Origin of the sequence: Streptomyces albiflavescens, from assembly GCF_014645835.1 — a bacterium.
Taxonomy (GTDB): Bacteria; Actinomycetota; Actinomycetes; order Streptomycetales; family Streptomycetaceae; genus Streptomyces; species Streptomyces albiflavescens.
In genome coordinates, this window is record NZ_BMMM01000002.1 from 1 (window position 1) to 56,279 (window position 56,279).

Annotated in this window: 40 protein-coding genes; 18 read left to right on the forward strand and 22 right to left on the reverse strand. The window is 70.5% G+C overall.

Annotated features, from left to right (window positions below):
• Positions 1–106: 106 nt before the first annotated feature.
• From IEY95_RS05015 to IEY95_RS05035, 5 genes are read right to left on the reverse strand one after another with little or no spacing between them, the layout of a single operon-like run.
• Complete coding sequence (locus tag IEY95_RS05015; RefSeq protein WP_189184655.1) at positions 107–1,417, reverse strand: DUF58 domain-containing protein; 1,311 nt, start codon at positions 1,415–1,417, stop codon at positions 107–109.
• Positions 1,417–2,406 (reverse strand): AAA family ATPase, encoded by a 990-nt coding sequence (locus tag IEY95_RS05020; protein ID WP_189185385.1) that lies wholly within the window; start codon positions 2,404–2,406, stop codon positions 1,417–1,419. The genes IEY95_RS05015 and IEY95_RS05020 overlap by 1 nt, the downstream gene beginning before the upstream one ends.
• Positions 2,406–3,596 carry a DUF4350 domain-containing protein gene (locus tag IEY95_RS05025; RefSeq protein ID WP_189184656.1) on the reverse strand — a complete coding sequence of 397 codons (1,191 nt, stop codon included), beginning with the start codon at positions 3,594–3,596 and terminating at the stop codon, positions 2,406–2,408. The genes IEY95_RS05020 and IEY95_RS05025 overlap by 1 nt, the downstream gene beginning before the upstream one ends.
• Entirely contained in the window at positions 3,593–4,339 is a 747-nt protein-coding gene (locus IEY95_RS05030; RefSeq protein ID WP_189184657.1) for a DUF4129 domain-containing protein, read from the reverse strand. Before IEY95_RS05030 ends, IEY95_RS05025 begins: the two co-directional genes overlap by 4 nt.
• Before the next feature lie 4 nt (positions 4,340–4,343).
• The gene (locus IEY95_RS05035; RefSeq protein WP_189184658.1) at positions 4,344–5,699 is read right to left on the reverse strand and encodes a DUF7847 domain-containing protein; all 1,356 of its coding nucleotides are present in this window, start codon (positions 5,697–5,699) and stop codon (positions 4,344–4,346) included.
• Between the two features lie 140 nt (positions 5,700–5,839).
• On the opposite strand from IEY95_RS05035, the gene mtnA reads away from it, so the two are divergent.
• From mtnA to IEY95_RS05070, 7 genes are all read left to right on the forward strand, one after another.
• Positions 5,840–6,985: an S-methyl-5-thioribose-1-phosphate isomerase gene (gene mtnA, locus IEY95_RS05040; RefSeq protein WP_189184659.1), complete on the forward strand. Its 1,146-nt coding sequence runs from the start codon at positions 5,840–5,842 to the stop codon at positions 6,983–6,985.
• An 8-nt stretch (positions 6,986–6,993) separates the two neighbouring features.
• Positions 6,994–7,683, forward strand: a complete 690-nt coding sequence (gene mtrA / locus IEY95_RS05045) for a two-component system response regulator MtrA (protein ID WP_015659998.1) — start codon at positions 6,994–6,996, stop codon at positions 7,681–7,683.
• 1 nt (position 7,684) lies between these two features.
• Positions 7,685–9,766 carry an MtrAB system histidine kinase MtrB gene (gene mtrB / locus IEY95_RS05050; protein WP_189184660.1) on the forward strand — a complete coding sequence of 694 codons (2,082 nt, stop codon included), beginning with the start codon at positions 7,685–7,687 and terminating at the stop codon, positions 9,764–9,766.
• Positions 9,756–11,603 (forward strand): LpqB family beta-propeller domain-containing protein, encoded by a 1,848-nt coding sequence (locus IEY95_RS05055; RefSeq protein WP_189184661.1) that lies wholly within the window; start codon positions 9,756–9,758, stop codon positions 11,601–11,603. Before mtrB ends, IEY95_RS05055 begins: the two co-directional genes overlap by 11 nt.
• Before the next feature lie 347 nt (positions 11,604–11,950).
• Positions 11,951–12,889 (forward strand): ComF family protein, encoded by a 939-nt coding sequence (locus tag IEY95_RS05060; protein ID WP_189184662.1) that lies wholly within the window; start codon positions 11,951–11,953, stop codon positions 12,887–12,889.
• Positions 12,890–13,203: 314 nt separating this feature from the next.
• Positions 13,204–13,896: a ribosome hibernation-promoting factor, HPF/YfiA family gene (gene hpf, locus IEY95_RS05065; protein ID WP_373294433.1), complete on the forward strand. Its 693-nt coding sequence runs from the start codon at positions 13,204–13,206 to the stop codon at positions 13,894–13,896.
• 206 nt (positions 13,897–14,102) lie between these two features.
• Positions 14,103–14,849 (forward strand): response regulator, encoded by a 747-nt coding sequence (locus IEY95_RS05070; RefSeq protein WP_189184664.1) that lies wholly within the window; start codon positions 14,103–14,105, stop codon positions 14,847–14,849.
• 47 nt (positions 14,850–14,896) lie between these two features.
• Here the strand turns inward: IEY95_RS05070 and IEY95_RS05075 are convergent, their stop codons facing one another.
• Both IEY95_RS05075 and IEY95_RS05080 read right to left on the reverse strand, forming a co-directional pair.
• Positions 14,897–16,087, reverse strand: a complete 1,191-nt coding sequence (locus tag IEY95_RS05075) for a winged helix-turn-helix domain-containing protein (RefSeq protein ID WP_189184665.1) — start codon at positions 16,085–16,087, stop codon at positions 14,897–14,899.
• A gap of 228 nt (positions 16,088–16,315) precedes the next feature.
• Complete coding sequence (locus tag IEY95_RS05080; RefSeq protein ID WP_189184666.1) at positions 16,316–16,900, reverse strand: GNAT family N-acetyltransferase; 585 nt, start codon at positions 16,898–16,900, stop codon at positions 16,316–16,318.
• Positions 16,901–17,144: 244 nt separating this feature from the next.
• Here IEY95_RS05080 and secA point away from each other — a divergent pair, with 244 nt between their 5' ends.
• Positions 17,145–19,958: a preprotein translocase subunit SecA gene (gene secA, locus IEY95_RS05085; protein ID WP_189184667.1), complete on the forward strand. Its 2,814-nt coding sequence runs from the start codon at positions 17,145–17,147 to the stop codon at positions 19,956–19,958.
• 124 nt (positions 19,959–20,082) lie between these two features.
• Here secA and IEY95_RS05090 read toward each other — a convergent pair whose 3' ends face one another.
• The gene (locus IEY95_RS05090; RefSeq protein ID WP_189184668.1) at positions 20,083–20,877 is read right to left on the reverse strand and encodes an Rv3235 family protein; all 795 of its coding nucleotides are present in this window, start codon (positions 20,875–20,877) and stop codon (positions 20,083–20,085) included.
• Between the two features lie 345 nt (positions 20,878–21,222).
• Here IEY95_RS05090 and IEY95_RS05095 point away from each other — a divergent pair, with 345 nt between their 5' ends.
• Complete coding sequence (locus tag IEY95_RS05095; protein ID WP_189184669.1) at positions 21,223–21,738, forward strand: DUF6912 family protein; 516 nt, start codon at positions 21,223–21,225, stop codon at positions 21,736–21,738.
• A gap of 113 nt (positions 21,739–21,851) precedes the next feature.
• Entirely contained in the window at positions 21,852–22,517 is a 666-nt protein-coding gene (locus IEY95_RS05100; RefSeq protein WP_189184670.1) for an HAD family hydrolase, read from the forward strand.
• A 236-nt stretch (positions 22,518–22,753) separates the two neighbouring features.
• On the opposite strand, the gene IEY95_RS05105 is transcribed toward IEY95_RS05100, so the two are convergent.
• Positions 22,754–23,320 (reverse strand): DJ-1/PfpI family protein, encoded by a 567-nt coding sequence (locus IEY95_RS05105; RefSeq protein ID WP_189184671.1) that lies wholly within the window; start codon positions 23,318–23,320, stop codon positions 22,754–22,756.
• Between the two features lie 778 nt (positions 23,321–24,098).
• On the opposite strand from IEY95_RS05105, the gene IEY95_RS05110 reads away from it, so the two are divergent.
• From IEY95_RS05110 to IEY95_RS05125, 4 genes are all read left to right on the forward strand, one after another.
• Complete coding sequence (locus tag IEY95_RS05110) at positions 24,099–29,039, forward strand: NAD-glutamate dehydrogenase (protein ID WP_189184672.1); 4,941 nt, start codon at positions 24,099–24,101, stop codon at positions 29,037–29,039.
• 381 nt (positions 29,040–29,420) lie between these two features.
• On the forward strand, positions 29,421–29,810 hold the full coding sequence (locus IEY95_RS05115) for a GtrA family protein (RefSeq protein WP_229702572.1): 390 nt from the start codon (positions 29,421–29,423) through the stop codon (positions 29,808–29,810).
• A 37-nt stretch (positions 29,811–29,847) separates the two neighbouring features.
• On the forward strand, positions 29,848–32,715 hold the full coding sequence (locus IEY95_RS05120; protein ID WP_189184674.1) for a bifunctional glycosyltransferase/CDP-glycerol:glycerophosphate glycerophosphotransferase: 2,868 nt from the start codon (positions 29,848–29,850) through the stop codon (positions 32,713–32,715).
• Positions 32,712–33,863, forward strand: coding sequence for a glycosyltransferase (locus IEY95_RS05125; protein WP_189184675.1), 1,152 nt, complete (start codon positions 32,712–32,714; stop codon positions 33,861–33,863). Before IEY95_RS05120 ends, IEY95_RS05125 begins: the two co-directional genes overlap by 4 nt.
• 85 nt (positions 33,864–33,948) lie before the next feature.
• On the opposite strand, the gene IEY95_RS05130 is transcribed toward IEY95_RS05125, so the two are convergent.
• Both IEY95_RS05130 and IEY95_RS05135 read right to left on the reverse strand, forming a co-directional pair.
• Entirely contained in the window at positions 33,949–34,773 is an 825-nt protein-coding gene (locus tag IEY95_RS05130; RefSeq protein ID WP_373294434.1) for an ABC transporter ATP-binding protein, read from the reverse strand.
• Positions 34,766–35,686, reverse strand: a complete 921-nt coding sequence (locus IEY95_RS05135; RefSeq protein WP_189184676.1) for an ABC transporter permease — start codon at positions 35,684–35,686, stop codon at positions 34,766–34,768. The genes IEY95_RS05130 and IEY95_RS05135 overlap by 8 nt, the downstream gene beginning before the upstream one ends.
• Positions 35,687–35,857: 171 nt before the next feature.
• Here IEY95_RS05135 and IEY95_RS05140 point away from each other — a divergent pair, with 171 nt between their 5' ends.
• Positions 35,858–36,484: a TetR/AcrR family transcriptional regulator gene (locus IEY95_RS05140; protein WP_189184677.1), complete on the forward strand. Its 627-nt coding sequence runs from the start codon at positions 35,858–35,860 to the stop codon at positions 36,482–36,484.
• A 230-nt stretch (positions 36,485–36,714) separates the two neighbouring features.
• Here the strand turns inward: IEY95_RS05140 and IEY95_RS05145 are convergent, their stop codons facing one another.
• Together IEY95_RS05145 and IEY95_RS05150 are read right to left on the reverse strand one after the other, a co-directional pair.
• Entirely contained in the window at positions 36,715–37,404 is a 690-nt protein-coding gene (locus IEY95_RS05145; RefSeq protein WP_189184678.1) for a class I SAM-dependent methyltransferase, read from the reverse strand.
• Positions 37,405–37,811: 407 nt separating this feature from the next.
• Positions 37,812–38,405 (reverse strand): TetR/AcrR family transcriptional regulator, encoded by a 594-nt coding sequence (locus tag IEY95_RS05150; RefSeq protein ID WP_189185387.1) that lies wholly within the window; start codon positions 38,403–38,405, stop codon positions 37,812–37,814.
• Positions 38,406–38,514: 109 nt separating this feature from the next.
• Between IEY95_RS05150 and IEY95_RS05155 the strand changes: the two genes are divergently transcribed.
• Entirely contained in the window at positions 38,515–39,438 is a 924-nt protein-coding gene (locus tag IEY95_RS05155) for an oxidoreductase (RefSeq protein ID WP_189184679.1), read from the forward strand.
• A 26-nt stretch (positions 39,439–39,464) separates the two neighbouring features.
• Here IEY95_RS05155 and galE read toward each other — a convergent pair whose 3' ends face one another.
• From galE to IEY95_RS05170, 3 genes are read right to left on the reverse strand one after another with little or no spacing between them, the layout of a single operon-like run.
• The gene (gene galE / locus IEY95_RS05160; RefSeq protein ID WP_189184680.1) at positions 39,465–40,445 is read right to left on the reverse strand and encodes a UDP-glucose 4-epimerase GalE; all 981 of its coding nucleotides are present in this window, start codon (positions 40,443–40,445) and stop codon (positions 39,465–39,467) included.
• Positions 40,446–40,501: 56 nt separating this feature from the next.
• Entirely contained in the window at positions 40,502–42,097 is a 1,596-nt protein-coding gene (locus IEY95_RS05165; RefSeq protein WP_189184681.1) for a glycosyltransferase family 2 protein, read from the reverse strand.
• Positions 42,098–42,152: 55 nt separating this feature from the next.
• Positions 42,153–43,433, reverse strand: coding sequence for a glycosyltransferase 87 family protein (locus IEY95_RS05170; protein WP_189184682.1), 1,281 nt, complete (start codon positions 43,431–43,433; stop codon positions 42,153–42,155).
• A gap of 159 nt (positions 43,434–43,592) precedes the next feature.
• Between IEY95_RS05170 and IEY95_RS05175 the strand changes: the two genes are divergently transcribed.
• Positions 43,593–45,092, forward strand: a complete 1,500-nt coding sequence (locus IEY95_RS05175) for a glycosyltransferase family protein (RefSeq protein WP_189185388.1) — start codon at positions 43,593–43,595, stop codon at positions 45,090–45,092.
• Between the two features lie 197 nt (positions 45,093–45,289).
• On the opposite strand, the gene IEY95_RS05180 is transcribed toward IEY95_RS05175, so the two are convergent.
• Positions 45,290–45,868: a MarR family winged helix-turn-helix transcriptional regulator gene (locus IEY95_RS05180; protein WP_189184683.1), complete on the reverse strand. Its 579-nt coding sequence runs from the start codon at positions 45,866–45,868 to the stop codon at positions 45,290–45,292.
• Positions 45,869–45,992: 124 nt separating this feature from the next.
• Here IEY95_RS05180 and IEY95_RS05185 point away from each other — a divergent pair, with 124 nt between their 5' ends.
• A complete protein-coding gene (locus IEY95_RS05185) occupies positions 45,993–46,406 on the forward strand; it encodes an organic hydroperoxide resistance protein (RefSeq protein ID WP_189184684.1) in 414 nt (137 codons plus the stop codon).
• Positions 46,407–46,522: 116 nt separating this feature from the next.
• On the opposite strand, the gene IEY95_RS05190 is transcribed toward IEY95_RS05185, so the two are convergent.
• The 5 genes from IEY95_RS05190 to IEY95_RS05210 form a co-directional block, all read right to left on the reverse strand.
• A complete protein-coding gene (locus IEY95_RS05190) occupies positions 46,523–48,103 on the reverse strand; it encodes a hypothetical protein (RefSeq protein WP_189184685.1) in 1,581 nt (526 codons plus the stop codon).
• Between the two features lie 68 nt (positions 48,104–48,171).
• Complete coding sequence (locus IEY95_RS05195; RefSeq protein WP_229702574.1) at positions 48,172–49,515, reverse strand: hypothetical protein; 1,344 nt, start codon at positions 49,513–49,515, stop codon at positions 48,172–48,174.
• 2 nt (positions 49,516–49,517) lie between these two features.
• Positions 49,518–51,740: a bifunctional glycosyltransferase/CDP-glycerol:glycerophosphate glycerophosphotransferase gene (locus IEY95_RS05200; protein ID WP_189184686.1), complete on the reverse strand. Its 2,223-nt coding sequence runs from the start codon at positions 51,738–51,740 to the stop codon at positions 49,518–49,520.
• Between the two features lies 1 nt (position 51,741).
• On the reverse strand, positions 51,742–53,904 hold the full coding sequence (locus tag IEY95_RS05205; RefSeq protein ID WP_189184687.1) for a bifunctional glycosyltransferase/CDP-glycerol:glycerophosphate glycerophosphotransferase: 2,163 nt from the start codon (positions 53,902–53,904) through the stop codon (positions 51,742–51,744).
• 123 nt (positions 53,905–54,027) lie between these two features.
• Positions 54,028–56,277, reverse strand: a complete 2,250-nt coding sequence (locus tag IEY95_RS05210; protein ID WP_229702575.1) for a bifunctional glycosyltransferase/CDP-glycerol:glycerophosphate glycerophosphotransferase — start codon at positions 56,275–56,277, stop codon at positions 54,028–54,030.
• Positions 56,278–56,279: the final 2 nt, after the last annotated feature.

The following is a 56,279-nucleotide window of genomic DNA, read 5'->3' on the forward strand; positions in this document are numbered from 1 at the left end:
AAACCCCCGTACCGGGAAACGGTACGGGGGTTTTCTGCGTTCCGGATCAATTTCCGGATCGATTCCAGGGGCCTCCTTGTAACAAGAGGCCCCTTTTTTGCGTCCGCTACAGCCGCCCCGCGGCCTTCAGTGCCAGATACGCGTCCGCGAGAGCAGGCGCCAGGTCGTCCGGAGTCGCATCGACGACCGTGACACCGTGGCGCTGAAGTTGTTCGGCGGTGCGATGACGTTCTGTCTGGGCCTGGGCCGCGGCGGCCGCTTCGTACAGCCCTTCGGCGTTTCCCCGCGCCTTCGCCATACGGGCGATGTGCGGATCGGCGACCGATGCCACCAGGACCGTATGGCGCTGAGTGAGGAGCGGGAGCACGGGAAGCAGGCCCTCCTCGATGGGGGCCGCGTCGAGGCTGGTCAGAAGGACGATCAGGGAGCGGCGTGGGGCCGTACGGAGTGCCGTGGCGGTGAGGCCGCGGGCGTCCGTCTCGACGAGTTCAGGTTCGAGGGTCGCCATCGCGTTGACCAGGGACGGGAGGACGTCGCCCGCCGCTCGGCCCTGGACGAGGGCGCGCACTCGGCGGTCGTATGCGAGAAGGTGCACGCGGTCGCCGGCCCGGGAGGCCAGCGCCCCGAGGAGTAGAGCCGCGTCCATGGAGGCGTCGAGGCGCGGGGCGTCACCCACACGGCCTGCGGAGGTGCGGCCCGTGTCGAGGACCAGAAGGATGTGGCGGTCGCGTTCGGGGCGCCAGGTTCGTACGGCGACCGTGGTCTGGCGGGCGGTGGCGCGCCAGTCGATGGAGCGGGTGTCGTCGCCGGGGACGTATTCGCGAAGGCTGTCGAACTCCGTGCCCTCGCCCCGCGTGAGCACGCTGGTGCGGCCGTCGAGTTCGCGGAGCCGGGCCAGTTTGGAAGGGAGGTGCTTGCGGCTGGTGAAGGGCGGCAGGACTCGTACCGTCCACGGGACTTTGTGGCTGCCCTGCCGGGCGAAGAGGCCGAGTGGGCCGTACGAGCGGATGGTCACGCGGTCCGCCTTGCGGTCGCCGCGGCGGGTGGGGCGCAGGCGGGTCGTGAGGCGTCGGCGTTCGCCGGCGGGGACCGTCAGGCGGTGGCGTGAGGCGGCTACCTCGGTGCCAGGTTCCCAGCTGCTCGGTGGCCACGCGTCGCGGAGGTGGGCGCGCAGGGGGCGGCCGGAGGCGTTGGTGACGGTCAGGGCGACGTCGGCGGTTTCGCCGAGGCGTACCGAGGTGTCGCCGGAGCGGGTCAGGCCGAGGCGTCGTACAGGCGCCGCGAGGGCGGCGTCGCAGGCGCAGGCCAGGGCCAGGGGCACGTTCACGGCGAGGATGCCTGTCCAGCTCGGCTCCCAGATGCCTACGGGGAGTGTGCCGAGGGCTGCCAGGAGGGCGGCGCGTCCGGTGAGTGCCATCAGCGGGGGACGGGGACGTGGGCGAGGATCGCGTTGATGACGGAGTCGGCTGTCACGCCCTCCATCTCTGCCTCGGGGCGGAGTTGGATGCGATGGCGGAGGGTGGGCAGGGCCAGGGCCTTTACGTCGTCGGGGATGACGTAGTCGCGGCCGGTCAGCCAGGCCCAGGCGCGGGCCGTGGCGAGGAGCGCTGTCGCACCACGGGGGGACACGCCGAGGGTGAGGGACGGCGATTCGCGGGTGGCGCGGCAGATGTCGACTACGTAGCCGGTGATTTCGGGGGAGACGGCTGTCTCGGCGACGGCGGCGCGTGCGGCTTCGAGGTCGCCGGGGCCGGCCACGGGGCGTACGCCGGCGGCGCGCAGGTCGCGCGGGTTGAAGCCCTCGGCGTGGCGGGTGAGGACGCTGATCTCGTCCTGGCGGGACGGCAGAGGGATCGTCAGTTTGAGGAGGAACCGGTCCAGTTGGGCTTCGGGGAGGGGGTATGTGCCCTCGTACTCGACCGGGTTCTGGGTCGCGGCGACCAGGAACGGCTCGGGGAGCAGTCGAGGGGTGCCGTCGACCGTGACCTGGCGTTCCTCCATCGCTTCGAGGAGGGACGCCTGGGTCTTGGGCGGGGTGCGGTTGATCTCGTCGGCGAGGAGGAGATTGGTGAAGACCGGGCCCGGCTGGAAGGAGAACTCTGCGGTGCGGGCGTCGTAGACGAGGGAGCCCGTGACGTCGCTCGGCATCAGGTCGGGCGTGAACTGGACGCGCTTGGTGTCGAGTTCGAGTGCGGATGCGAGGGCGCGGACGAGCAACGTTTTGGCGACTCCGGGGACTCCTTCAAGGAGAACGTGTCCGCGGCAGAGGAGGGCGACGACAAGACCGGTCACGGCGGGGTCCTGGCCGACCACGGCTTTGGCGATCTCGGCCCGCAGGGCTTCCAGGGAGGAGCGGGCGGTGCCCGGATCCCCGGCGTACCCGGCGTTGTCAGTGGTCGGGTCCATCATGAACGGCGTACCTCTCTTTCGAGGGCGTCGAGTTGGTCGGCGAGTGCGATGAGGGCCGCGTCGTCGCGGGGCGGCGGTCCGAAGAGGAGGGAGTGCAGGGCCTGGCCGTCGCCTTGGAGATGGGCGGACAGGGCGGGGAGCAGGGCCTCGGGCGCGTGCGCCTGGGCGGGGGGTACGCCGATGAGGGGGGCGAGGCGGGTGCGGGTGGTGGAGCGCAGAGCGCTCGCGGCGCGGTCGCGGGCGTTGGCTTTGCGGTAGAGGCGGGCGCGGCCTTCGACGGTCTCGGAGGCGCGGATCGCGACGGGGAGACGTTCGGGTACCAGGGGGCCGAGTCGGCGTGCCCGCCAGAGGGCGGCCAGGGCTGCCGCGATGAAGAGCTGCAGCGTGCCCCAGAGCCAGCCCGAGGGGAGCAGGTCGAAGAAGCTCTGGTCGCCCGCGTCGGTGGCCGAGGTGTCGGAGAGCGAGGGGAGGTACCAGACCAAGTGGGACCGGGAACCGAGCAGTTGAAGGGCGAGCGAGGCGTTGCCCTGCTCGTCGAGGCGGTCGTTGTAGAGGATGTCGGGGGCGCCGAGTACGACGGTGTCGCCGCTCCCGGAAGCTGCCGGGAGGCGCAGGAGCGTGGGCAGGCCGTCGCTGGGGTAGCACGCGTCGGCGCCTGGATCGGTGGTGGTGTAGCGGACGCCGCCCGTGTCGGCGCTGCCCGCTCGCCGGGCGGCGGGCAGCGTGCAGTCGGGGGAGAGCGTCGAGTCGAAGCTGACCGCAGGGTCGGCGGTGACCCTTGGGGCGAGGGTGCCGAGGGAGGGCGGCCCGGGGGAGATCAGGATCGTGCGGCCGGCGGAGTTCTCGGTCGCCGTGTGGAGGAGTGTCTGCTGACGTTTGGTCAGCAGGTCGGGGACGGCGATCAGGAGAGTGGTGTCGGAGTCGGCCGCGGCGCGGGCTTCGTCCAGTGTGGTGACCATGCGCGTGGACACCCCCCGTTCGGCGAGGAGCTCGGCGACGGCGCGGCTGCCGTAGGGGTCGGCGGAGCGCGGGTCGAGGCGGCCGTGCTGGGCGTCCGAGCGGACTGCGGCGATCGCGACGGCGGCCGCCAGCAGGATCACGAGCGCGATGACGATCCCACGGGCGCGGGTCCATACCTGGCGGGCGGTGGGCGAGACCGAGGTGGACGTGAGGGTGGCCCCGGTCATGAGGCGCCCTCCTGGCGGGCGTTGTGGGCCGTGCTCTGGGTGCTGTTGGCGAGTACGGGTCTGGTGCGTTCCAGGTCGCGATCGAGTTCGGTGAGGCGTTGGTATGTACGCGAGTCGGCGGACCGTCCGCCGTATGTGACGTCGTCGAAGTCCCGGGACGCTGCGCGCAGTCGGTCCGTGTGGGAGGGCAGGGTGCGGCTCGCTTCGGCGGCTGCCTCGTCCGCCGTGCGGCCGGGGCGCGGATCGAGCAGGGCGCGCTCCTCCAACGAGCGGACGACGGCGCGCATGCGTTCCTGGACGGCCTGGTTCCAATGGGCCTGGGCGGCGTGTGCCTCCGCGGCCGCGCGGTGTTCGGCGGCGCTCTTGGGGCGGTCGTCGAAGAGCGCGGCGGACGACGTGGGAGTCCGGTGGGGGGTGCCCAGACGCCACCAGAGGGCGGCGACGACCGCCACGACGGCCAGCACGATGACGACAAGTCCCAGCGCTCCGCCGGGCGTTGCGGCGGAGGCGGCGCTGAACAGCTTGTCGACCCAGTCCCAGAAGGCGTTCAGCGCACGTTGGACCAGGCCGGGGTCGTTCTCGTGGTACATCCGCTTGGACAGCTCGCGCTTGGCCGCCTCCCGCGCGGGGTCGCGCGGGATCGTCACCGGTGGTTCGTCGCCGCGCGGCAGCGCGAGGACCGCTGTGGCGCCGGTGTGCGGCAGTGCCAGTACCGCCGTGAGTACTCCCCCCGCCGGGTTCACCGCATCAGCTCCCCGGAGTGGTGCCAGGGGCGTCGGAGCCGTAGTCCTCGCCGGCGGCGCGGGCCAGGTCGAGGTCGAGCGCCTCGCGGCGGATGCGCTGGTCGATGTAGAGGAGCACGGTGACGCCCGCGGTGATCGGGAAGGTGAGCATGGATCCGATGACCGAGCCGATGCCGCTGACGATCAGGAATGTCCAGCCGAGGTCGCCGCTGCCGCTTTGGAGGAAGCCGGTGACGCCGTCGCCGCTGAGGGCCGCGGCCAGGAAGGCGAACGGGATCACGACGATCGACGCCACGATGTTGGCGATGATCGTGGCGAGCAACTGGATGCCGAAGACCCGCCACCACGAGCCGCGCACGAGCTTCGCGGAGCGGCTCATCGACTTCCAGATGCTCTGCTTCTCCAGCATCAGCGCCGGCGAGGCGAGCGAGAAGCGGATCATCAGCCAGAGGGCGACGATGCCGGTGCCGAGTCCGCCGAGAATGGCGAGTGCGGCACCCGCGTCACCGGCGCCGGCCGCCGCTGCGAGTACGCCCGGCAGAGCTCCGACGGCGACGACCGCGACGGCGATGAGCGGCAGCAGGAAGGTCAGGCCGAACAGCTTCGGAAGCTGAGGACGCGCGTCCTGCCAGGCCTCGGCCGTGGTGACCGACCTACCGAGCACCGCGCGGCTGGTCACGCTCGTGAGCAGGGCCGTCGCGACGATGGTGCCGAGCAGGGTGATGAGCAGGATGACGCCGGAGTTCAGCAGCGTGTCGCCCAGGGCGCGGCTCAGCTCGCTGACGGTGGCGCTCGGGTCGTTGAGGGCGTCCGTGTTGGCGGTGTCGTTCAGGACGAAGCCCTGGAGCAGGATGACCGCGATCTCCGTGACGACGGCGACGGCCAGCGAGATACCGAGGACGGTGCGCCAGTAGGTGCGCATCGTGGAGACGGCGCCGTCGAGGATCTCGCCGACGCCGAGGGGCCGGAGCGGGATCACGCCGGGCTTGGCGGCGGGCGGCGGCCCGCCCCAGTTGCCTCCCCAGCCGGCGGGACCTCCGCGACCGGGGCCTCCCCAGCCGCCGTAGCCGCCTCCCTGGCCTCCGCCGCCGGCGGGGCCTCCCGGGCCGCCGGGATGCCCGCCGCCCCAGCCCGGGCCGGGCGGAGGTGGTGGCGGCGTCTGGCCGGGGCCCTGCGGGCTGGGAGCGGACCACTGGCCGGGCGGGGGCTGCTCCTTGGACCACTTCGAGGGCGGTTCCGGCTGGTCCGTGCCGCCCTGGCCCGAGGGCTGCTCCGTGGGCTGCGCGGGGCCGGAGGAGCCCGGCTCCTGTCCGTCGGAGGGGGCAGATCCGGGCGAGGCCCAGCCCGGAGTGTCTTTCATCGTCGCTCCTTCACGGTGCCCGTCCGCGGTCGCGGCGGCAGGTTGGCAGCCATCGTGCCACGGTGTGCCCGGCAAGTGACCGGGCGCCGTATGGGCTGCGCACCTTCAATTGTCCGCCCGGTACGGGGCAGACTGGGCGGATGGCTGATCAGTACGCGCAATCCCGCGAGGACAGCGGGTCGACGGAGATACCGGTGCTCCGCTGGGACGAGCCACCCGAAGGCCCCGTACTGGTCCTTCTCGACCAGACGAGACTGCCGGCCGAGGAAGTCGAGTTGGTGTGCACCGACGCTCCCGCGCTGGTGGAGGCGATCCGCGCGCTCGCCGTGCGCGGGGCGCCGTTGCTCGGCATCGCGGGGGCGTACGGCGTCGCGCTCGCCGCCGTGCGTGGCTTCGACGTCGACGACGCCGCCCGGGCGCTGGCCGGCGCCCGGCCCACCGCCGTGAACCTTGCTGTCGGCGTGCGCAGGGCGCAGGCGGCGTACCGAGCCGTGCTCTCCGGCGGCGGTGATCAGAAGCAGGCTGCCGGGGCGGCGCTCGCCGCGGCTCGGGCGTTGCATCGGGAGGACGCCGAGGCCAGCGCCCGGATGGCCGAGCACGGCCTGGCGCTGCTCGACGAGCTGTTGCCGGGCGGCGGGCACCGGATTCTGACCCACTGCAACACGGGGTCGCTGGTGTCCGGTGGGGAGGGCACGGCGTTCGCTGTGGCCCTCGCGGCGCACCGAGCGGGGCAGCTGCGAAGGCTGTGGGTGGACGAAACGCGGCCGTTGCTGCAAGGTGCTCGCCTGACGGCGTACGAAGCGGCGCGCCACGGAATGGCGTACACCTTGCTCACCGACAACGCGGCGGGCTCGCTGTTCGCGGCGGGGGAGGTGGACGCGGTGCTGATCGGGGCCGATCGGATCGCGGCCGACGGTTCGGTGGCGAACAAGGTGGGGAGCTATCCGCTCGCGGTGCTGGCCCGGTATCACCACGTGCCGTTCATCGTGGTGGCACCGGTGACGACGGTGGATCCGGACACCCCGGACGGGGCGTCCATCGAGGTCGAGCAGCGCGCGAGTCATGAAGTGACCGAGGTCACAGCACCCCAGGTGCCGGTGGCGGGAGCGGAAGCGGGAGGCGGGATACCGGTGGCACCTCTGGGGACCCAGGCGTACAACCCGGCGTTCGACGTGACGCCGCCCGAGTTGGTGACGGCGATCGTCACCGAAGTGGGCGCCGTGTCGCCCGTGACGGCTGAGGCGCTCGCCGAGCTGTGTGACAGGTCACGCCAGGTAACGATTTAGTTAATGGGATGATGTCGTTTATGAAGGGACGAGTCCTTGTCGTCGATGACGACACCGCACTGGCCGAGATGCTCGGCATTGTGTTGCGTGGTGAAGGTTTTGAGCCGTCTTTCGTAGCCGACGGCGACAAGGCGCTGGCCGCTTTCCGTGAGACCAAGCCCGATCTGGTGCTTCTGGACCTGATGCTTCCCGGCCGGGACGGCATCGAGGTGTGCCGCCTGATCAGGGCGGAGTCCGGGGTGCCGATCGTGATGCTCACGGCGAAGAGCGACACCGTCGATGTCGTGGTGGGCCTCGAATCGGGCGCCGACGACTACATCGTGAAGCCATTCAAGCCAAAGGAGCTGGTGGCGCGGATCAGGGCGCGGCTGCGCCGTTCGGAGGAGCCGGCGCCCGAGCAGCTGGCCATCGGCGATCTCGTCATCGACGTGGCCGGTCACTCTGTGAAGCGGGACGGGCAGTCGATCGCGCTGACGCCGCTGGAGTTCGACCTGCTGGTGGCGCTGGCCCGCAAGCCGTGGCAGGTCTTCACGCGTGAGGTCCTGCTGGAGCAGGTGTGGGGCTACCGCCACGCGGCGGACACCCGCCTGGTCAACGTCCATGTCCAGCGGCTGCGCTCCAAGGTCGAGAAGGACCCTGAGCGGCCGGAGATCGTGGTGACCGTTCGTGGTGTCGGTTACAAGGCCGGACCGAGCTGACATGTCCCGGGACAGTGCCGCTTCGGCGCCCGGCGAGCCGGGGGTCCGTTCGGGGCGGCCTGTCGGCCGGAAGGTGACGGGCTCCCGCTGGGGACGATTCATGGGGGGCGGGCTGCTGCAGGGCGGAGTCCAGGGCAGCCCGGTCCTTCGGCTGTTCATGCGCTGGGTGCGTAGGCCGCTGCTGCCCGTGATGCGGCTGTGGCGGCGCAACATCCAGCTCAAGATCGTCGTCACGACGCTGCTGATGTCGCTCGGAGTCGTGCTGCTGCTCGGCTTCGTGGTGATCGGGCAGGTGCGCAACGGGCTGCTGGACGCCAAGGTGAAGGCGTCGCAGAGCCAGGCCGTGGGTGGGTTCGCGGTCGCCGGCCAGAAGGCCGACAGCGCGGCGAGCGCGAGCGGCGGCGACGACAACTCGGGCTCCGACGGCAATCCCGTGCAGAACGTCAGCGGATGGATGAGCGATCTCGTGGAATCGCTCTCCAGCGGTGGCCAAGGCGCCTTCGACGTCGTGACCCTCAGCACCACCGCCGCGGACAACGAGAACAGAGGGCTCGGACAGCGCGCCTCAGGATTCGTCGAACCGACCCTCAGCGTGCCGGACGACCTGCGCAAGCGCGTCGACGCCGGTACCGGCGTGGCCCAGAGCTACACACGCATCAGCTACACCGACAACCGGGAGACCCAGCCGGCGCTCATCATCGGCAAGCAGGTCAACGACCCGAACGGAGACCCGTATCAGCTCTACTACCTCTTCCCGCTGACGCAGGAGGAGAAGTCGCTGAGCCTGGTCAAGGGGACGCTGGCCACGGCCGGACTGTTCGTCGTGGTGCTGCTCGGGGCCATCGCCTGGCTCGTGGTGCGCCAAGTCGTCACGCCGGTGCGGATGGCGGCGGGGATCGCCGAGCGACTGTCCGCCGGGCGCCTCCAGGAACGTATGAAGGTCACCGGCGAGGACGACATCGCACGGCTCGGCGAGGCCTTCAACAAGATGGCGCAGAATCTGCAGCTGAAGATCCAGCAGCTGGAGGACCTGTCGCGGATGCAGCGACGGTTCGTGTCCGACGTGTCGCACGAGCTGCGTACACCGCTCACGACCGTCCGGATGGCGGCCGACGTCATCCACGACGCGCGCGCGGACTTCGATCCGATGACCGCTCGGTCGGCCGAGCTGCTCGCCGATCAGCTGGACCGTTTCGAGACGCTGCTCGCGGACCTGCTGGAGATCAGCCGGTTCGACGCGGGCGCGGCGGCCCTGGAGGCCGAGCCGATAGACCTCCGCGAGGTCGTACGGCGGGTCGTCGGCGGGGCCGAGCCGCTCGCCGAGCGCAAGGGCACGCACATACGGGTCGTCGGCGATCAGCAGCCGGTGGTCGCCGAGGCGGATGCCCGGCGCGTGGAGCGGGTACTGCGCAATCTCGTCGTCAACGCCGTGGAGCACGGCGAGGGCAAGGACGTGGTCGTCAAGCTCGCCGCGGCGGGCGGGGCGGTCGCGGTCGCGGTGCGCGACTACGGCGTCGGGCTCAAGCCCGGCGAGGCGACCCGGGTGTTCAGCCGCTTCTGGCGAGCCGATCCGGCACGCGCGCGTACCACCGGTGGAACGGGGCTCGGGCTGTCCATCGCGCTGGAGGACGCCCGGCTGCACGGCGGCTGGCTGCAGGCGTGGGGTGAGCCGGGCGGCGGTTCGCAGTTCCGGCTGACGCTGCCGCGGACGGCGGACGAGCCGCTGCGCGGATCGCCGATACCGCTGGAGCCCAAGGACTCCCGGCGAAATCGTGGACTCAATGACGCCGGTCTGCCGCTCGGCGGCAGCGGCAAGCTCGCCACCGTGCCGATGCAGCAGCCCGCGGGCGGCCATGTGCCGCCGCGCGCGCCCATCGTGCCGCGACTGGCCGGAGTGTCGCCCACGGCCGACCCGACGGCGCTGCCCGGCAACGGCGCGCGCGTGGTGCCGCGTCCCACTGGGGCGGCGCGACGGCCGGACGACACACCTGCCGCGGGCGGAGAGCTGACGGTCGAGGAACGCGGGCCCGACGGCGGGGAGCCGGAGGAGCTCGGACAAGGGGAGGCATTTCGTGGGCGCTGACCGCGACAGGCGCGGCGGCCGTGGGCGTCCGGTGCGTGCCGGGGTGTACGTCGGCTGTGGTGCGCTACTGCTGGTGGGGTGCGCCTCCATGCCCGACAGCGGAGGGCTGAGCGGGGTCGAGTCGACGCCGCGGCAGGACGCGCAGGTCCGGGTGTTCGCAAAGGCACCGCGTCAGGACGCTTCCCCCGCGGAGATCGTGCAGGGCTTCCTGGAAGCGCTGACCAGCGACGATCCCGACTACCAGACGGCGCGCCAATATCTGACGGCGAGCGCCAGGAAGGCGTGGAATCCGAACCAGACCACGACCGTGCTCGCGGAAGGTCCGAACCACGAGTCGGTGCGCGCGGGGGACGGGGAAGGCGCCCACGAGTTCCTGTACCGGCTGGGCGGCACCAAGGTCGCCACGGTGGACAAGCAGCACGCGTACGCGCCGGACTCGGGCCCGTACAGCAGGATGGTGCATCTCACGCAGCTGAAGAAAACCAAGGAGTGGCGCATCGACGGGCTGCCCCAGGGTGTCGTGATGGGCAGGTCCGACTTCCAGCGCAACTACAAGTCGGTCAACAAGTACTACTTCGCTTCGAACGTGTCCCAAGAGACGGGCGGACAGCTGGAGACCGTCGCCGATCCGGTCTATGTGCGCAAGCAGGTGGACCCGATGACGCAGGTGGTCCGCGCGCTCCTCAAGGGCCCCACGAGTTGGCTGGACCAGGTGGTCGGTTCGAGTTTCCCCTCGGGTACGGAGCTGAAGACGGGCGTCAAGTCGCTGTCGCCCGACGACCGCAACCGGGTCACTGTGCCGCTGAACGAGAAGGCCGATCACGTCGGACAGGGGCAGTGCTCCAAGATGGCGGCCCAACTCCTCTTCACGTTCAAGGATCTGACGCCCACCGGGGTGGACGAGGTGGAGTTGCAGAAGTCGGACGGTTCGCAGCTGTGCGTGCTCACCGAGGTCCAGGCCGAGGGCATCGCCTCGAACGGTACCGAGCGTCATGCCGACTACCAGTACTTCATCGACGGCAAGCAGCGGCTCGTGCGGCTGCCCAGCAGCGGCAGCGACAAGAAGCCCGAGCCGGTGCCCGGCGCGCTGGGTGAGGGCGACAAGAAGCTGCGGGCGGCCGCGGTGTCGCGGGACGAGAGCAGCGCGGCCGGGGTGTCGACCGACGGGACGTCGCTGTATGTCGGCTCACTGGTGTCGGGCGGTTCGCTCGGCGAAGCGGTGCTGCACAGCCAGGGCAAGTCGGCGGACGACGACCGGCTGACGACGCCCAGCTGGGACGGGCGGGGCGACCTGTGGGTGGCCGATCGCGATCCGAAGAACCCCCGGCTTCTTCTGCTGCAGAAGGGCGCGGGCGATCCGCTGGTGGTCCAGACGCCGAACCTCAACGGGCGCATCGAGGCCGTACGGGTGGCCGCCGACGGTGTGCGGATCGCGCTGATCGTCGAGAAGGACGGCAAGAGTTCGCTGCAGATCGGGCGCATCGAGCGCGACACGAAGTCCGGTGAGCCGCCTGCCGTCTCCATCATGGATCCGCGCTCCGTGGCCCCCCAGCTGGAGGAGGTCACGGCCATGTCGTGGGCCGGGGACAGCCGGCTCGTGGTGGTCGGGCGCGAGCAGGGCGGCGTGCAGCAGATGCGATACGTCCAGGTCGACGGCTCCACTCCGGTGGGCACCGCGCCCTCCGCGCTGACGGGCGTCAAGGAGATCACGGCGTCCGAGGACGAGCGGTTGCCGCTGGTGGCGCACTCGGAGGAGGACGGCATCGTGCGGCTGTCGTCCGGGGAGCAGTGGCAGAAGGTGGTCAGGGACGGGACCGCGCCGGTCTATCCCGGATAGGTCCGTGCGTCCGTCCCGGATCCGTTCGTGCGTCTGTCCCGGATCCCTTCGTGCGTCTGCCCTGGGTGGGTCCGTGCGGCTGTCCCGGGTGTGGTCCGGGCGCCGTTCCCGGGGGTGGACGTGCGCGTCCTCTCCGGGCGGACCTGTTCATCTGTCCCGGGAAAGCCCGCTCCTTGCCCTGGGTGAGCCTGCCTGCCCGTTTGCCCCGGGCAAGTCTGCTTGTTTCCCCAAGTAAGTCCGCTCGCTTTCCGGGTGGGCCTGGCCGCGCGCGACGTCTGCAGGAGTTATCCACAGGTAGTTATCCACAGGGGTGGCCGGTCTGCTCGTGCCTTGGCACAGTGATGGGCATGCGGGGGTGGTGGCAGGACCTCACGGATCTGGTGCTGCCAGCCGAGTGCGGAGGCTGCGGGAGGCCTCGCACGGTGCTCTGCCCCGAGTGCCGTGCCGCCCTGAGTGGGGCCGTACCGCGCCGGGTGCGACCGGTGCCGGAGCCGGTCGGGCTGCCTGTGGTGCACGCGGCGGCTCCCTACGAGGACGAGGTGCGTGCGGCGCTCCTCGCCCACAAGGAGCGGGGCGCGCTGGCGCTCGCGGCGCCGCTCGGCGTGGCGCTGGCCGGGGCTGTGCGGGCAGGGCTGGGGCACCTGCGACGTCCTGGTCCGGGCGGGCGGCCGATGGCTCCGGACGGGCGGCTGGGGCCCAGGAAGGGGGAAGCGCGGGGCGAGGGTGGTCGGCCGGGGTTCGGCGACGGACAGCCGATGTCGGCGCAGAGCGGACGGGGTCGGCCGGAGGCTGCCGCCGGAGTCGTCCCGGGGCCCTTGCTGCTGGTTCCGGTGCCGTCGTCGCGGCGGGCGGTGCGGGCGCGGGGTCATGATCCGGCGCGGCGGATCGCGCTCGCGGCCGCGGGTGAGCTGAGGCGTACGGGGATGTCGGCCCGGGTGCTGAGCGTGCTGGTGCAGCGGCGTGCCGTGGCCGACCAGTCAGGGCTCAACTCCCGGCAGCGGCTGGACAATCTTGCGGGCGCCCTGGAAGTGGCCGCCGTGGGTGCCCGGTTGCTGGCGGACGGTGGCAGGGTCGTGCTCGTGGACGACCTGATGACGACGGGCGCCTCGTTGACGGAGGCGGCGCGGGCCGTACGGGCCGCGCGGGCAAGGGCGCAGGGGACGGATGTGACAGAGGTGGTGCGGCGAATGGCGGGTACGGGTGAACTTGGCGACGTCGGCGGCGGAACGATCTGTGCGGCCGTGGTCGCAGCCGCACCGGACTCTTTCGAAATAAACCGGAACTGACTGAGAACTTGCATCGTTGCAGGTAATGAGAGGGTCAATTCACCTGAATGGAGGTACGCCGCAGTAGAGGGTGACGACATCCGTCCGGGCGAGATATGTTCGGTTGTGAGGCAATGGCGCTGGCCGTACCTCGCCAATCCGAATGTTGTCCTGCGGGTTTTCGCAATCACCCGCCTCGGTGGGGTGTAGATCTTGTCCTTGGGGGAGGAGGAGGTGAAAGTCACCGAGTCCGAGGTTCCGGGACACACCGGAGCCTGGTGCAAAAGGGAGATGCTCCGCCAGTGGAGCGGGGCTATCCGGGAACGGAGTTCTGCGTGGACATCGTCGTCAAGGGCCGCAAGACCGAGGTGCCCGAGCGGTTCCGCAAGCACGTGGCCGAGAAGCTGAAGCTGGAGAAGATCCAGAAGCTCGATGGCAAGGTGATCAGCCTCGACGTCGAGGTGTCCAAGGAGCCCAACCCCCGACAGGCAGACCGTAGCGACCGAGTGGAGATCACGCTCCGCTCCCGCGGTCCGGTGATCCGGGCGGAGGCAGCAGCAAGCGACCCGTATGCAGCACTCGACCTGGCCGCGGACAAACTCGAAGCCCGGCTGCGCAAGCAGCACGACAAGCGCTATACCCGCCGTGGCAACGGCAGGATCTCGGCCGCCGAGGTCGCCGACCATGTCCCGGGTGCCGCGACGCTGAACGGCAACGGCAGCGTCGTCCACGACGAGGAGCCGGAGGGTGTGCCGACCAAGAAGATCGGCTCCCTCGAGATCATGGGGGAAGGCCCCTGCGTCGTCCGCGAGAAGACCCACGTGGCCGCCCCGATGACGCTCAACCAGGCTCTCTACGAGATGGAGCTGGTCGGGCACGACTTCTATCTGTTCGTCGACTCCGAGACGAAGGAACCGAGTGTCGTCTATCGGCGGCACGCGTACGACTACGGTGTCATCCACCTCAGTACGGACCCGATGGTCGCCCAGGCCGGAGCGGATGCGCCGGGCGGTGCGCTCGGCGGCTGACCCTCCCCGGTGACAGCTGAACCGGTGCCCCTGGAATGCGTGTGCGCCCCCAGGGGCACCGGTGTGCGACCACTTCGCGACCCGCTCTGTCACCGCACTGTCGTCCGGGCATGGAATCATGGCCGCACCGGCCCCAACCGGTGGGCCGTTGCCTTGGGTTGGCGATGGCACAGAAACACAGGCCACGGCCTTCAGGGGGAGGAACGATGGCGGACAGCTTCGGACCGATGCGTGACGAGGATGCCGACGACGGCGTCGTCGGCATGGGCCCGGACGCGGGCACTCCACGCAAGGAGCCCATCAGGGTCCTTGTGGTGGACGATCACGCCCTTTTCCGCCGCGGTCTGGAGATCGTGCTCGCGGCCGAGGAGGACATCCAGGTCGTCGGCGAGGCGGGCGACGGGGCGGAGGCGGTCGACAAGGCCGCCGATCTGCTGCCCGACATCGTGCTGATGGACGTACGCATGCCGAAGCGGGGCGGCATCGAGGCGTGCACCTCCATCAAGGAGGTGGCCCCCAGCGCGAAGATCATCATGCTGACGATCAGTGACGAGGAGGCCGACCTCTACGACGCGATCAAGGCGGGCGCGACGGGCTATCTCCTCAAGGAGATCTCCACGGACGAGGTGGCCACCGCCATTCGCGCGGTGGCCGACGGGCAGTCGCAGATCAGTCCCTCGATGGCGTCGAAACTCCTCACCGAGTTCAAGTCGATGATCCAGCGGACGGACGAGCGCCGGCTGGTACCCGCGCCGCGGCTCACCGATCGCGAGCTGGAGGTCCTCAAGCTCGTCGCCACGGGGATGAACAACCGGGACATCGCCAAGGAGTTGTTCATCTCCGAGAACACGGTGAAGAACCATGTGCGCAACATCCTGGAGAAGCTGCAGCTGCACTCCAGGATGGAGGCCGTGGTGTACGCGATGCGGGAGAAGATCCTCGAGATCCGGTAGTCAGGCGGCCGACTACGGCTGTGGTGCTCGGTCGGCCCGGCCTGTGGCTACGCGAGGGCGCGGGACAGCTCTCTGGTGAGCGGCTCGCGCAGCTCCGGCGCGTCCACCCGCTCCACCCGTACGTCCGTGCAGTCCACCCAGCTCGCTGCCTCGACCAGGGCCTGGGCCACGGCCGGGACGGCCTTGGCGCCGTCCAGGGTGACCTGCTTGGCGACCAGGGTGCGGCCCTCGCGGGCGGGGTCCACGCGGCCGACGAGGTGGCCACCGGCCAGCACCGGCATGGCGAAGTAGCCGTAGATCCGCTTCGGCTTGGGTGTGTACGCCTCCAGACGGTGGGTGAAGCCGAAGATCCGCTCCGTGCGGGCCCGTTCCCAGATGAGTGAGTCGAACGGGGACAGCAGGGTCGTACGGTGGCGGCCGCGCGGGGCCGTCTCCAGTGCCGCCGGGTCGGCCCACGCCGACTTGCCCCAGCCCTCCACCGTCACCGGGACCAGTCCCGAGTCCGCGATCACCGCGTCGACCTGCTCGCCCTTGAGGCGGTGGTAGTCGGCGATGTCCGCGCGCGTGCCGACGCCGAGGGACTGTCCCGCGAGGCGGACGAGGCGGCGCAGGCACTCCGTGTCGTCCAGTTCGTCGTGGAGCAGCGCGTCGGGGATGGCGCGCTCGGCGAGGTCGTACACCCGCTTCCAGCCGCGGCGCTCCGCGCACACCACCTCGCCGTACATCAGGGCGCGCTCGACGGCGACCTTGGTGCCCGACCAGTCCCACCACTCGCTGGTCTTCTTCGCGCCGCCCAACTCCGTGGCTGTGAGAGGGCCTTCGGTGCGGAGCTGCTTGATGACCTGGTCGTAGGTGCCGTCGGGCAAGGCGTGGTTCCAGTGCGGGCGGGCTCGGTAGGCGCGGCGGCGGAAGGCGAAGTGGGGCCACTCCTCGACGGGGAGGATGCAGGCTGCGTGGGACCAGTACTCGAAGGCGTGCGGTGCGCCGTCCGAGCCCGGCGTCCAGTAGGCGGTGTCGACCGTTGTGCGGCCCACCGTGCCCAGGCGGGCGTACGGGATGAGTTCGTGGGAGCGGGCGAGGACGGAGATGGTGTCGAGTTGGACCGCGCCCAGGTGCCGCAGGACTCCGCGGACGCCGGCCCTGCGGTCCGGGGCGCCCAGGAAACCCTGGGCCCGGAGGGCGATGCGGCGGGCTTCGTCGGCGGAGAGTTCGGCGGTGGGACGCGGGAGACTCGTCATGCCCACACGGTAGGCGGTGCCACTGACAACGGGGCCGGCCTGGGGTTTGGGGGCCGCCGGGCCCGAGAGCGTCCGGTTTGCGGGTGGCCGGCGTGGGTGTCTTTCAGGGGGATTTCACCCCCTCCGCCCCTACCCTCCCCAAGCTCTCGGTTTCGCTCGGGCAGGCCCGCCTTTGTCCCTGGGGGCTGCCGTCCCCGACCCCCGCAGTCGGCCTTGACGGCCTCGTCCTCAAACGCCGGACGGGCTGGATGGCGCCGGGAGGTACGGGGCCGTCGACGGGATGCCCAAGTCCGAGGGGAGCAAGGAACCCACCCAGCAGTCCCGGCGTACTCCCTTGTTGTTGATGGCTGAGCGGAGGGTGCCCTCCACCGTGAAGCCGGCTCGTTCGGCCACCGCGCGGGAGCCGGTGTTGCCGACTTCGGCGCGCCATTCGACGCGGTCGACGGACAGATCCGTGAAGGCCCAGCGGGCGGCGGTGGTGGCGGCTTCGGTGATGTAGCCGTTGCCTCGATGTTCCTTCGCCGTCCAGAAGCCGATCTCGCCGACGCCCAGGGAGCGCATGGTGATGGCGAGCATGCCCACCAGCTCCCCGGAGGGGAGGAAGACGCCGAAGGTGAACATGGAGCCGTCCGACCAGCCGTCGGGCACCATCTGGTCCGTGAAGCTCACCGCGTGCTCGCGCAGATAGGGCGACGGGATCGTGGTCCAGCGCTGGATGTCGGGGTCCTGGACGGCGTCGTACACGGTGTCCGTGTCGTGCGGGCCCACGGTGCGCAGGACGAGACGGTCGGTAGTCAGGGTGACGGGGTCCATCGGCCGATTCTGCTCGGGCAACCGGAAGGACGCCATTCCTTTGCTGTGAGTGAGAGAGCCATTACTTTACGCAGCGAGAACGCGGCACCTTCAGCAACCCCCGTCCGTTGTCCTAGTGGCTGTCACTGGCAGACCTCCCGGCGCGGTGTGGTCCTCGCTTACGATGGCCGTTGCTCAAGCTGTGATTTGTCACTGTCATTGAAACCGACCGTCCCAGGCCCGACCGGCAAGGAGACAAACCCCCGTGTCCGTCCTCTCGAAGATCATGCGTGCAGGCGAAGGCAAGATCCTGCGCAAGCTGCACCGCATCGCGGACCAGGTCACCTCCATCGAAGAGGACTTCGTCGACCTCTCCGACGCCGAGCTGCGGGCCCTCACCGATGAGTACAAGCAGCGGTACGCCGACGGCGAAAGCCTCGACGACCTGCTGCCCGAGGCGTTCGCGACCGTCCGTGAGGCGGCCAAGCGCGTGCTGGGCCAGCGTCACTACGACGTCCAGATGATGGGCGGCGCCGCCCTCCACCTCGGCTATGTCGCCGAGATGAAGACCGGTGAGGGCAAGACGCTCGTTGGCACCCTGCCCGCGTATCTGAACGCCCTCACCGGAGACGGCGTTCACCTCATCACGGTCAACGACTATCTGGCCGAGCGCGACTCCGAAATGATGGGTCGCGTCCACAAGTTCCTCGGGCTGACCGTCGGCTGCATCCTCGCCAACATGACGCCGGCCCAGCGCCGCGAGCAGTACGGCTGCGACATCACGTACGGCACGAACAACGAGTTCGGCTTCGACTACCTGCGCGACAACATGGCATGGTCGCAGGACGAACTGGTGCAGCGCGGCCACAACTTCGCGATCGTCGACGAGGTCGACTCCATCCTCGTCGACGAGGCCCGTACGCCGCTGATCATCTCCGGCCCGGCCGACCAGGCCACCAAGTGGTACGGCGACTTCGCCAAGCTGGTCACCCGCCTCAAGAAGGGCGAGCCGGGCAACCAGCTCAAGGGCATCGAGGAGACCGGCGACTACGAGGTCGACGAGAAGAAGCGCACCGTCGCCATCCACGAGCCCGGCGTCTCCAAGGTCGAGGACTGGCTGGGCATCGACAACCTCTACGAGTCGGTGAACACGCCGCTCGTGGGGTACCTGAACAACGCCATCAAGGCCAAGGAACTCTTCAAGAAGGACAAGGACTACGTCGTCATCGACGGCGAAGTCATGATCGTCGACGAGCACACCGGCCGTATCCTCGCCGGCCGCCGCTACAACGAGGGCATGCACCAGGCGATCGAGGCGAAGGAAGGGGTGGACATCAAGGACGAGAACCAGACGCTCGCCACGATCACCCTGCAGAACTTCTTCCGCCTCTACGGCAAGCTCTCCGGCATGACCGGTACGGCGATGACCGAGGCCGCCGAGTTCCACCAGATCTACAAGCTCGGTGTCGTCCCGATCCCGACCAACAAGCCGATGGTCCGCAAGGACCAGTCGGACCTGATCTACCGCACCGAGGTCGCCAAGTTCGACGCGGTGGTCGACGACATCGCCGAGAAGCACGAGAAGGGCCAGCCGATCCTCGTCGGTACGACGTCGGTCGAAAAGTCCGAGTACCTCTCGCAGCAGCTCTCCAAGCGCGGCATCCAGCACGAAGTGCTGAACGCCAAGCAGCACGACCGTGAGGCGACGATCGTCGCCCAGGCCGGCCGCAGGGGCGCCGTGACCGTGGCCACGAACATGGCCGGTCGTGGTACGGACATCAAGCTCGGCGGCAACCCCGATGACCTCGCCGAGGCGGAGCTGCGTCAGCGCGGCCTCGACCCCGAGGAGCACATCGAGGAGTGGGCCGGCGCGCTGCCCGCCGCTCTGGAGAGGGCCGAAAAGGCCGTGAAGGCGGAGTTCGAGGAGGTCAAGGACCTCGGCGGGCTCTACGTCCTCGGCACCGAGCGGCACGAGTCGCGCCGTATCGACAACCAGCTGCGCGGCCGTTCCGGCCGACAGGGCGACCCGGGCGAGTCCCGCTTCTACCTGTCGCTGGGCGACGACCTGATGCGCCTGTTCAAGGCGCAGATGGTCGAGCGCGTCATGTCGATGGCGAACGTGCCCGACGACGTGCCGATCGAGAACAAGATGGTCACGCGCGCGATCGCGTCCGCCCAGTCGCAGGTCGAGCAGCAGAACTTCGAGACGCGTAAGAACGTCCTGAAGTACGACGAGGTCCTCAACCGGCAGCGCGAGGTCATCTACGGTGAGCGCCGCCGCGTCCTGGAGGGCGAGGACCTGCAGGAGCAGATCCAGCACTTCACGGACGACACGATCGACGCGTACATCGGGGCCGAGACCGCCGAGGGCTTCGCCGAGGAGTGGGACCTGGACCGGCTGTGGGGTGCCTTCAAGCAGCTCTACCCGGTGAAGGTCACCGTCGACGAGCTGGAGGAGGCGGCCGGTGACCGTGCCGGTCTGACCGCCGAGTTCATCTCCGAGTCCATCAAGGACGACATCCACGAGCAGTACGAGGCCCGTGAGACGCAGCTCGGCTCCGAGATCATGCGTGAGCTGGAGCGCCGGGTCGTGCTGTCGGTCCTGGACCGCAAGTGGCGCGAGCACCTCTACGAGATGGACTACCTCCAGGAGGGCATCGGCCTGCGCGCCATGGCGCAGAAGGACCCGCTGGTCGAGTACCAGCGCGAGGGCTTCGACATGTTCTCCGCCATGATGGACGGCATCAAGGAGGAGTCCGTCGGCTACCTGTTCAACCTGGAGGTCCAGGTGGAGCAGCAGGTGGAGGAGGTTCCGGTCGAGGACTCGGTGCCTTCCCTCGAGAAGGAGGACGTCGTCCCCGCGGGCGCGCGTCCGGAGATCCGTGCCAAGGGCCTCGACGCCCCTCGGCGCCCCGACCGGCTGCACTTCTCCGCGCCGAAGGTGGACGGCGAGGGCGGTATCGTCGAGGGCGACTTCATCGATGACAACGGCGACGAGCCCGTGCGCTCCGAGGTGGACGGCCTCACGCGTGCGGAGCGCCGCAAGCAGCAGAAGGGCACCCGTCGGCGCAAGAAGTGACGGTCGCCGCGGGCGGGCGGTAGCGCCGCCGCGCAGCGCCGGTCACGGTCGCTTGTGAGGGCCGGGCACCTTGGGTGCCCGGCCCTTTGCGTTGCCGGAGGAGGGCGGACGGCCGCGGGTCGGTTCAGTCGTCGTCCGCGTGGGGCATGCGCGGACCGCCGAGCTCCACCGCCGTGCAGCGCCAGCGCAGGTCCGGGCCCTGTTCCAGGCGGAACGCCATGGCGCGCAGCTGTTCGCCGGCGCCGATGCGGGCGAAGGCCTCGATCGCGCCCGGGCGCGGTACGTAGTAGCCGATGTCGCGGACGACCGGTCGGGTGCCGCGGGCGCGCAGGGGGCCGCGCTCGGCGAGCCAGGCCAGTTCGTCGTAGGCACGGCCCGCGGTGTGACGCAGCATGCAGTGGACGGGGCGCCGACCGCTCAGTACGGCGAGCAGACGGTCGGCGAAGAGGTCGGTGGGGCGGGGTTGGGGAGTGGGCCTGCGCGGGACATCGGCGGGTGCGGTGACTGGCGCGGCTCCGCCACCGGGGAACGGCGAGGGCGCGGTGTCGCCCCGTGCCGGGCTGTCGCCCTGTGCGGGGCGCAGGGGGCCGCGGGCGGGTGTCGTCAGCAGGGCGGCCGCCGGTGCCTCCAGGGACGCGCCCGCGCCCGGTGGGGCCGGTTGTGGTGCGCGTGCGCCCGGTGGGGTGGGTCGTGACGCACCTGCGCCCGGTGGGGTGGGTCGTGACGCACCTGCGCCCGGTGGGGTCGGCCGAGGTGCACCCGCGCCGGGCGGCGCCGACGGTGGGGTGCCGCCCGGGGTCCTGCGCGGTGCTCCTGCTCCCGGCGTGCGGGGTGGCGCGCCGCCCGGGCGGCGGGTGTCCTGGCGGCCGGGTGGGCGGGCGCCCGGGTGGCGCTTCGTCCTGGTCATCACCTTGTTCATGCGTCGTCCCCGCTCGTTGGGGCCCGATTGATACCGGGCGGTAACTTTCGCGTTGGGGATCTTGTACGAGGCGGGTGCGGGCCTCCGCAAGGACGCCGGACGCGCGCCGGAGCGGCCGGAAAGTTCACCTATCAGGGTGGCCGGACGGTGTGCGGGCCTTGGTGGGAGCGGGGTGTACCGGGTGAATCCGTGGCCCGGGGTGGACGCCCCGGAGGGTGCGGTCGGGGGCTCGAAAGGGGACGCCCGCACGTATCCTGAAGGCCCTCCCGGGAGGCGCGGGACCGCCCTCCTCGGAGCCCTCCGACTGCGAAGATCGGAGCCCTCCGACTACGAAAGTGGCCAGCCATGCGCGTCTACGTCCCCCTGACCCTCTCCGGTCTCGCCGAGGCGTACAAGACGGGAGAGCTGGAGGCGGGACCTTTCGTCGCGTACGCCGTCACGCCCGCGTTGCGTGAGTGGTATCTCTCCGACGACATCGAGGAGCTCGAGTACGCGGCGCTGAACCGGGCCGCGCTGGCCTCGCTGCGGCTGCTCGCGGTCGACCCCGGAGTCGTTCGGCGGCGGGTGGTCGTCGCGGTCGACGTCCCGGACCGGGCCGCGGTCGCCGATCCCGACCGGGGCCTCGATCCCGCCGCGCTCGGTGAGGTGCGGGTCTCCCAGGCCGTGCCGCTGGCCAAGGCGGCCGCCGTGCATGTCGACTCGACCGATGCCGAGACGGATGTCTCCGCCGCCGCGGACGCGCTGGGCGCGGCGGACGTCGGGGACGACGACGCCCAGTTCATCGTCGACGGGGCCGAGGACCACGAGCTGCTGTGGTTCGCCACACAGGAGATTCCCAACCTGGTGGGGCCGGGGGACTGACCCCGGCCTGCGTTCCCGGTCACCCGGCGTCCATGGCTCCAAGCGCCCCCGCGCGCTTTCGTGTGCCTCCGGGTGACGGGGCCATTGTCAGTCGCGGCGGGTACGTTCTTGTCATGGGGATGAACGGAACTGCGCACATTGTGTGGGACTGGAACGGCACGCTGTTCCACGACAATGAAGCGATCATCGGGGCGACGAACGCGGCGTTCGCCGAGCTGGGGCTGGAGCCGATCACGCTGGAGAAGTACAGAGCGCTGTACTGCGTGCCGGTGCCGAAGTTCTACGAGCGGCTGATAGGGCGGCTGCCGACGGATGCCGAGTGGCAGGTCATGGACGAGACCTTCCACCGGTACTACGCGGAGCACCGGACCGCCTGCGAGCTCACCGAGGGCGTGCCGTCGCTGCTCGCCGAGTGGGGGTTGGCGGGGCACAGCCAGTCGCTCCTGAGCATGTACGGGCATGACGAACTGGTCCCGCTGGTGCGGAGGTTCGGGATCGAGCCGCACTTCCTCCGTGTCGACGGGCGGACCGGGCCTTCCGGCGGCAGCAAGGCCGAGCACATGGTGCGGCACGTGGGCGCGCTCGCCGGTGTGGAGCCGTCCCGCGTGGTGGTGATCGGCGACGCGGCCGACGACGCGGTCGCCGCACGGCGCGTGGGGGCGGGGGCGGTCCTCTACACCGGGGGCTCCCACAGTCGCGCCAGCCTGGAGGAGGTGGGCGTGCCCGTGGTGGACAGCCTGGCGGAGGCGGTCGAGGAGGCACAGCGGCTGGCGGCCTGACCGGGGGTGGGCGGCGCCGGACGGCGCCGCGCGCGCCTCGTGGTCTCGCACTCGGGCTGAGGCGGGACGGCTGCCCTCGTCGGTGGGGCAGCCGCCGCTCGGGTGGTTCGGCTCAGCGGGGCCGAGGGTGGTTCGGCTCAGGGGGGCCGAGGGTGGGTCGGCTCAGTGGGCACCGGATGGGGCGGTTCAGCGGGGCCGAGGGTGGGTCGCCTCAGCGGGGCGCCGGATGGGTCGGTTCAGGTCACCGGGGCCTTCGCGCGCAGCACTGTCAGGAACTCGCGCATCCAGCTGGAGTGGTCCGGCCAGGCGCGGGAGGAGACCAGCATGCCGTCGACCACGGCTTCCGCGTCGTGGAAGGTCGCGCCGGCCGCCTGCATGTCGAGTTCCAGCGCGGGGTACGCCGTGACGCGGCGGCCGCGGAGCGCGTCGACGGCTGCCGTCAGGAGGGGGCCGTGGCAGATCTGGGCCACCGGCTTGTCGGTGTCGAAGAAGGACTTGAGGATCTTGCGGAGTTCGGGGTCGTTGCGGAGGTACTCCGGGGCTCGGCCGCCGGGGATGACCAGCGCGACGTACTGGCCGGGGTCCACCTCCGCGAACGAGAGGTCCGCGGGCCAGGTGTAGCCGGGTTTCTCCGTGTAGGTGTCAAAGCCCGGTTCGAAATCGTGGACGACGAATTGGAGCTGCTTGCGGGTGGGGGCCGCGATGTGGACTTCGTAGCCTTCCTCGCGCAGGCGCTGGTAGGGGTACAGGACCTCCAGTGACTCCGCCGCGTCGCCGGTCACTATCAGGATCTTCGCTGTCATGTCTGTGCCGCTCCCCTCAGCCTTGCCTGAGCCATGCGTCAGCCATGCCTCAATTGTGCTGCGGTCTCCGTTGGGCGTCCTGGCCAACTTGCCTCGGGTGTGGAGTCTTGCCAAGGGGGCGGGCGCTCACTTCAGGGCCCGGGGCCGGGAAGGGGCTCTGGGTGGGTCACGCAGCCCGGCGCCTAAACGGGGCACCGCTGCATCCACCCGTGGCGCCCGTGGCGGGGTGCCGCCGCGCCCACCCGTGGCGCCCATGACGCCCGTGGCGGCGCGCCTGCCCGCGCTGGGAAATCGGCCGGGACGTCCACAGTCACCACAGCCGCCTACGGGATCCCCGTCCCTTTCGTCCCTGTGCATACTGTCAAAGTTCCACCCCTGGTTTTGTACACATACGGCTCATGACGACTCCGGGGTAGGGGGCGATAGCCTTGTGGCGTGATCAGCGCGATATCTCGCGGGGGCATCGTCGCCCCTGCCCTGCGCCCGGAGAGCACGGACGACATCCGTGGCCGGGCGACGGTCGCCGATCTTCGCGGGCGGGTCGGGGCGTCGGAAAGCGCACTCCGGACGCCGCTGACACCCCGGGTACGGACGTCGCCGAGAGCAGCGTCACAGTCTCCAGGGGGGCCGAAAATGGCTGATAACCCCCCGCTCATCTCACCTTGCGGCATAGCGTCGAAGCAGACCGGACACCCCGCGTCGTGGCGTTACGTCGGAAGAGAAGAGACCGTACTTCCTTCAACGTCACGCAACGGCGCGCGACAGGAGCCAGAGGACAATGCAGACCAAGCTGGACGAAGCCAAGGCCGAGCTGCTCGAACGGGCCGCCCGGGTAGCTGAGAACAGCCCGGTCGGGGGGCACCTACCGACTGGGACGACGGGCGAGGGCACCCCTGACAAGGACACCGTGCTCGCGTTCCTCCAGCGCTACTACCTGCACACCGCCCCGGAGGACCTCACCGACCGCGACCCGGTCGACATCTTCGGAGCCGCCTTCTCCCACTACCGGCTGGCCGAGAACCGCCCGCAGGGCACGGCCAACGTGCGGGTCCACACCCCGACCGTCGAGGAGAACGGCTGGACCTGCAGCCACTCCGTCGTCGAGGTGGTCACCGACGACATGCCCTTCCTCGTCGACTCGGTCACCAACGAGCTCTCCCGCCAGAGCCGCGGCATTCACGTCGTCATTCACCCGCAGGTCGTCGTGCGGCGTGATCTGACCGGCAAGCTCATCGAGGTGCTGCCCGGCCGGCCCACCGCCGAGGAGCTTCCCCACGACACCCACGTCGAGTCCTGGATCCACGTCGAGATCGACCGCGAGACCGACCGCGCCGATCTGAAGCAGATCACCGCCGACCTGCTGCGCGTCCTGTCCGACGTCCGTGAGGCCGTCGAGGACTGGGAGAAGATGCGCGACTCGGCGCTGCGCATCGCGGAGGAGCTGCCCAAGGAGCCGACGGCGGACGACCTGCGCGACCAGGAGGTCGAGGAGGCCCGTAACCTGCTGCGCTGGCTCGCGGACGACCACTTCACGTTCCTGGGGTACCGGGAGTACGAGCTGCGCGACGACGACTCGCTGGCGGCCGTGCCCGGCACCGGGCTCGGCATCCTGCGCTCCGACCCGCACCACGCCGGGGAGGACAGCCACCCCGTCAGCCCGTCCTTCGAGCGGCTGCCCGCCGACGCTCGGGCCAAGGCCCGCGAGCACAAGCTGCTGGTGCTGACCAAGGCGAACAGCCGGGCGACCGTGCACCGGCCGTCGTACCTCGACTACGTCGGCGTCAAGAAGTTCGACGAGCACGGGAACGTCGTCGGGGAGCGCCGCTTCCTCGGGCTCTTCTCGTCCGCCGCGTACACCGAGTCCGTGCGCCGTGTGCCCGTCATCCGCCGCAAGGTGGCGGAAGTCCTCAAGGGCGCCGGCTTCTCGCCCAACAGCCACGACGGGCGCGACCTGCTCCAGATCCTGGAGACCTACCCGCGCGACGAGCTCTTCCAGACTCCGGTCGACGAGCTGCGCTCGATCGTCACGTCCGTCCTGTACCTGCAGGAACGGCGGCGGCTGCGGCTCTACCTGCGCCAGGACGAGTACGGGCGCTACTACTCCGCCCTCGTCTACCTCCCGCGCGACCGCTACACCACCGGCGTACGCCTGCGGATCATCGACATCCTCAAGGAAGAGCTGAACGGCACCAGCGTCGACTTCACGGCCTGGAACACCGAGTCGATCCTGTCCCGGCTGCACTTCGTGGTCCGCGTCCCGCCGGGCACCGAGCTGCCGCAGCTGTCCGACGCCGACAAGGAGCGCATCGAGGCGCGACTCGTCGAGGCCGCCCGCTCCTGGGCCGACGGTTTCGCGGAGGCGCTGACCGCCGAGTTCGGTGAGGAGCGCGCCGCCGAGCTGCTGCGCCGCTACGGAAACGCCTTTCCCGAGGGCTACAAGGCGGACCACAACCCGCGTGCGGCCGTCGCCGACCTGGTCCACCTCGAAGCGCTCACGCGCGACAAGAGCAAGGACTTCGCGCTCAGCCTGTACGAGCCGGTGGGCGCGGCGCCCGGCGAGCGCCGTTTCAAGATCTACCGCACCGGTGAGCAGGTCTCGCTCTCCGCGGTGCTGCCCGCCCTCAACCGCATGGGCGTCGAGGTCACCGACGAGCGCCCGTACGAGCTGCGCTGCTCGGACCGTACGACCGCCTGGATCTACGACTTCGGGCTGCGTCTGCCGAAGTCCCTGATCGGCAACGGCGACTCCCTCGGAGACGACGGCCGTGAGCGGTTCCAGGACGCCTTCTCCGCCACCTGGACCGGGCAGGCCGAGAACGACGGCTTCAACGCCCTCGTCCTGAGCGCCGGGCTGACCTGGCGGCAGGCGATGGTGCTGCGCGCGTACGCGAAGTACCTGCGCCAGGCCGGTGCCACCTTCAGCCAGGACTACATGGAGGACACCCTCCGCAACAACGTCCACACCACCCGGCTCCTGGTGTCGCTCTTCGAGGCGCGGATGTCCCCGGACCGCCAGCGTGCCGGTGTCGAGCTGACCGACGCGCTGATGGAGGAGCTGGACGCCGCGCTCGACCAGGTCGCGTCGCTGGACGAGGACCGGATCCTGCGGTCCTTCCTCAACCTCATCAAGGCGACCCTGCGCACGAACTTCTTCCAGGAGGCGTTGGGTGCCACGTGGCACGAATACGTGTCCATGAAGTTCGACCCGACGGCCATCCCGGACCTTCCCGCGCCGCGACCGGCGTACGAGATCTGGGTGTACTCGCCGCGCGTCGAGGGCGTGCACCTGCGCTTCGGCAAGGTCGCGCGAGGTGGCCTGCGCTGGTCCGACCGCAAGGAGGACTTCCGTACGGAGATCCTCGGCCTGGTCAAGGCGCAGATGGTCAAGAACACCGTCATCGTGCCGGTCGGCGCCAAGGGCGGCTTCGTCGCCAAGCAGCTGCCCGACCCGTCGGTGGACCGCGATGCCTGGCTGGCCGAGGGCATCCGCAGCTACAAGACCTTCATCTCGGCGCTGCTCGACATCACCGACAACATGGTGGCCGGCGAGGTCGTGCCGCCCGCGGACGTCGTCCGGCACGACGAGGACGACACGTACCTCGTGGTCGCCGCCGACAAGGGCACCGCGACGTTCTCGGACATCGCCAATGAGGTCGCGGAGAGCTACAACTTCTGGCTCGGCGATGCCTTCGCCTCCGGCGGCAGCGCCGGTTACGACCACAAGAAGATGGGCATCACCGCGCGCGGTGCCTGGGAGTCCGTGAAGCGGCACTTCCGGGAGCTGGGCGTGAACACCCAGACGCAGGACTTCACCGTGGTCGGCGTCGGCGACATGTCCGGTGACGTGTTCGGCAACGGAATGCTGCTGTCCGAGCACATCCGCCTGGTCGCCGCCTTCGACCACCGGCACATCTTCATCGACCCGACCCCGGACGCGGAGACGTCGTACGCCGAGCGCCGCCGCCTCTTCGAGCTGCCGCGCTCCTCGTGGGCGGACTACAACAGCGAGCTGATCTCGGCCGGCGGTGGTGTGTTCCCGCGTACCGCCAAGGCCATCCCGATCAACGCGCACATCCGCGACGCCCTCGGCATCGAGCCCGGCGTCGCCAAGATGACCCCGGCCGACCTGATGAAGGCGATCCTCAAGGCGCCGGTCGACCTGTTGTGGAACGGCGGCATCGGTACGTACGTGAAGTCGTCCGCCGAGTCGCACGCGGACGTCGGCGACAAGGCCAACGACGCGATCCGCGTCGACGGCGCCGACCTGCGCGTCAAGGTCGTCGGCGAGGGCGGCAACCTGGGCCTGACCCAGCTCGGCCGGATCGAGTTCGCCCAGCACGGCGGGAAGATCAACACCGACGCCATCGACAACAGCGCGGGCGTGGACACCTCCGACCACGAGGTGAACATCAAGATCCTGCTCAACGCGGTGGTGGCCAACGGTGATCTGACCGTCAAGCAGCGCAACAAGCAGCTCGCCGAGATGACCGACGAGGTCGGTGCTCTGGTCCTGCGCAACAACTACGCGCAGAACGTGGCGATCGCCAACGCGCTGGCCCAGTCCGGGAGCATGCTCCACGCCCAGCAGCGGTTCATCCGCCATCTGGTGCGCGAGGGTCACCTCGACCGGGCCCTGGAGTTCATGCCCACCGAGCGGCAGATCCGCGAGCGGCTCAACAGCGGGCAGGGCCTTACCGGTCCGGAGACGGCCGTCCTCCTCGCGTACACGAAGATCACGGTCTCCGACGAGCTGCTCTCCACCTCGCTGCCGGACGACCCGCACCTGCAGAACCTGCTCTTCGCGTACTTCCCGACGGCACTGCGCGAGAAGTTCCGCGAGCAGATCGAAGCGCACGCGCTGCGCCGCGAGATCGTCACGACCGTTCTGGTCAACGACACGGTCAACACGGGCGGTACGAGCTTCCTGCACCGCCTGCGCGAGGAGACGGGTGCCTCGCTGGAGGAGATCGTCCGGGCGCAGACCGCGGCCCGCGCGATCTTCAACTCCAGCGCGGTGTGGGACGCGGTGGAGGCGCTCGACAATGTCGTCGCCGCCGACGTGCAGACCCGCATCCGGCTGCACTCGCGCCGGCTCGTCGAGCGCGGCACGCGCTGGCTGCTCAACAACCGGCCGCAGCCGCTCCAGCTCGCCGAGACGATCGGCTTCTTCAGCGACGGCGTCGAGCAGGTCTGGTCCGAGCTGCCCAAGCTGCTCCGCGGCGCGGACCTGGAGTGGTACCAGCAGATCTACGACGAGCTGTCGGGCGCCGGCGTCCCGGACGAACTCGCCACCCGCGTGGCCGGGTTCTCCTCCGCCTTCCCGACGCTGGACATCGTCGCGGTGGCCGACCGCATGGGCAAGGACCCGATGGCCGTCGCCGAGGTCTACTACGACCTCGCCGACCGCCTCGGCATCACCCAGCTCATGGACCGCATCATCGAGCTCCCGCGCGCCGACCGCTGGCAGTCCATGGCCCGCGCGTCGATCCGCGAGGACCTGTACGCGGCCCACGCGGCACTCACCGCCGACGTCCTGGCGGTGGGCAACGGCACCTCCACTCCCGAGCAGCGCTTCAAGGCCTGGGAGGAGAAGAACGCGGCGATCCTCAGCCGGGCCCGCACGACGCTGGAGGAGATCCGGGGTTCGGACTCGTTCGACCTCGCGAACCTGTCGGTGGCGATGCGGACGATGCGGACGCTGCTGCGGAACCATTCGTAGTCCGCACGGCGAGGTAGTCCGCACGGCGAGGTAGTCCGCACGGCGGGGTAGCCCGCACGGCGAGTTAGTCCGTACGGCGGGGTAGCCCGCACGGCGAGTTAGTCCGTACGGCGATGCAGTCCGTACCGCAATGGGGGCGCCCCCGGTCTTGATGGCCGGGGGCGCCCCGTTTTTTCTTGTCGATCTCTGGGGGAAACCGCACCTGAAATTTACCTATTGCTGATAAAAGGGACAATTGTGACTGTGAACCTCTCCGGGGAGCGGGCCCGCGTGGGCCGTCAGGCCCCCGCGCCGACCCTCGTCCAGCCCGTCCCGAGTCCCAGTCCCAGTCCCAGTCCCAGTCCCGGAGCGTTCGCGCGGACGCGGCGGATCGCTCTCGAGGTGGCCAAGTTCGGGGTCGTCGGCGGCAGCGGAGTCGCGGTCAACATCCTCCTCTTCAACCTCCTGCTGCACGGCCTGAAGTGGGCCCCGATGGTCGCCACGGTGATCGCCAGCTGCATCGCCATGGGCACCAACTATCTGGGCTTCCGTTACTTCGCGTACCGCGACCGGGCCTCGCGCACCAGGCGGCAGATCGTCCTCTTCTTCGCGTTCAGCGGGCTCGGCGTCCTCATGGAGAGCGGACTCTTCTACGTCGGCTATCAGGGCCTGGGTATGAGCAGCCCGCTCGGCTCGAACATCGCCAAGGCGCTGTCGATCGTGCTGGCCTCGGCCTTCCGCTTCCTGGTGTACCGGACGTGGGTGTTCCAACACACCAAGCACGGTCGATAACACGGCACAGCGGGGAGGTATGTCTAGGATTAATAGGATGAATGTGGATCAGCTCGCCGCGCCCGCCGTGTCCGTGGTCGTCATCGTCTACAACGACGCCGCGCGGCTGCCGACGGCCGTGCGCTCCGTCCTCGACCAGACGCTGCGCAGCGTCGAGGTCGTCGTCGTCGACGACCGGAGCACGGACGGTTCGTACGAGGTGGCACGCCGGCTGGCCGCCGAGCACCCCGACCGCGTACGCGCCTTCCAGCTGCCGGAGAACAGCGGCGGCTGCGGAGCTCCCCGCAACCACGGAGTCGGCCAGGCCCGGGGCGCCTACGTCCTCTTCCTCGACAGTGACGACGTACTGGAGCGCAACGCCTGCCGCAACATGCTGGAGGCCGCCGAGAGCACCGGCGCCGACCTCGTCTGCGGTCTGTGCGTCCGGGTGCACGTCGACTCGCGCACGGGCAAGGAGGTCAAGTGGTACCCCTGGCTGTACGAGCGCACCCGCACCCTGGAGTCGATCTCCGAGCTGCCGGACCTGCTGGTCTTCGACACGCTGTCCACGAACAAGTGCTACCGCCGGCAGTTCCTGCTCGATGAGGGACTGGAGTTCCCCGTCGGCATCCACTACGAGGACCTGCTCTTCTCCGCCCAGGCATATGTGGCCGCCCGCCGCATCACCCTCATCCCCAACCGGGTGTACGACTGGCGGATCGTGGAAAGGGCGGCGGCGAAGTCGATCAGCAACCGCCGTGACGAGATCGCCAACTTCACGCACCGGATGGAGATCCACCGCCGGGTCGACCAGCTCCTCGCGGACAACGGTCTGTTGGAGCTGAAATTCGCCAAGGACGTCAAGTGGCTCAAGCACGACCTCGTGCTGCATCTGCGGGAGCTGCCGTTCCGGGACGCGTCCTACCGGCAGGAGTTCGCCGCGATCGCCCGGGAGTACCTGGAGTCGATCGACCGTGCCGCCTTCGACGAAGCCGAGCCCATCCACGCCATCTGCGCCTATCTGCTGCAGAAGGGCGACTGGGACAACCTCCTGCCCGCCGTGGACACGCTCACCAACCGCGACAAGATCTCCTCTCCGCTCGTCGAGCGCGACGGGCGCGTGTACTGGTGCGTCGAGCACCTCGACGAGGACGACGCCTTCGGCCGCCATGTCCTGGACGTCACCGAGCTCGGCTACCACACCAAGCCGGTCGGGAAGATGTTCCTGCGCAACGTGCTCACCTCCTATGGGGAATCCCAGGGCAAGGTGCGGCTGGCCGGGCGGATCACCAACCCGCTCGGCGTCATCCCGCCCCGCGCCCCGCTCACGGGGGAGCTGGAGTTCTACGCCCGCCGTCGGGGTGTGCGCTTCCAGACCTTCCGCTTCCCCGTGGCGCGTGTGCGCCACGAGGGCGAGGCCCTCGTCTGGGAGACCTCCGCGGACCTGGCGGTGGTCAGGCCGCTGGGCATCGTGGACGCCGTGTGGGACGTACGACTCCACCTCGACGTCGACGGCGTGCGCACCACGACCCGGCTCACCGTCGCCGAACCCGACCTGGCCGGCGGCCAGGTGCCCGTCCGGCCCCGCCTCACCCGGCTGGTCGCCGACCGCATCGAACCGATGGTCTCCTCGCGTGGTCACCTCGCCTTCCGGCTCGTCCCCGACAAGAAGGCGAACGAACTCGTCCAGCGGGGTGTGAACGGCCGGGCCGCCACGCTCGCCAAGTCCGGCTACCGCAAGGCCAGGGCGCTGCGCAAGAAGCTCACCTCCGGCGACACCAAAATCCGGCTGTACCACGAGGTGTTCAGCCGGCTGCCGGTCAAGAAGGGCCTGGTCGTCTTCGAGAGCCATCTGGGCCGGCAGTACAGCGACAGTCCCAAGGCGATCTACGAGGAGATGCGCCGCCAGAACCTGGAGTGCGAGGCGGTGTGGGCGTACGCGGACCGCCCGGACGGGTTCCCGGCCGACGCCACCCTCGTACGCCGCTGGTCGCTGCCGTATCTCAAGGCCCTGGCGCAGGCCGAGTTCTGGGTCGACAACCAGAGCTACCCGCTGAAGCTCACCAAGCGGCCGGAGACGACGTACATCCAGACCTGGCACGGCTCCGCGCTCAAGCGGATGGGCTTCGACGAACCCGAGTGGAGGGTCGGGTCCCGCGAGCGGCAGGCCGCGCAGCAGCGCACCCTCGACCGCTTCGACCGGTTCCTGATCCGCTCCGAGCACGATGTGCGCACCCTCGCGCGGGCGTTCCGGCTCCAGGAGAAGACGCTGCTCAGGGTGGGCTACCCGCGCAACGACGCACTGGTGCGGGCCAGGGAGCGGGAGGAAGCCACCGGACGCCGTGAACGCGGGCCGCTCGCGGCCAAGTTGGGCATCTCGGAGGGCAAGCGGGTCCTGTTGTACGCCCCGACCTTCCGTCGGCGCGGCGGCGGGCAGCGGTTCGAGCTGCCCTTCGACGTGGAGCGCTTCGCCGACACCTTCGGTGACCGGTACGTCCTCCTGGTCCGCTCGCACTACCTCAACCATGTCGTGCTGCCGCCGTCCGTGCGCGGCCGCGTCATCGACGTCACCGCCCACCACGACATGACCCCGCTGCTGGCGCTCGCGGACGGACTGATCACGGACTACTCGTCGGTGATGTTCGACTACGCCCTCCTCGACCGGCCGATGTTCTTCTTCGCCTACGACTACGAGGAGTACGTGCACGAGGGCCGCGGGACCTACTTCGACCTGCTGGAGAGGGCGCCCGGTCCCGTCGTACGCAGCGAGGACGAACTGCGGGCGGTGCTCGGCTCGTTGGAGGAACAGGCGACCAAGTACGCAGCCAAGCGGGAGCAGTTCGTCGCCGAATTCGGCGAGTACGACAAGGGCACCGCGGCCCGGAGCATCGTCGAGCAGTTCTTCGCGCACGGGAGGCGTGGATGACCGAGTATCCGCAGCGGGACATCTTCTTCGTCTCCAACAGCGTCGACGAACTGGGCGGGGTGACCAGCTGGTCGCACCAGATGGCCCACCTGTTCACCGAGCGCGGCCACCGCGTCCACGTGGTCGGCATCACCGAGCCCGCGGTCGTCCAGGTACTCGGCGAACTCCCTTACCCCACCACGACGCTGTACGACGTCCACCCGCCGCGCGTCGGCCCCGCGCGCGGCATCAAGGGGCGGCTCAATGTGGCCGAGCGGAGGGTGCGCGCCGCACGCGCGGCGGGCATGCGCGAGCAGGCCGCCAAACTGACCGCGCTGTTCCGGGCCGCGCGCCCCGGCGCCGTCGTGATCGTCACGCAGGTGTGGGCCATGGAGTGGGTGGAGCTCGCCGACACGACCGGTCTGACCGTCATCGGCATGAGCCACGAGTCCTTTGCGTCCTGCAAGAAGACCTCGCGCTTCCGGCGGGTGCAGAAGCACTACAGGGACGTCGACCGGATGCTGGCGCTCACCCGCGAGGACGCCGACCTGTGGATCAGGCAGGGGATGAACAACGCCTCGTTCATGCCGAACCCCATCCCGTTCCTGCCCGAGGTGCCCTCGCCGCGCACCGAGAACGTCGTCCTCAGCGTCGGCCGGCTGCACGACCAGAAGGGCATCGACATACTCCTCGACACCTGGGCCGAGGTCGTGCCGCGCCACCCCGACTGGCGCCTGCGGATCTACGGCTCCGGCGAGGACGAGGAGATCCTGAAGAAGCAGTGCACGGCGCTCGGACTCGACGACTGCGTGGAGTGGATGGGGAGTACGAGGGACGTGCCGGGCGCCCTGCGCGGCGGCTCCGTCTTCGTGCTGTGCTCACGCGGGGAGGGTTTCCCGCTCGTCCTCATGGAAGCCATGGCGACCGGCCTCCCGGCCGCCGCCTTCGACTGCGCCCCCGGCGTCCACGAGATCATCCACGACGGTGAGGACGGCCTTCTCGCCACCCTCGGCAACACCGGCGAACTGGCCCGCAGACTCGACACGTTGATGTCGGACAAGGAGCTGCGGGACGCGATGGGCGAGGCGGCCCGGGTGAACATCCAGCGCTACACGGAGGACGAGATCGTGCGGCGCTGGGAGGAGCTGTTCGCCTTCCTGGAGAGGTAGGGGCGCCCCCCGAGGAGGCCCCCCCGAGGAGGCCCCCCCGAGGAGGCCCCCCCCGAGGAGGCGCCCCCCGAGGAGGCGCAGCCCCTTACTTCCCCGTGAACTTCTCGTACTCCTTGAGCACCTCGTCCGTGGGTCCGTCCATCCGCAGCTCCCCCCGCTCGAGCCACAGCACCCGGTCACACGTATCCCGGATCGACTTGTTGTTGTGGCTGACGAGGAAGACGGTGCCCGCGGACTTGCGCAGCTCCCGGATCCGCGCCTCGGAGCGCTTCTGGAAGGAGCGGTCCCCGGTCGCCAGGGCCTCGTCGATCATCAGCACGTCGTGGTCCTTCGCGGCGGCGATGGAGAAGCGCAGCCGCGCCGCCATGCCGGAGGAGTACGTCCGCATGGGGAGGGTGATGAAGTCGCCCTTCTCGTTGATGCCGGAGAAGTCGACGATCTCCTGGTAGCGCTCGCGGACCTGTTCCCTGGACATGCCCATCGCGAGACCGCCGAGGTAGACGTTGCGCTCGCCGGTGAGGTCGTTCATCAGGGCCGCGTTGACGCCGAGCAGCGAGGGCTGGCCGTCGGTGTAGATCTTGCCGTTCTCCACGGGGAGGAGGCCGGCGACGGCCTTGAGCAGGGTGGACTTGCCCGAGCCGTTGGTGCCGATCAGGCCGATGGCCTCGCCCTTGTAGGCCGTGAAGGAGACGCACCTGACGGCGTGCACCTTGCGGACGCCCGCGGCCTTCTCGGCCTGCTTGCCGCGCAGGATGCGGTTGAGGGCGGCGGTGGCGCTGCCCTTCCCGGCGCCGGTGCCGTTGACGCGGTAGACGATGTCGACGCGGTCGGCGATGACGGTGGGGACGGGCGCCGCGGAGGTGCCCCGCGGAGTGTCCTGGATGGCGCTCTTGGTGATGGTGTCAGCCACGTCCGTACGTCTCCTCGGCCTTCCAGAAGTAGATGAAACCGCCGACCCCGGCGACCAGCGCCCAGCCGATCGCCAGTGCCCACACGTGGTGCGGCAGCTGGTGGGCGTGGAAGCTGTCGATCAGCGCGAAACGCATCAGGTCGATGTAGACGGCGGCCGGGTTGCTCGCGAGCGCGATCTCCACCCAGTGCGGCACGCTGCTGTGCTTGAGCATCTTGTCGATGCTCCACATGACACCGGAGACGTACATCCAGGTGCGCAGGAGGAACGGCATGAGCTGCGCGATGTCCGGCGTCTTGGCGCCCATTCGGGCCATGACCATCGCCACGCCCGCGTTGAAGATGAACTGCAGCGTCAGGATGGGCACCGCGAGCAGCCACGACGCTGCCACCGGCACACCGAAGCAGAGCAGGATGACGACCAGCGCGGCCATCGAGAACAGCAGCTGCTGGAGCTGCTGGAGGGCGTACGACACCGGCAGCGCGGCCCGTGGGAAGTGCAGGGCGCGGACCAGGCCCAGGCTGCCGGAGATCGCCCGGGTGCCCGCCATGATCGAGCTCTGGGTGAAGGTCCAGATGAAGACGCCGGTGACCAGGAACGGGATGAAGTCCGCCACACCGTGGCTGGTGCCGAGCAGCACACCGAAGATGAAGTAGTAGACCGCCGCGTTCAGCAGCGGGGTCATCACCTGCCAGACCTGGCCGAGCTTCGCCTGGCTGTACTGGGCGGTGAGCTTGGCGGTGGCGAACGCGGTGATGAAGTGGCGGCGCGCCCACAGCTGCCGGACGTACGCGGGCAGCGACGGGCGGGCGCCGCTGACGGTCAGGCCGTACTGGGCGGCGAGCGCCGCGGCGTCGTCGGCGTGGGGGCCCGGTGTCGCTGTCGGGGGCGGTGTGTGGAGGACCTGGCTCACATCCGCTGCTTTCGCTCGGGGGTGGAGTGCGCGGGGTCCGTCCTTGACGTTTCTTACTGCGCCTTTGCCAGTTTCTTACGTCGGGACGGGACCGTATCGTCGCAACGTGAGCGTAGGGCTTTCAAACGTCGGAACGCAACCGTTTCGTCGTAACGGCCTATGCTGGTCCGCATGACGACGAACGCCGATGCCCCCAAGACGCAGCCGCGCCGACGGGCCCCCGCCGGGGCGGCCGTCCTCCGGGAGGAGGTGACCGAGGCCATCCGTGCCGCCGTCTTCGAGGAACTCGCGGCCGTCGGCTACGCCCGGATGTCCATCGAGGGCATCGCGCGCCGGGCGGGCGTCGGCAAGACCGCCGTCTACCGGCGCTGGCGGTCCAAGCTGCATCTGGTGCTCGACCTGGTCTCGGCAGTCGCCGTCCAGGGGTTGCCCGCCCCTGACACAGGCTCCCTGGAGGGCGATCTGCGGCTGCTGTACGAGGTCACCTCGCGCGCCCTGCGCCACCCCGTCGCCGGGCAGATCATCCCCGACCTGCAGGCCGAGGCGGCCCGCAACCCCGACATCGCCGACGCCATGCAGAAGGCGCTGCGCGAGGGTCAGCAGGGGGTCGCGAGCGGGATCGTCGCGGCGGCGGCCGCGCGGGGCGAGGTGCGCGAGGGCATCGACCTCGAACTCGCGCTCGACCTGATGTCCGGCCCTCTGTACTGGCGGGCGGTCGTGGTCCGCGGGCCCAAGCTGCCCAAGGGGTATCTCGCGAGTCTGGCCCGGGCCACGGCGGCGGCGCTCAAGGCGTTGTGATCACGCGGCGGCCTTCGAAAGGGCCGGTCGCGCGGCTGTCCGACGGTCCTTGAGAAGGCTGACCTCCCCGACAGTGCCGTCAGCAAACACAGCGACACTGTGTTCCTGAAGCAGGCCCTGCCGACGGCCGACGGCCGACGGCCGACAGCGGACAGCGTACGGCCGACAGCGGACGGCGGACACCGAAGAGCGCCGTCCGGTCTGGCGTACCTCAACGGGGGGCCGTGACCTCAGTGGTCTTCCTGGCTCTTCACGGCGAGGAGGCCGAACAGGTCGGGCACGCCGCCCGGCCCCGCCTCGGCGGTGCGCACGATCCGCAGGCCGGCCGCGGTGGTGGCGTTGAGGAGGTCCGCGAGCGGGAGGTGCCAGGCGCCGACGCGGGCCCGGACGCCTGCCGGGTTCCACGCTTCGAAGCTGCGGGAGCGGTCGGCGTACCGCTCGTCGAGCAGCACCTTCGGCCGGTCGCTCCAGTCGGCGAACGCGCCGATGAAGCACGGATGCACCCCCGGGTGCACGAACCGCCCACCGGGCCGCAGTACCCGGGCGACCTCCCTCAGCACGGCCGCGTAATCGGGCACGTCGGTATGGGCCAGCACGCACGCGACAGCGGGTACGACCCCGTCCCCGAACGGCAGCGCCGTCGCGTCACCCGCGACGGCGGTCAACCGCCGTACCGCGTACCGCAGCTGACCACTCGACAGATCGACCCCAAGGGGCGTCCACCCCAGTTTCGCCAACGCCGGCGCATGGGCCCCCGTCCCGCAGCAGACGTCCAGACACGCCCCCTGGCCGGGCCCCAACAACTCCTCCAGCGTGGCGTGCACCCGCTCGATGTACGCCCCTGCCGTGGCGGCCGACATGAAGTCGTTGTACCAGTCGGCGTGTTCGTCATACGTCGCTGCGCTCGCCCCAGGTCCCATGCCGTTGATGCTAGGGCCTGTCGTCACATTCCCGTCGTCGCCCGAAGGGCGGCCCCGCGGCGTCTGGTGCGTGCTCTGGGGGTCCCCCCGGCCGAAGGCTGGGGGAGTGTCGGGCGGAAGTCCTCGTACTGGACGTACTTGGGCTTTCGCCCGGTGCGGCGAGAGTGCGTGCCAGGCGTCGCGGGGCAGACGGGAAGGTGACGACAGGCCCTAAGGGCACCCAGGGTCGTACGGGGCTGTTCGCTCAGGGCATGGCGTCATGCTGCGCCTGCCGGGCCGCCGGTCACGGCCGCGACCCGGACGGCGTGGCCGTGATGCCTTGAGGGGTGTCGTGGGTCAGGGCAGGTCGGACCCGGAGACCTGCCCCCGGCCGGTGCGTGACGCCGTGGTTACGGGAGTTGCGGACCCTACTCGGGCGCGCACCCCCGCAACATGTGTGCGATCACGTCATCGAGGCCGTGTTCGAGCGCCTCGGCCGGCAGCATGTCGCTCACCGCCAGACTCGCGAAGCCGTGCAGGGTCGCGAAGAGCGGCAGGCCGACGCGTTCCATCGGGCCCTGTCGCACCTCGCCCCGGTGTTGTCCCTCCGCGATCAGCTCCACGAGCTGCTCGCCCCACCGCTGCGACGCGGCGACCAGCGCCTCGGACGCCGTCGGGTCGTGCTTTTTCGCATACATGAGGTCGAGCAGCTCGGCGTTGGCGGTCGCGAAGTCCACGTACGCGCGGGCGATGGCGCCGAGCCGCTCGGCGAACGTCTCGCCGACATCCTCCTGCGATGCCGCCAGAGTTTCGGCGAGCCGGTCGAAGCCCGTCAGTGCCAGCGCGTCCAGCAGGGCCTGCTTGTCCTTGAAGTGGCGGCTCGGCGCGGCATGGCTGACGTCGAGGTCGCGGGCCAGTTCGCGGAGGGACAGGGCGGCGGGCCCCTTCTCCCGGAGCGTCTCCTCGGCGCGGGTGAGCAGCGCGGCGCGCAGGTCTCCGTGGTGGTAGCGGCGGGTCTGCATGGGCGTCATGACGGTCAGTGTATCGGTCATGTGATCACCGACTACATTGTTGGCACCGTCACCATTGTTGTCATTGACAGCATTGTTGGCGGCGTCTACATTCGGGGTCATGGCTACTGAGCAGAAGAAATGGAACGTAAGCGACATCCCTGACCTGACCGGCCGCACGGCCGTCGTCACCGGTGCCAACAGCGGGCTCGGCATCGCCACCGTCGACGCGCTGGCCCGTGCGGGTGCGCATGTGGTGCTTGCCGTGCGGGACCCCAAGCGCGGCGAGGCCGCCGCGGCCACGGTGCAGGGACGGGGGAGCGTCGAGGTGCGCCGCCTGGACCTGGCCGACCTCGCCTCCGTGCGCGAGTTCGCCGCCGGCTGGCAGGGCGACCTGGACCTGCTGATCAACAACGCCGGCGTCATGAACATCCCCGAGGCCAGCACCAAGGACGGCTTCGAGATGCAGTTCGGCACCAACCATCTGGGGCACTTCGCCCTGACCAACCTGCTGCTGCCGCACGTCACCGACCGCGTCGTGACCGTGTCGTCGGGCGCGCACAAGATGCCGGGCAGCCCGTACATCCACTTCGACAACCTGAACCTGACCGGCGAGTACGCCCCCATGACCGCTTACAGCCAGTCCAAGCTGGCCAACCTGCTGTTCACGCTGGAGCTGCAGCGCCGCCTCGCCGAGGCCGGCTCCCCGGTGCGCGCTCTCGCCGCCCACCCCGGCTGGGCCGCCACCAACCTCCAGAGCCACGACGGCAGCGCCCTGCGCCGCGTGTTCATGCGCGTGGGCAACCGCGTCTTCGCCCAGGACAACAAGGCCGGCGCCCTGCCCACGCTGTACGCCGCGGTCCAGGACCTCCCCGGCGCGAGCTACCTCGGCCCCGACGGCTTCGGCGAGATGCGTGGCGGCCCGACGCTGGTCGGCCGCTCGGCCGCGGCCGGCGACCCCGCCTCGGCGCGCCGCCTCTGGACGGCCTCCGAGGAACTGACCGGCGTCATGTTCCCCGAACTGGCCGTATCCGTACGGAGTTAGGGCCTGTCCGGCGGGGAGACGCGCGGTCAGCCCCGAGCCGCCTTCGGATGCAGCCGCACCCAGCCCGCCCAGGCCGACGTGATCATGTCCTGGACGTCGTACTTGGCCTTCCAGTCCAGTTCGGTGGCGATGCGGTCGGCGGAGGCGACGACGCGGGCCGGGTCGCCGGGGCGGCGGGGGGTGGTGACCGGGGGGCGGTCGTAGCCGGTGAGGGCGTTGATGCGGTCGATCATCTCGCGGACGGAGACGCCTTCGCCGCGGCCGATGTTGAGCGTGAAGTTGCTGCCGGGGGACGCCTGAAGGGCGCGGGCAGCGGTCACGTGGGCCTCGGCCAGGTCGACCACATGGATGTAGTCGCGGACGCACGTTCCGTCGGGGGTGGGGTAGTCGTCGCCGAAGATGCGCGGGGGCGCGTTCTCCGTGAGCTTTTCGAAGACCATGGGGATGAGGTTGAAGACGCCCACGTCGGCCAGTTCCGGGGACGCCGCTCCCGCCACGTTGAAGTAGCGGAGGGAAGCGGTGGACAGGCCCGTGGCGCGGCCCGTCGCGCGGACCAGCCACTCGCCCGCCAGCTTCGTCTCGCCGTACGGGCTCATCGGCACGCACGGCGTCTCCTCCGTCACCAGATTCACGTCCGGCATGCCGTACACCGCCGCGGACGACGAGAAGACGAACGAGCCGACCTCCGCGGCCGTCACCGCTTCCAGCAGCACCCGCAGGCCCTCGACGTTCTCCCGGTAGTAGTGCAGCGGGAGCTCCATCGACTCGCCGACCTGCTTCTTCGCCGCCAGATGCACGACACCGGTGACGGAGCGCTCGGTGAGGGTCCGGGACACCAGCTCGCCGTCCAGGACCGAGCCGACGACCAGCGGGACATCGGCGGGTACCCGGTCCGCGATCCCCGTGGACAAGTCGTCGTAGACCACGGCCTGTTCGCCCGCGTCGAGCATCGCGCGGACGACGTGCGCCCCGATGTAGCCGGCGCCGCCGGTGATCAGCCAGGTCATGTGCGGACGTCCCCTCGTCAGTGAGCCGTGGTGTGCGTGTGTCGTGCGGTCGCGTATCAGTGAACCAGGCGTTTGAGGCGGCGGTGTACTACATCGGTCAAACCTCGCCATCCGGACGCCGTGCGCAGCGCCAGCGCCCCCGCGTGCGTGCGGTACGGCTGTACGAGCAGGACGCCGCGGCGGGTGTCCGGGACCGCGCGGCGGCGCAGCAGGCCGGGGCCCGCGAGCGGGTGCGCCGTGGCCTCCCGGCTGCTGCCGTCGCGGAAGCGGAGCTCCAGCCGGAGGTCCCACGTTCCCGCGCCCAGCGCCGCCAGGTCCACCGGTGTCTCCGCCGTCCAGACGTCGCCGTACCGGTCCGGCAGGAAGTTCACCTCGCGGCGCAGTCCCACGCTGCCCTCCTCCCGGTGCACGAACCTCACGTCCACCGACGCCGGACCGGCTTCCGCGATCCGCCCGTACAGCTCGTGCAGACGCAACCGCAGCCGGGTGCCACGCGCGCGTGGCCGCAGTTCGGCGTCGACTGCGGCCGGCAGCAGGCGGGCCGGGCGCGTCAGGAAGTGGTCCAGCGTGACCTGAGGGAGGTCGTCCGACCAGATGGGTGTGGTGTCGGAGGCGCGGGCGTACGGCGGGAGCAGCCGGGCCGGGCGGGCCGCCAGCTCCTTGAGGCGGGGCAGGTCGCGGGGGGTGGGGGAGGCCAGCACGACGCGGGCGACGAGGCGGCCGGGGGCGGTCGGGTCGACGGCGAAGTCGGTCGCGTCGAAGGACGAGAGATACGCGCGCGTGAGCTCCCACCAGGTGCGCCGGTACTCCGGGTCGCGCAGTTCGAGTTCGCGCGTGTACATCCGCAGCTCGTGGTCGAGGAACTTGGCGTGCACCGCCCGCGCGAGCCCCTTCTCGCCCGCGCCGAGCAGGATCTCGTACGCGGCCCGGTTCGCCTCGGTCCTGGCCCGCCAGTTGGCGATGTCCGCGCGGTCGAGCGAGATCGAGAGGTGAGCGGCCTCGCGCCGTACGTGCCAGACGTACACCGTGTCCGGGACGAGCGCGATACGTGGCCCGACGGCCAGCACGCGCGCGGTGAACACGAAGTCCTCGTAGCGGAAGCGGCCTTCGGGGAAGCGGATCCCGTGCTCGCGCAGGAAGTCGGTGCGGTACAGCTTGTTGACGCAGAGCGTGTCGCGCACCAGGCGTGTGCGCCGCGCGGGGTGGGAGACGAGGGCGGGCTTCGCGTAGAGCGCGCGCTCCCAGGGGACCTCGCGGCCGGAGGGCAGCTCACGGCGCACGCACAGACCGGCCGCGACCTGGGTGCGCTGCCCGTCCGCTGCCGCGAGCAACGCGTCCACCGCGCCGGGCGGCAGCACGTCGTCGCTGTCCAGGAACATCACGTACGGGGCTGTCGCCGCGTCGATTCCGTCGTTGCGGGGGCTGCCGCAGCCGCCGCTGTTGACCGCGCGGCGGATCACTCTCAGGCGCGGCTCGGCGGCGGCGAGGCCGTCGAGGAGGGCCGCGCTGCCGTCCGTCGAGCAGTCGTCCACGGCGATCACCTCGCGGACGGCCGGGCCCTGCGCGAGCGCCGAGCGCACCGCCTCCGTCACGTGGGCGGCGTCGTTGTACCCGATGACGACCACACTGACCTGGACGTGCTGAGTGTTCATGGGATCCACGGGCCGAAACGGTAGGTGTTGCGAGTAATTTTCCGTTAAGAGGCACTTAGTGTCTCGTGCGGAAGGCGGCATGAATCGGGTGCGCGTTCCGTGGCGGCTTGTCGGATGTGGCCCGGTCTGCCGTATTTGCCATGGCCATGGGAAGGCCCGACCGCCACAGCCGCGCGAACGAGAGCCCCGCGGCCGTCGCCAGCAGACCGTTGCGTACGAGCATCAGCAGGCAGCCCGTCCAGGTGCTGTGGGCGACTTCCCTGTAGAGGCCGGGGTACGCCACCGAACTGACGGCCGTCGCCGCCACGATCAGCGCGGCCACCGGGCGCTGTGTGGTGTGCCGCGAGGTCAGGCACACGGCGGACAGGCCGAGCAGCCACACCATGTACTGGGGGCTGATCACCCGGCTCGTCACCGTGAACAGCAGCACGGCCGCGAGCGCCGCGTCGTAGGCGGTCGCCGCCGTCCAGCGCCGCGCCCGCACCCGCCACAGCAGCAGGAGCCCGAACGCGGCGACCGTGAGGGCCAGCGAGACCGCGGCCACCGCGGAGACGTACGGACCCACGAACTCCAACGCTCCGTACTGGTAGCGCACCGTGCCCGGCCACCCGGCGCGGTGCGCGAAGCCCAGGACCGTGCCCCCGAGCGACTCGATCTGCACGCCCCGGCCGCCCTGCTGGTGCAGGAAGTCGAAAGGGTCGCTGAAGACGGCGGTCAGCAGGGCGAGCAGTGCGACCGCCGTGATCACCGCCGACGCCCAGACCTCCCGGGTCGTACGGCCCCGGGGGATCCCGATCAGCGTCAGCGCGGGCCAGACCTTCACCAATGCCCCCAGCGCGGCGAACGCGCCGCACGCGCGCGTGGAGCGCGACAACGTCAACAGTGAGATGACGGCGAAGGCGGTGGCCTGGACGTCGTACCGGGCGAGCGGGATGTGCAGGAGCAGGGGGAGGCCGCATGTCCACAGGGCGGCGCCGCCCAGGCTGCGCCCGGGCCGCCGCCCCGCGCGCGTGAGGGCGTAGGTGATTCCGGCGTCCGCGAGGAGCGTGAGCGTCACGAACGCCGTGAAGTACGTCAGCGTCGGCAGCAGGGCGGGTGCGAGCAGCACCGGGCCCGCGCCCGGCGGGTACTGCCACAGGCGGTCGCCGACCGGAAACGCGCCCTGCGACAGGACGCCGTACCAGTGGAAGTAGAGGTGCTCCACCTCGCGCGAGACCCCGCCCCGGCCGAGCGCGGCGAGGCCGTCGTGGGCGAGCAGCCACAGCATCAGGGAGCGGGTGGCGAGCCAGGCGGCGGCGAGGGCAAGCGGGCGGTGGGGTCTCTTCAAGGCGCTCATCAAGCCCGGATCGTAAGCCGCATGGATGGGTCATGGCAGTTGATACGCCGTCAATCACCATCAAACGTTGGGTAATAGCAAAAAATCGGTCGCATGGAGAGGGCGTGGGTGAGGTGGTCCGGGGCCGGGCGCGCGGGAGCGGCAGCCGTCCTGCTGCCCATGTCCGCCATGCTGGCGATCGGGCTCTGGGGGCTCGACCGCGGCGGCATGTGGCGGGACGAGGCGGTGACGTTCCAGGTCGCGCGGCGCTCGGTGCCGCAGATCTGGCAGCTGCTGCACTCCGTCGACGCGGTGCACGGCCTGTACTACCTCCTGATGCACCTCGCCCTCGCCCCGCACCCCGGCGAGGTCGCCCTCCGGCTCCCCTCGGTCTGCGCCGCCGCCACCACCGCGGGCCTCGTCGCGGCCCTCGGCGTCTGCCTGTGCCGCCCGCGGGTCGGCCTGTGGGCGGGGCTGCTCTACGCCGTCACGCCCATGGCCGGGCACTTCGCGCAGGAGGGCCGGTCCTACGCGCTCGTCGCGGCGGGAGTGGCGGGCGCGACCGTGCTGTTGGTGCGGGCCATGGGGATGCCCCCTGTTCGGGCGAAGCCGAGATCTCGGGAGAGCGTGGGGGACTGGTGGGCGTACGCAGGGGTGGTCGCCGTCACGTGTCTGCTGCATGAGCTGGCAGTGCTTCTGCTGCTCGCGCACGCCGGGACGCTGGCGCTCGTGCGGGTGCCGGCGCGGGTGTGGTGGCGGTGGGGGTGCGCGGCGGGCGCCGCGGTCCTGGGGCTGGTGCCGCTCGTCCTTGTCTCGCGAGGGCAGTCGGCGCAGGTCGCGTGGCTGCCGCGGCCCGGTGCCGGGAGCGTGGAGCGACTGCTGGCGGCGTTCACGGGGTCGACGCTGCTGGTGGTCGTGCCGTATCTGGTCCTCGTCGCCCTCGCCGTGCGGCCGCCGCTCGTGCGCCGGGGCGAACTGTCGCTCCCGGCGGTCGCCCTGCCGCTGATGGTGGTCCCGCCGGCGGTGCTGATGACCGTCTCGCAGTTCTGGCCGCTCTACGACGACCGGTATGTGCTGTACGCCCTCTCCGGGGCGCCCCTGCTCGCCGCGGCGGGCGCCGAACGGCTGGTGGGTCTGATGCCCCGGCTGCGCCTCACCGTCCCCACCGGACCCCGCATCACCCTCACCGGCGTCTTGACCATCACCTTCGCCTTCGCCGTCCAGCTCCCCCTCCTCCGCCAGGACCGCACCGCCGACCACCGCGCCGACAACCTCGCCGCCGTCTCCGCCACCGCCCACAGCGAACTGCGCCCGGGCGACCCGGTGTTGTTCCTGCCGTCGATCGTGCGGCGGTCGGCGCTGGCGTATCCGAAGGGCTTCCGCGGGATCCGGGACGTCGCGCTCAGCGCGCCGGGGCCGGCGTCCGGAACGCTCTACGGGCTGGAGGCGGACCCGGGAGAACTGCGCCGCCGCCTGGCCCGGCTCGACCGGGTGTGGGTGGTCGCCGAGCCCTTCGCGCTGCGCCCGACCTGGTATCCGGCCAGCCCGACCGAGCAGGTCAAACTCGCCGTGGTCGACGAGGAGTTCGTACCCCTGGAAGAGGTCGCACGAAAGGGCGTGACCATGCGCCTGTATGTGCGCAGGGCGCCCGTACAGGGGATGCGATGGGCGATCGACTAGGGGGTTTCTGATGGATCTCCGTGGAAGAAGGAGCGGCGTTCGGTGCGTGCTCTCGGCGTGCCGGGCGGAAGTCCTCGATGGGGGTCCCCCCGCGCGAGCGAAGCCGAGCGTGGGGGAGGAGCTACTAGGGCTTTTGTCCGGTGCGGCGAGAGTGCGTGCCGGGCGTCGCGACGCCGCGGAGATCCATCAGAAACCCCCTAAACGCAGCCGGGCGTCTCCTCCAGTGCCGCCTCGTCCAGTGCCGCCGTCAGGCGGTCGAGGCGGGCCCGGAGGTCGCGGATCTCGTCGAGGTCGGCGCCCGTCGCCGCGGCGATCCGGCGCGGCACGTGCACCGCGCGCTCGCGCAGGGCGACGCCCTCGTCGGTGAGATGGACGTGCACGGAGCGCTCGTCGCGGGCGTTGCGCTCACGCCGTACGAGGCCGGCCGCCTCCAGGCGCTTGAGCAGCGGCGACAGCGTTCCGGAGTCGAGCCGCAGGTGCTCGCCGACCTTCTTGACGGGCAGCTCGCCGTGCTCCCACAGCACCAGCATCACCAGGTACTGGGGGTAGGTGAGCCCCAGGTCCTTGAGGATCACGCGGTAGACGCCGCCGAAAGCGCGCGAGGCGGCGTTCAGCGAGAAGCAGATCTGCTGGTCGAGACGGAGGTAGTCCCCGTCGGAGGGGGTGGGCGGCGCGGAGGGCGCGGAGGGCGCGGAGGGCGCGGACGGCGCAGAGGGCGCGAAGGGGGTGGGTGGCGCCGACGGGGCCTCGGGGCTCGGGGTGGGCATGGCGGTCATGGCTCCAGGATAGCTCTTGCGAGCCATTAAGTTGTGCGCAATTGAATTGCGTGCTCTAATTGAGGTCGTGAGGCGGTCGGACCGGCCGCCCCGGCAGGACTTTGACTTGAGAGGGACGGTTTCCATGGACGCGATCTACACCGCTGTCGCCACCGCAACCCACGGCCGCGACGGCCGCGCCTACAGCTCCGACGGCAAGCTCGACGTCCAGCTGGCCCCGCCGGTGGAGCTGGGCGGGAACGGGCAGGGCACCAACCCCGAGCAGCTCTTCGCCGCCGGTTACGCCGCCTGTTTCGCCAGCGCCCTCGGCCTCGTCGGCCGCGCGGCCAAGGTCGACGTCAGTGAGGCCGCGGTGACCGGTGAGGTCGGCATCGGCAAGCAGGGCGAGGGCTTCGGCCTCAAGGTGACGTTGCGGGTCGAGCTGCCCGACTCCGTCGACCAGGCGACCGGCCGCGGGCTCGTCGAGCAGGCCCACCAGGTCTGCCCCTACTCCAACGCGACCCGCGGCAACATCGAAGTCAACATCGTCGTCGAGTAGTTCCGGTCGTCGTGAACCACGCTCAGTGCCCCGCACCCGTAAGGGGTGCGGGGCACTGAGCGATGGCGGCGCTGAGCGATCGGCCCTCACCGACCCGCAGTGGCCGAACGACGTTTTCACGGTCCGACCCGCGCCAGTACCTCCCCCGTCTCCCGGCTCCAGGCGACCACCGTCGCCTCCTCCGGCACCCGCCGCCAGCGCGTCAGCAGCAGCCAGTGGACGTGATACCGCCGGGCGACGGCGGAGCGCTCGGCACGGGTCGACGCCGGGTCGAGATACGCGCGAACCGCGGCCAGCCGCCGCAGCCGCTCCCCCTCGTCGAGCGCGAGGTCGGGCCAGGCGGGCGCGGCGAGGTCCGGCCCGTAGCCCGCGATCAGGTGGACGGAGTAGTACCCGTCCGTGATGACCGCCTCGCCGGGCTTGATGTGCCGTGCCGCCCACACGTACGTCGGCCAGTGCGGCGGCTGGTCGAAGCCGACCGGGTCGAGCGCGCTCGGCACCACCGCCCCCGCCTGCACGGTGAGGAAACCGACGCACGCCCCGACGGCCGCCGCCCAGCCCAGCAGCCGACGCCCGAACCCCCACGGCCGCGCAGTCGCCAGCTCCACCCCGAGCGCGAACTGCAGCGGCACCAGCGTGAGCCCCAGGATCCTGCCGTACGTGTAGTGCCCGCTGACCCAGCCGTACGCCACCGCCAGGCACTCCAGCGCGAACATCAGCACCAGCGGATCCCGCCACCAGTGCCCTTCGCTCCGCCCGGCCCGCCGCGCCCGCAGCCACAGCGCGGGCACCCCGATCAGCGCCAGCCAGAAGTGCCCGGGCATCCCCTCGTACAGCCGCTCGTGCATCGCGTCCACGCTGCGGTCCCCGGTCAGCGCGAAGACGTCGAAGTACGGCCAGAAGGACGCGACCAGCAAGGCCGTCCCGCCCGCCATCGCCCACCGGCCGACGACGGCGGGCCGCCATCCGTGCTGCCATCCCGCCACGAACGCCGCCGCGCCGAGCGCCGTCGCGATGGACGTGATCGGGTGCACGAGCAGGATCAGGCCGTACAGCGCGCCGAGCCCCTTGTACCCCCACAGGCCCCGGAGGCCGCTCGGACCGACGTACCGGACGAGTCCGCCGGTGCCTCGCGCGAGCTTGCCCGTCAACGCCCAGGCCCAGAAGGACAGTCCGATGGCGAACGTCGACGGATAGCCGAGGTTCCCCGTCATCGACATCAGCCCCAGATACCCGCTCCACCAGGCCCGCTCGGTGCCCCACAGCAGCACCATCGCGAACAGTCCCAGCACCGGGGCCCATGGGCGAGGTGTCAGGACCCTGACGAAGCGGCCGATGCCGGTCAGCAGGACCAGCAGGTTGAAGGGGCCGGAGAGCCGTACGACCTCCCAGCCGCCCAGGCCTGTCAGCCGGGCGAAGGCTCCCTGGGCCACCGCGTACGGCGAGTAGTACGGGCTGCCCGCGCCGGGCAGATCCGCCATCGGGTGGAGAGGGTGGAGGAGATGCGCCTTGAGGCGCTCGACGACCGCCGCGTGCTGGCCGGCGTCGCAGCACAGCGGGACGCGCCAGTACGCGAGCGACATCACCAGCCAGAACAGGAAGCCGAAGAGCTGGTACGGGGTAGGACGCCAGGCGGCACCGCCGCGCAGCGCGGTGGCACCGCGCGCGACCCTCCGGACGAGGACGTCGGCGCTCACCGGGCGGAGGAGGAGGACTGAGTGGCGGTTCGCAGCATTTGCCGTATATGCCCTCCATGGTCAACGGCCTAGCCGGTCGTCACCTCATCGAGCGACCTCGGTGTGCCGCTCGAGGGGCCCGGCACCGTACCCGAGGCCTGCATCCGTGGCCGCACGACCTCCTCCAGCAGCAGCGGAAGCCCTACCACCGGGAGCAGCCACGCCAGCACGATCAGCCGGTCGCCCCAGATGTTGATGTCGGGGTGCCCGGCCTGGTTGAGGACACCGGTGAACGCGGCCGCGAGCAGGAACGCCGCGAAGGCCGGGCGGCGGCGGAGCGCTCCCCACGCGGCGGCCACCAGGGTCGTCAGAAAGAGCGGCTCCCAGAGCTGTCGGCGCAGCCACTCCACCCAGAAGTTGAGCTCCAGATGGAGGAACTCCGACCACAGGCGGGTGCGGTCGGGGCGGGAGAAGTGGGCCGTGAGCAGGTCCTGCAGGCTCTCGGACTCGGACGGGTAGTGCAGCACCTTCGCCACGACGACCGTGGCCACCGTTCCGCAGCCCGCCACCACGGCCAGGGCCCGCAGCGGACCCGTGAGCCCTCGCAGCGGCTGCCGCGGCCTCCCGCGTCGTACGCCGATCACCGCGCACGCGCCCGCCAGGCACAGCCCGAGGAACAGCGCGTGCGAGTGCTTCACCGTGAAGAGCAGCGCCAGGGACCCGCCGACCAGCCAGGTTCCGGCCCGCGCGCGGCCCTCCAGTACCAGCGCGCAGCCCCAGAGCGCCGCCAGGGTCAGTGTGAGCAGCAGGCCCTCGGTCATCGGGCGCATCGCCGTCGTGCCGCACGGCAGCACATAGAAGAGGGCCTGCCCCGACAGGGCCGCGGCCGTGGGGGCGCGCAGGGTGCGCAGCACGAGGAAGGCGAGGACGCCTCCGGCGACCGTGACGAGGACGCTCGACGCCCACAGGCCCCACTTCACGCCGAGCACCGTGATGAAGGGGACCAGCAGCGCCGGATACCCCGGCCGCACCTCGAAGATCCGCATGAAGCGCGATGACATGAACGGCACGGTGTGTCCCGCCGTCTCCCCGGCGGCGAGCCGCTTCGACACGCCCCACCACTGATCGTGCCGGCACTCCGCCATGACCCGCTTCGTGGGGCTCGGTCCGTGGAAGCGCACCACGTCGACGCTCTGGTTGCGGCGCGCGATGGACGCCTTTCCGGCGCAGGCGTAGTCGATGGTGAGCGCGGCGGCGTCGTGCTTGCTCTCGCCGCGCAGACTCAGCGCGTACGACAGGTAGTTCTTGGTGTCGGGGGTGTCCCGGCCGGTGACGTTCGCGAGCTGCAGGACGGCGAACACGGCAGCCAGGACGGTCACCCAGAACCGTGGGGAGCGCGGCGACCGGGGCCCCACGACGAAGCGCACGAGCACGCTCACGACGATGCGAGGACGTCGTGCCCCGCCTGCGCGGGCACCGGGACGGCGGGGGCCGGCTCCTCGGCCTTCTCCCCGAGCATCAGCGTCCGCACCACCCGCTCGGCCGCCCGCCCGTCGTCGAACTCGCAGAACCGCGCCCGGAATCCGGCCCGCAGCCGCGCCGCGTCCTCGTCCCGCCACGCCCCGGACGCGAACAGCCACGCCAACTCACGGTAGGAACCGGCGACATGGCCGGGCGCGTCCGCCGTGATGTCGAAGTAGGCGCCCCGGCTCGCCGCGTACGCGCCCCAGTCGTCGGTGTGCAGCACGATCGGCCGGTCGAGGTTGGCGTAGTCGAACATGAGGGCCGAGTAGTCCGTGACCAGGACGTCCGAGGCGAGCATCAGGTCCTCGACGTGCGGTTCGTCGGTCGCGTCGACCACGACCTTGCGGCGATGCAGTTCGGACAGGCCCATCCCGCGCGCCGGACCGTCCGCCAGCGACGGATGCAGCCGTACGACGAGGGTGTGGCCCTCGCCGAGATCGTCGGCGAAGCGGGCGAGGTCGATGCGGTCGATGTGGCCGCCCCGGGCGTAGTCGCGACGCGTCGGCGCGTACAGCACCACCCGGTGGTCGGCGGGGATGCCCAGACGCGCGCGGACGGCCGAGCCGTCCTTGGGCCGGGCGCGGACGAGGACGTCGTTGCGCGGGCTGCCGCTGCGCAGCGAGGTGAAGTGGCAGGGGTAGGCGCGGTCCCAGACCAGCTCGGAGTGGCGGTTGGCGACCAGGCTGTAGTCCCAGCGGTCGGCGCGGCGCAGCATCTGCGGTACGTCGAAGCCGTGCCGGGCGCCCGGCTTGTTCAGCAGGTCGGCCGCCATGTACTTCAGCGGGGTGCCCTGGTGCGTGTGGACGTGGACGCTGCCGGGGCGTTTGACGAGTGTGCCGGGCCAGTTGACGTTGTTGACGAAGTACGTGGCCCGCGCGGTGACCTGACGGTAGCGCAGGGAGTCGAGGAGCACGTGCTCGACACCATCGGGAAGCAGCGCCGCCTCTTCCTCGCCCCGTACCACCCACACCCCGCGGATGTGCGGGGCGATCTCCCGCGCCTTGTGGTACACGGCCGCCGGGTCGCCGAGCACCCCGCGGTGCGAGAACGCCGAATACACCGCAAGGTTCGGGTCCGGCGAACGGTGTTCGTGCACCGCGGACCAGCCGCGCTTGACCCGCGTGGCGGCCGCCTTGCGCACCTGCTGCCCGCGCCGGCCGAGCTCCTTGCCGAGGCGGTCCGCCTGCTGTTGGGCCCGGTAGCGGGTGAAGCCCCCTTCCAGGACCCGCAGTTCGCGAGGCACCGGTTCGGCGGTCCTGTGCTTGCGGAAGAGCGCGGCCGTCAGCCGGAAGAACTCGCCCTTGTCGGACTCGGGCAGCCGGTCCGGCTTGGAGAGGATGTCCAGACAGTGCTCGCCCATCTTGCGGTGCAGATACGGGCGCCAACTCGCCAGTTGCGGACGGGAGTCGAGGAACGCGAAGACCCGCTCGTACTGGTCGTGGATGTCGAAGTGCTTGCGGCTGGTGGTGGACAGGATGTTGCCCTGGCGGCGCTGGCGGTAGGCCAGGCAGATCCGGTCCAGCGTGGCGATCCGCTCCGCGCTGAGCATCACCGGGAACGTCCAGGGCGTGTCCTCGTAATACCCGGGCGGGAAGGCGAAGCCCTCGCGCTCGACGAACTCACGGCGGTAGACCTTGTTCCACACCACCATCAACAGCTCCAGGATTTCCGGGTGTTCGGCGGCCCTGAAAGTGCCGTCGCCCGCCTCCAGGAGCACCCGCGCGAGGACGTTCCGGCGCGTCCCGCCCCACCAGTACGTGCGCGCGTAGTCGAAGACGAGGACGTCGGGATCCTCCGGGTCGGCGGTCTCGTCCAGCCGGTCGGCGATGGCGCGCAGGGCGCCCGGGGTGAGCGTGTCGTCGCTGTCGAGGAAGAAGAGGAAGTCCCCTGTGGCGTAGGGCATTCCGGCGTTCCGGGCCCTGCCGAGCCCCACGTTCTCGGGCAGGTGCAGCACCCGTACGCGCGGGTCGCGGGCCGCGTACTCGTCGAGGATCGCGCCGCAGCCGTCCGGGGAGCAGTCGTCGACGGCGATCAGTTCGAGGTCCGTGTACGACTGCTCCAGGACCGAGTCGAGGCACTCGGCCAGAAAGCCCTGCACCTTGAAGACGGGGACGATGATGCTGAAGCGGGGCACGTCAGCTCCTTACGAGGGTGGACGCGGCGGGAGCCGGAAGACGCTCGGCGAGCGGCACCACGGGCGGGATGGCCTCCGGCGGCTCACCCAGGAGCACTCTTCGTACGACCCGTTCGGCGGCCCTTCCGTCGTCGAACTGGCAGAAGCGCTCACGGAATCGGGCACGCAGGGCCGTGGACGTCGGGTCCGCGTAGGAGCCCTCGGTGAAGACCCGGGCCAGGTCCTGCGGGGTGCGGGCCACCGGCCCCGGTGGCGCCTCCATCACGTCGAAGTAGACGCCCCGCGTCTCCCGGTAGATCTCCCAGTCGTCCGCGTACACGACGATCGGACGGTCCAGGTTGGCGTAGTCGAACATGATCGACGAGTAGTCCGTGATCAGCGCGTCGGCGGCCAGGCAGACGTCCTCGGAGGAGCGGTGTCCGGTCACGTCGATGATCCGGCCGCTGCTCCCGCGCCGGTCACCCTCGTCGTAGAAGTAGTGGGCGCGCAGCAGGACGACGAAGTCCTCGCCGATCTCCTCGCAGAAGGCCTCCAGATCGAGCCGGGCCTCGAAGCCGGTGCTGTAGTCGCGGTGCGTGGGCGCGTAGAGGAGGGCGGTTCTGCCCTCGGGGACGCCCAGGCGTGCGCGCACGCGGGCCACGTCGTCGGCGGTCGCCGTGTAGTAGACGTCGTTGCGCGGGTAGCCGTACTCCAGAGCCTCGTACGTGCCCGGGAAGGCGCGCTCCCACATCCGGGTGGAGTGCCGGTTGGAGGAGAGGTTGTAGTCCCAGCGGTCCACCCGGGTCAGCAGTTTGCTGAAGCTGCCGGTCGCGGCGGCCACCACCGGGTACGTGGACTGGTCGACGCCCATCTTCTTCAGGGGGGTCCCGTGCTGGGTCTGTACGTGGACGCTGCCGGGGCGCTTGACGACGTCGTCCGCGAAGTTGGCGTTGTTGATCAGGTACTTGGCGCGGGCCAGTACCTCCCAGGAGCGGCGGCTGCCGATCACCGCGTGGTCGATGCCCTTCGGCAGCGCGGCCACCGCTTCGGGCTCGACCAGGAACACCGAGCGGATGTGCGGGGCGAGGTCGCGGGCCTTGGCGTGGATGGCGGCCGGGTTGCAGGCGTAGCCGCGGCCCCAGTACGCGCAGTACACGGCGAGGTTCTCGTCGAGGGGGCGACGGAGGTGGGTCGCGTAGAGCGCGCGGGTGCGCAGCATCCTCGGGCGCGGCACCCGCTGAGCCGCCTTCGCGGCAGTCTGGTTGGTGCCGCGCAGCGCCCGGAACGCGCTGTAGGCACCGATCGCGAGCAACCGGTGCTGCACCCCGAGACTGCCCGGCGGCGGCCGGAACCCGGCCGGGCGGTGGCGCCGGTAGAGCCGGCCCGCGCGGCGGAAGAAGGCGCGGCGGCGACGCGCGGGCACCCGCGTCGGATGGGCCGCGGTCTTCAGGACGAGGGCGAAGAGCTGGCCGAACAGCGCGTGCGACTTGGCCGCGGACACGGTCTGTTCGGCCGCGCGGGTGAGCACCGATTCGACCTGGTCGAGGACTTCGAATTGGTGCTCACCCGGGGCGTTGAGGCGACGGCCCTGGCGGCGCAGGTGATGACGTACGCAGACCGTGTGCAGCACCGCCGCGCGTTCGGTCGCGAGGGTCACCAGGCCGCCCCAGCCCGCGTCCGTGAAGTGCCCGCCGGGGAAGGTGAGCCGGTGCTCGGTGAGGAAGGCGCGACGGTAGGCCGCGCTCCACGCCGGGGCGTATACCCCGATGATCTCCGGGTCCTTGTCGAGCGGGGGCCTGCTCGACTCGCCCTCCCACCAGTGCACCCGCTCGTGCCCGAAGTAGAGGACGTCGGTGTCGGCCCGCAGCTCGGCGTCCAGGGCTCCCAGCGCGCCCGGTACCAGATCGTCGTCGCCGTCGAGGAAGAGCAGATATGTGCCGCTCGCCGCCGCCATCCCGGTGTTGCGCGCCGCGCTCAGCCCGCCCGACGGCGGCGAGTGGACCGGAGCGACCCGGGAGTCCCGCGCGGCGTACGCGGCGGCGACCGTCCCGGCCGGGGAATCCGGCGCGTCGCACACCGGGATCAGCTCGAAGTCGCCGAAGGACTGGGTGAGGACCGAGTCCAGCGCTTGGGCCAGTCGCCCGGCGACTCCATGGGTGGGCACGATGACGCTGAAGCGGGGCATTCTGCTCTTTCTCTCAAGGGACACTGAGCCGGGTTTTCATCGCCCCGGTCGCCCGGCGGGCCGCCAGGTGGCCGGCCGGGTGGGGGTGGGCCGCGACGGGCTGGAGGGCACGCGGACTCCGGTTCACAGGTTCTCGGTGACGGGGACGGCGGCGCCGGGCGGCGGCACGGTCGCGAGGGGCGTGACAGGGCGGGCCGCGGCCGCCGACGGGACCGGGTGGCGTTCGGCGAGCGGGATGAACGGCGGCAGACCGGCGGTCTCGCCAAGGACCACACGGCGTACCACCCGCTCCGCGGCGCGTCCGTCGTCGCACGGGCAGAAGCGCTCGCGGAACGCCGCCCGCAACTGCGCGGAGCGCGAGCCGCGCCAGTGCCCCGTCGCGAAGATGTCGATCAGCTCGTCCTCGCTGCGCGCGACCGCGCCCGGCGGGAACGCGCGCAGGTCGAAGTAGGTGCCGCGGGCCGCCTCGTACGCCTCCCAGTCGTCCGCGTGGATCACGATCGGCCGGTCGAGACTCGCGTAGTCGAACATCAGGGACGAGTAGTCGGTGACCAGCGCGTCCGAGGCGAGGCACAGCGACTCGATGCTCGGATGGCCGGACACGTCGATGAGGCGGTCGCCGGACGCGCTCGCCAAAGGGGCGCCGTACGCGTGGTGGGAGCGGGTCAGCACGACGAAGCGCGGGCCGAGGCGGCGCAGCAGGCGTTCCAGGTCGAGGGTGCGGCGCTGGGTGCGGGAGTAGTCGCGGTACGTCGGCGCGTACAGGACGGCGACCGCGCCCTCGGGGATGCCGAGCGACTCGCGCAGCCGGGACACGTCCGCCGAAGTCGCCTGCTGGAACACGTCGTTGCGGGGGAGGCCGTACTCCAGAGTCGTGTACGAGGACGGGAAGACGCGCTCCCAGACCAGGGTGGAGTGGCGGTTGGCGGACAGGCAGTAGTCCCACTTGTCGACGCTGCGCAGCAGCTCGGCGAAGTCCGTGCCGCGGGCGGCCGCCGGGCGGTCCTGGAGGTCGAGGCCCATGCGCTTGAGCGGGGTCCCGTGCTGCGTCTGGATCATGATCTGGCCGGGGCGCTTGACCAGCCGCCGGTCGAAGTTGACGTTGTTCACCAGGTACTTGGAGCGGGCGAGCGCCGTCCAGTACGCGGCCGTCCCGGGGCACAGCCTGCGCGTCGGGGCCGGAATCGTGTGGTGGTGCTCGGCATGCGCGATCCACGTGGTGGTGATGTGCGGCGCCCAGGTGCGGAAGGCGGACTCCAGAGCGCCCGGGTTGCAGCCGTGGCCTCGGCCCCAGTAGCTGGAGAAGACGGCGCGGTCGGCGCGCAGCGGGAGGCGGAGCTGGACGCGGTAGTGGAGTTGCAGCGCGGCGCCGCGGGTCCTGCGGAGCAGCGTCTTGGTCCGGCGCACCAGCTGTCTGCGGACGCGGGACGCCAGTGACAGCAGGCGGTACGCGCGATGGGTGCCCAGCCTGACCAGCGCGTGCCGCACGCGCGTGCGGAGCCGGACGGGGGCTCCCGGCGTGCGGTAGCGACGGTAGTGGACACGGGACTTGCGCAGGAACTCGGCCCGCGAGCCGCGTGGCAGCCGGCCGCGCTTGAGGAACACCGTCGAGAAGTGGTCGACCATGCGGCGGAACAGGACCGGGCGCCAGTGGGCCAGCTCCGGACGGCTGTCGATGTGTGCGAAGACGCGGTCGTACTGCTCGAAGATGTCGAAGTGCTTACGGCTACTGGTGCCGAGGATGCTCCCGTGGCGCCGCTGGCGGTAGTGGACGCAGACCCGGTCGAGGGTGGCGATCGTCTCGGCGGACATCAGCACCGGATAGGTCCAGGGCGTGTCCTCGTAGTAGCCGGGCGGGAAGGCGAAGCCCTCGCGCTCGACGAACTCCCGGCGGTACGCCTTGTTCCACACCACCATCAGGACCCGCATCAGCCCCGGGCGGTCGTCGAGCCGGAACGGCGCCGGGCCCTCCTGCGTCAACTGCGCCGCGAACTGGTTGCGGACGGCCTCGCCCGACCAGTACGTGCGCGCGTAGTCGTAGACCAGGACGTCCGGTTCGGAGGTCTCCTTCAGCCGGTCGGCGATGGCGCGCAGCGCGTCCGGAGTGAGACTGTCGTCGCTGTCCAGGAAGATCAGGTAGTCGCCGGTGGCGTGCTCCAGACCCGCGTTGCGGGCGCGGCCCAGACCCACGTTCTCCGGCAGGTGCACGGCGCGCACACGGGCGTCGCGGGCCGCGAACTCGTCGATGATCGCTCCGCACGCGTCGGGCGAGCAGTCGTCGACGGCGATCAGTTCGAGGTCAGGACAGGACTGTTCGAGGACGGATTCCAGGCACTCGTGCAGGTACGCCTGAACCTTGTACGCGGGGACGATGA

Coding starts and splice junctions, on each gene's coding strand:
- mtrA (WP_015659998.1), top strand. CDS start 6,994: ATGATGTCGTTTATGAAGGGACGAGTCCTTGTCGTCGATGACGACACC.
- IEY95_RS05180 (WP_189184683.1), bottom strand. CDS start 45,868: ATGACCGCCATGCCCACCCCGAGCCCCGAGGCCCCGTCGGCGCCACCC.
- IEY95_RS05025 (WP_189184656.1), bottom strand. CDS start 3,596: ATGACCGGGGCCACCCTCACGTCCACCTCGGTCTCGCCCACCGCCCGC.
- IEY95_RS05095 (WP_189184669.1), top strand. CDS start 21,223: ATGCGCGTCTACGTCCCCCTGACCCTCTCCGGTCTCGCCGAGGCGTAC.
- IEY95_RS05185 (WP_189184684.1), top strand. CDS start 45,993: ATGGACGCGATCTACACCGCTGTCGCCACCGCAACCCACGGCCGCGAC.
- IEY95_RS05165 (WP_189184681.1), bottom strand. CDS start 42,097: ATGAACACTCAGCACGTCCAGGTCAGTGTGGTCGTCATCGGGTACAAC.
- IEY95_RS05060 (WP_189184662.1), top strand. CDS start 11,951: ATGCGGGGGTGGTGGCAGGACCTCACGGATCTGGTGCTGCCAGCCGAG.
- IEY95_RS05090 (WP_189184668.1), bottom strand. CDS start 20,877: ATGAACAAGGTGATGACCAGGACGAAGCGCCACCCGGGCGCCCGCCCA.
- IEY95_RS05175 (WP_189185388.1), top strand. CDS start 43,593: ATGTCCGCCATGCTGGCGATCGGGCTCTGGGGGCTCGACCGCGGCGGC.
- IEY95_RS05120 (WP_189184674.1), top strand. CDS start 29,848: ATGAATGTGGATCAGCTCGCCGCGCCCGCCGTGTCCGTGGTCGTCATC.
- IEY95_RS05155 (WP_189184679.1), top strand. CDS start 38,515: ATGGCTACTGAGCAGAAGAAATGGAACGTAAGCGACATCCCTGACCTG.
- IEY95_RS05170 (WP_189184682.1), bottom strand. CDS start 43,433: ATGAGCGCCTTGAAGAGACCCCACCGCCCGCTTGCCCTCGCCGCCGCC.
- IEY95_RS05140 (WP_189184677.1), top strand. CDS start 35,858: ATGACGACGAACGCCGATGCCCCCAAGACGCAGCCGCGCCGACGGGCC.
- IEY95_RS05035 (WP_189184658.1), bottom strand. CDS start 5,699: ATGAAAGACACTCCGGGCTGGGCCTCGCCCGGATCTGCCCCCTCCGAC.
- IEY95_RS05100 (WP_189184670.1), top strand. CDS start 21,852: ATGGGGATGAACGGAACTGCGCACATTGTGTGGGACTGGAACGGCACG.
- IEY95_RS05015 (WP_189184655.1), bottom strand. CDS start 1,417: ATGGCACTCACCGGACGCGCCGCCCTCCTGGCAGCCCTCGGCACACTC.
- IEY95_RS05070 (WP_189184664.1), top strand. CDS start 14,103: ATGGCGGACAGCTTCGGACCGATGCGTGACGAGGATGCCGACGACGGC.
- IEY95_RS05075 (WP_189184665.1), bottom strand. CDS start 16,087: ATGACGAGTCTCCCGCGTCCCACCGCCGAACTCTCCGCCGACGAAGCC.
- IEY95_RS05205 (WP_189184687.1), bottom strand. CDS start 53,904: ATGCCCCGCTTCAGCGTCATCGTGCCCACCCATGGAGTCGCCGGGCGA.
- IEY95_RS05105 (WP_189184671.1), bottom strand. CDS start 23,320: ATGACAGCGAAGATCCTGATAGTGACCGGCGACGCGGCGGAGTCACTG.
- IEY95_RS05110 (WP_189184672.1), top strand. CDS start 24,099: ATGCAGACCAAGCTGGACGAAGCCAAGGCCGAGCTGCTCGAACGGGCC.
- IEY95_RS05125 (WP_189184675.1), top strand. CDS start 32,712: ATGACCGAGTATCCGCAGCGGGACATCTTCTTCGTCTCCAACAGCGTC.
- IEY95_RS05150 (WP_189185387.1), bottom strand. CDS start 38,405: ATGCAGACCCGCCGCTACCACCACGGAGACCTGCGCGCCGCGCTGCTC.
- mtnA (WP_189184659.1), top strand. CDS start 5,840: ATGGCTGATCAGTACGCGCAATCCCGCGAGGACAGCGGGTCGACGGAG.
- IEY95_RS05145 (WP_189184678.1), bottom strand. CDS start 37,404: ATGGGACCTGGGGCGAGCGCAGCGACGTATGACGAACACGCCGACTGG.
- IEY95_RS05020 (WP_189185385.1), bottom strand. CDS start 2,406: ATGGACCCGACCACTGACAACGCCGGGTACGCCGGGGATCCGGGCACC.
- IEY95_RS05080 (WP_189184666.1), bottom strand. CDS start 16,900: ATGGACCCCGTCACCCTGACTACCGACCGTCTCGTCCTGCGCACCGTG.
- galE (WP_189184680.1), bottom strand. CDS start 40,445: ATGACCTGGCTGATCACCGGCGGCGCCGGCTACATCGGGGCGCACGTC.
- mtrB (WP_189184660.1), top strand. CDS start 7,685: ATGTCCCGGGACAGTGCCGCTTCGGCGCCCGGCGAGCCGGGGGTCCGT.